This is a genomic window from Rhodovulum tesquicola (assembly GCF_024128855.1).
GTDB lineage: Bacteria > Pseudomonadota > Alphaproteobacteria > Rhodobacterales > Rhodobacteraceae > Rhodovulum > Rhodovulum tesquicola.
In genome coordinates this window covers 56301-111641 of record NZ_JAMYDV010000003.1, presented here as the reverse complement: position 1 = coordinate 111641, position 55341 = coordinate 56301, and the positions used below count along the sequence as shown (strand labels likewise).

The window sequence follows — 55341 nt, the reverse complement described above, 5'->3', positions numbered from 1 at the left end:
ATCGGCGGGCCGTCCCGCCCCCCAGCGCCGCGCGCGACCGCCCGCAAGCCAGAGGTTCAGCGCCACCAGCGGAAAGATGCGCCAGCCCGAGCGCGCCGAAACCGTAACCGCGATGTGTGGGCGTCCGCTCATGCCGCCGTCCAGAGTTCCAGATCGCCCAGCCGGTCCTCCAGATGGGCGAACCAGTCGCCCCGCGTCGTGGTCAGCGCGGCGCGATAGTCCAGCCATTCGCCGGCCAGCCGGTCCAGCGCCGCGCCGTCGGCGGCCAGCCGCTCGACCATCACCCAGCGGTTCCACTCATAGGCGATGCGCCATCCGGCTTCGTCGATCCGGCAATCGGGCAGGCGATAGTGAAAGGTCGGCCGCGCCGAGACCAGCCCGCCGTCGCCCAGCGCGCCGCTCACCCGGCCCTCGTCCAGATGGCGGAACAGCGGCAACAGGTCCAGCCCGCGATTGCGCGTCGGCGTCTCCGCCAGATAGGCGTCGATGAAATCGGCCAGGCTCCAGTCCACGGACTCGCCCGCCAGCCGGTCGACCAGGCGGCGCGGCCAGGGATCGACGAAGGGCAACAGCCGCCTTGCGGGGTCGATCGGGTCGGCCTTGCGCAGCCAGTCCTCGACCAGCGCGAAGGCGCGGGCCACGGGCAGGATCGCCTCGGTCGTCTCGTCCGCCACCGCGGGGTTCAGATGCACGCCGAAGCCCAGCAGGAGGCCGTTCCGGCTGCCCTGCGCCCCGGCCGCGCGCAACGCGCCCCGCAGCCGGTCAAGCGCGGGCAACTGCCCGGGCTCCAGCGGCGGCGTCACGATCTCGACCGGCACCACCGCGCGGCTGAGATCCAGCCCCAGATCGGCCAGCTTGCCGCCCGCCTTGTCGCGCCATTGCGTGTCGAGACAGATCTCGACCGCGCCCCATTCGCTGTCCTCGACGACAAGATCATGCGCGGTCTTCTCGATCACCCGCCCGCCGATCGCATCGGCCACCAGCCGCGCCGCCCTTGCCTCGGTCAGCCCGCCGAACTCGATCTCGATTCCGGTCAGGCGCGGTGCGCCCTCGGCGGTGTTTTCCGGGCAGAGCGGCAGGAATCGGTCGCGCGGGATCAGACTGGTGATGTTGTCCATGTCGGCCGGTCCTTTCCGGGCGCGCCTCACATCGCGAAAGAGGTGCCGCAACCGCAGGAACTGGCCGCGTTCGGGTTGTCGATCACGAAACGCGCCCCGATCAGTTCCTCGGTGAAGTCGATGACCGCGTTCGACAGGAACGGCAGCGAGACCGGATCGACCACCACCCGCTCGCCCCCGCCTTCGAGCAACAGGTCGTCCTCGGCGGGGGCGTCCAGCGTGATCGCATACTGGAACCCCGAACAGCCGCCGCCCTCGACGGCGATGCGCAGCGCCTTGCCCTGCGCCGCGGCCCCGATCTCGGCCAGCCGGGAAAAGGCGCGCTCGGTAACTTTCGGAGGCAGCGTCAGGTCCATCGCGGAATCCCCTGTGTGCAAACGGTCTTTCCTCCAATATATGGGGCTCAGGATTATGAACAAGCGACGAGACCCCGGATGCTGGCCCCCTTCGCCTGCGACCCCACCCAAAGCCGCGGGCGGCTTAATCCCGAGCAGGAAAGCGCGTTCCGCTCGTGTTTTCAGCGCGACCGGGACAGGATCATCCATTCCTCGGCCTTCCGCCGCCTGATGCACAAGACGCAGGTCTTCGTGGTGCATGAGGGCGACAGCTTCCGCACGCGCCTGACCCACTCGATCGAGGTGGCGCAGGTCGCGCGCACCATCGCGGGCGTCCTGGGCCTGAACGGCGAACTGGCCGAGGCGGTGGCGCTGGCGCATGATCTGGGCCACACGCCCTTCGGGCATACCGGCGAGGATGCGCTGGCGGCCCTGATGGCGCCTTTCGGCGGGTTCGACCACAACGCGCAAGCCATCCGCATCGTGACAAGGCTGGAACGCCATTATGCCGGGTTCGACGGGCTGAACCTGACATGGGAGGCGCTGGAGGGCATCGCCAAGCATAACGGCCCCGTCACCGGCCCGCCGCCCTATGCGCTGGCCGAATACAATGCGCGCCACGACCTGGAACTGCACACCCATGCCAGCGCCGAGGCGCAGGTCGCCGCCCTTGCCGACGACATCGCCTACAACAACCACGACCTGCATGACGGGCTGCGTGCGGGGCTTTTCACCGACGAAGATCTGGCCGCGCTGCCGATCCTCTCGGATTGCTATGCCGAGGTTGATCGCATCTGGCCGCGGATCGACCCCAAACGCCGCCGCCACGAGGCGACGCGCCGCTTCTTCGGCGTGATGGTCGAGAACGTGATCGCCGAGGCCCGCCGCCTACTGGCCGAGGCCGCACCCGCCAGCGCCGCCGAGGTGCGCGGGCTGGGCCGCCCGGTGATCCGCTTCAGCGACCCGCTCTGGGCCGATCTGCGCCAGATCCGCGAGTTCCTGTTCCGCCGGATGTATCGTGCGCCCAGCGTCATGGCGGTGCGCGCCGAGGTGACGCGCGTGGTCGAGGAACTGTTTCCGATCTATCTGGCCGATCCCGCGCATCTGCCGACGAAATGGCGCGAGGATGTGGCCGCCGTGCCGGACGTCACCGCGCTGGCGCGGATCGTGGCCGATTACATCGCGGGCATGACCGACCGTTTCGCCTTGCAGGAACATGCCCGCCTGACCGGCAAGACCGCCGCGCTGCCCGCCGCGTTTCATCACGCAACGGGCTGACCCGGGGCCGGTTGACGCGCCCGCGCCCGGTGGTAAACCGCCCGAGGCACCGAAAGGGATGGACATGAACCTCTTCACCGATCTCCGCGCGCTCGTGATCGACAGCCTGACCGCCATGGCCGCCGAGGGCACGTTGCCTGCCGGGCTCGACCACGCGGCCGTCACGGTCGAGCCGCCGCGCGATCCGGCGCATGGCGACATGGCCACCAATGCCGCGATGGTGCTGGCCAAGCCCGCCGGTCTGAAACCCCGCGACATCGCCGAGGCGCTGGCCGCCCGCCTGACCGCCGACCCGCGCGTGGCGCTCGCCGAGGTGGCAGGCCCGGGCTTTCTGAACCTGCGCCTCGCGCCCGCCGTCTGGCAGGGGCTGGTCGGCCGGGTGCTGGCCGAGGGAGCCGGGTTCGGGCGCTCCGGCATGGGGCAGGGCGCGCGGGTCAATGTCGAATATGTCTCGGCCAACCCGACGGGGCCGTTGCATGTGGGCCACACCCGCGGGGCGGTCTTCGGCGATGCGCTGGCGAACCTGCTGGCCTATTCCGGCCATCAGGTGACGCGGGAATACTACATCAACGATGGCGGCGCGCAGGTCGACGTTCTGGCCCGCTCGGTCTATCTGCGCTACCTCGAAGCGCATGGCCAGGAGGTGGCGTTCGAGGACGGCACCTATCCCGGCGACTACCTGATCGAGGTCGGGCAGGCGCTGAAGGACAAGGTGGGCGACGCCTATCTCGGCCAGCCCGAGGACGTCTGGCTGACCGAGGTGCGCGACTTCGCCACCGACCGCATGATGGACCTGATCCGCGCCGATCTGGCCGCGCTTGGCGTCGCGATGGATGTCTTCTTCTCCGAGAAGTCGCTTTACGGCACCGGCCGGATCGAGGCCGCGATCGAGGCGCTGAAGGCCAGGGGCCTGATCTATGTCGGCGTGCTGGAGCCGCCCAAGGGCAAGACTCCCGAGGACTGGGAGCCGCGCGAGCAGACGCTGTTCCGGTCCACCGAACATGGCGACGACGTGGACCGGCCGATCATGAAATCGGACGGCGCATGGACCTATTTCGCTCCGGACATCGCCTATCATTTCGACAAGATTTCCAGAGGCTTCGACGCGCTTATTGATGTGTTTGGCGCGGATCACGGCGGCTATGTCAAGCGGATGAAGGCGGCCGTGTCCGCGCTGTCGGATGGCCGCGTGCCGCTCGACATCAAGCTCACGCAGCTGGTCAAGCTCTACCAGAACGGCGAACCCTTCAAGATGTCCAAGCGCGCGGGCACCTTCGTCACGCTGCGCGATGTGGTCGATCAGGTGGGGCCGGATGTGACCCGGTTCCACATGCTGACGCGCAAGAACGACGCGCCGCTGGATTTCGACTTTGCCAAGGTTCTGGAGCAATCCAAGGACAACCCGGTCTTCTATGTCCAGTATGCCAATGCCCGGGTCTGCTCCGTGCTGCGCAAGGCGGCCGAGGCGGGGATCGCGTCCGATGACGCCACGCTGGCGGCGGCGGATCTGACGAAACTCGGGCACGAGGCCGAGATCGCGGTGGCGAAGAAGCTGGCCGAATGGCCGCGTCTGGTCGAGATCGCGGCCCGCACGCATGAACCCCACCGCGTCGCGTTCTACCTGTACGAACTTGCCTCCGAGTTCCACGCGCTCTGGAACCGGGGCAACGATCTGCCCGCGCTGCGCTTCCTGCAAGAGGGCGATGCAGCCACAAGCCAGGCCAAAATCGCGCTCGCGCGCGCCGTTTCCGTTGTGATTTCCGCCGGTCTTGGTATTCTCGGCGTCACTCCGGTCGAGGAAATGCGCTGAAAAACAAGGCGCAACCCGCCCGGGCCGAGACAGGCAAGAACCAACCGGGGACAAAGAGCCCCGGAACATGAGGCGGCAATGGCAGATATCGAATACGACGCATTCCGTGCGCCGGGTCCGGGCGATGCCCGGCCGGGCATGAAGACCGCGCTGCACTGGGCCGGGGGCGCGCTGTCGCTTTCGCTGGTGGCAGGGCTTTGTGTCTGGGGCTACCAGATCCTCGTGCGCGATGTCAGCGGCGTGCCCGTGGTGCGCGCGCTCGAAGGGCCGATGCGGATCGCCCCCGAGGATCCGGGCGGCCGTCAGGCCGATCACCAGGGGCTGGCGGTGAACCGCGTCGCCGCCGATGGCGAGGCCGCGCCGCCCGCCGACACGCTGCGCCTTGCCCCGAACCCGCTGGCGCTGACCGAAGAGGACCGTCCGCGCGCCGAACTGGCCCCGCTGGACGTGGCCGCGCCTGCCCCGACGCCGTGGGACGAGGCGGCCGATCAGCAAGTCGAAGAGGCGTTCACGCTGGCGCCCGAGGCCGATGAGGCGGCCGATGCCGCGATGATGGCCGCCCTCGAAGAGGCCGCCGCGGACGAGATCACGCCACTGATGCAACTGCCCGCGGGCGCGCTCAGCCATTCGCCCCGTCCGGCGGCACGGCCCGATACCGAGGATCTCGCCGCCCGCGCCGCGATCGCGGCCGCCACCGCCGCGCTGATGCCGCGCAGTGCGGCCGAGCTTCCCGTGACCGAGGTGGTCGCGGGTACCGCGCTGGTCCAGCTTGGCGCCTTCGACGACGCCGAAGAGGCCCGCCTGGCCTGGGAGGGCCTGGCAGGCGAGGGGCGCTTCGCCGGGTTCTTCGACCGCAAGTCCCGCGTCATCCAGGCCACCGAGGGCGGCGGGCGCATCTTCTACCGGCTGCGCGCCGCGGGCTTCGACGACATCGCCGACGCGCGCCGGTTCTGTGCCGCGCTGATGGCCGAGGGCGCGGACTGCATCCCGGTGGTGGCCCGCTGATGCGGCGGGCCGGGGCATATATCCTCGGCTGCTCCGGCCCGGCGCTGACGGCGGCCGAGCGGCAGTTCTTCGCCCAGGCCAACCCGCTCGGCTTCATCCTGTTCGCGCGCAATGTCCGCGATCCCAGTCAGTTGCGCGCGCTGACCGAAAGCCTGCGCGCGGCGGTGGGCCGTGCCGCGCCGATCCTGATCGACCAGGAGGGCGGGCGCGTCCAGCGCCTGACCGCGCCGCATTGGCGGCAATGGGCGGCGGCCGCCGACCAGATCGCCGCGGTCGGTCCCGAGAACGCGGCGCGCTCGATGTATCTGCGCTCGCGGCTGATCGCGCGCGAACTGAACTGGGCGGGCATCGACGTCAATTGCGCGCCGCTGGGCGATCTGGCGCGGCCGGAAACCCACAAGGTGCTCAAGAACCGCTGCTACGGCTCGGACCCCGCCAGCGTGGCCAGGATCGCCCGCGCCGTGGCCGACGGGCTGTTGCATGGCGGCGTGCTGCCCGTGCTGAAACACATCCCCGGCCATGGCCGCGCCACGGTCGACAGCCATCTTGACCTGCCGCGCGTCAAGACCCCGCTCTCGCAGCTCGAGGCCACCGATTTCGCCGCCTTCCGCGCGCTTTCGGACCTGCCGCTGGGAATGACGGCCCATGTCGTCTACGAGGCGCTGGATGGCGGCGCCCCGGTCACCACCTCGGGCGAGGCGATCATCTATATCCGCAGGGCGTTGGGCTTTCAGGGTTTCCTGATGACCGACGACATCTCGATGCAGGCGCTGTCGGGCAGCATCGCCGCGCGCTGCGTGGCCAGCATCCGGGCGGGCTGCGATGCGGTCTTGCATTGCAACGGCAAACTGGCCGAAATGGAAGAGGTCGCCGAGGCCAGCGGCACGCTGACCGAGAAAGCCGCGGCAAGGGCCTCGCGCGCGCTGGCCCGCCGCCGCCCGCCGGTGCCCGGCGAGGTTTCCGCGCTGGTGACCGAACTCGATGCGCTGCTGGGAAAGAGGCGCGATGCCTGAACAGGGCCCCGACAGTTTCACCGAGGGACCCGCGCGGGACCCCGTCGCCGCGCGGCTGGCCGCCGAGGCCCTGATCGTCGATGTCGAGGGTTTCGAGGGGCCGCTCGACATGCTGCTGACGCTGGCCCGCAGCCAGAAGGTCGACCTGCGCCGCATCTCGGTGCTGCACCTGGCCGAGCAATATCTGGCCTTTGTCGAACAGGCGCGGACCCTGCGCATCGAACTGGCGGCCGATTACCTGGTGATGGCGGCCTGGCTTGCCTATCTCAAGTCGCGCCTTCTGCTGCCGCCCGATCCCACCGACGAGGGACCCTCGGGCGAGGATCTGGCCGCGCATCTGGCGTTCCAGCTTGAACGGCTCGAAGCGATGCGGGCGGTGGCCGCCCGGCTTCTGGGCCGCGACCAGAAGGGGCGCGACTTCTTCGTGCGCGGTATCCCCGAGGATGTGCAACGGGTGCGCCGGGTGCAATATACCGCGACCCTCCTGGACCTGATGCAGGCCTATGCACGGATCCGCACCAAGGACGAGTTCCGCCCCTACGTCCTTGATCGCGATGCGCTTTACACGATGGAAGAGGCGCTGGAACGGATGCGCGGCCTGCTGGGCTATGCGGGCGAATGGATCGACCTGTCCAGTTGGCTGCCCGAGGGATGGCAGACCGATCCCGTGCGTCGGCGCACCGCCACCGCGGCGCATTTTGCCGCCAGCCTGGAACTTGCCAAGCAGGGCCAGATCGAGATCCGCCAATCCGACACCTTCGCCCCCATCCATATCCGGCGGAAGCCCCGCGCATGACCCGGAACCCGCCCGAGCAGGAGGAAAGCCTTTTCGAGGCGCCGCCCATCGGCGAGCAGGAGCGCATGGTCGAGGCGATCCTGTTCGCCTCGGCCGAGCCGCTGCGCGTGGCCGAACTGAACGCGCGCATGCCGCATGGCTGCGATGCCGCCGCCGCGCTCGCCCATCTTGCCCGCCGCTACGAGGGGCGCGGCGTGCGGCTGGTGCGCGTGGGCGAGGGCTGGGCGTTTCGAACAGCGCCCGATCTGGGCTTCCTGATGCAGAAGGAGACGGTCGAGCTGCGCAAGCTGTCGCGTGCCGCGATCGAGACGCTGGCGATCATCGCCTATCACCAGCCGGTGACGCGCGCCGAGATCGAGGAGATTCGCGGCGTCTCGGTCAGCCGGGGCACGGTCGATCAGTTGCTGGAGCTTGACTGGATCCGCTTCGGACGGCGCCGGATGACACCGGGCCGCCCCGTCACCTATGTCGTGACCGAGGAATTCCTCGACCATTTCGGACTGGAAAGCGCGCGCGACCTGCCCGGGCTCAAGGAATTGCGCGCCGCGGGCCTGCTGGACAGCCGCCCCATGCCCGGCGGCCCGGACGATGCCGAAGCCGAGGACGGCCAGACCGACATGTTCGAGGACGAAAGCTGAGGCGCCCGGATCAGCCCGCGCCGATCTCGGCGAAGACGCGGTTCAGCGCGGCCTCCAGCTTGTCGAACATCTCGTCCATCTGCGCCTCGGTCACGATGAAGGGCGGGCACAGCACGATGGACTGGCCCAGCGGACGGCAGATCAGCCCGTGATCGGTGCAGGTATTGGCGATCCGCTCGCTGACCGACAGGGTCGATGGAAACGGCGTCTTCGTCGGCTTGTCGGCCACTGCCTCCAGCGCGCCCATCAGCCCCTTGCCGCGCCATTCCCCGATATGGGGATGCTCGGCCAGCCGCTTCAGCCCCGCCTCGAAACGCGGGGTCAGGGCGCGGACATTGTCCAGAAGCCCCTCGTTCAGGATCACGTCGATCGCTTTCAGCGCGATGGCGCAGCCGACCGGATGGCCCGAGGCGGTGAAGCCATGGGGAAATTCCTCGACCGCCTCGGCCGCCGCCTGCAACCGGTCCGACAGGTCGGGGCCGAGGATCACGGCCCCCATCGGGAAATAGCCCGCGGTCAGCGCCTTGGAACTGATGATCGCATCGGGGGTGAAGCCGTAGGTCTGGCAGCCCCAGACCTCGCCCGTCCGGCCGAAGCCGCAGATCACCTCATCCGCGATCAGCGGGATGTTGTGGCGTTTCAGGACCGCCTGGATCGCCTGGAAATAGCCCTCTGACGGCGGGATCACGCCGCCCGCGCCGATCACCGGCTCGGCGAAGAAGCCCGCGATGGTCTCGGCCCCCTCGCGCGCGATGACCTCTTCCAGTTCGGCGGCCAGCCGGGTGGTGAACTCTGCCTCGCTCTCGCCCTCCCGCCCCTCGCGCCAGTAATGCGGGCAGGTCAGGTGGATGAACCCGGGCAGAGGCAGGCCGAACAGCGCGTTATAGGCCTTGCCCGTCATCGAGGCCGCGGCGACCGTGACCCCGTGATAGCCGTTCCAGCGCGTCAGGATCTTGCGCCGCTCGGGCTGTCCCTCGGCGCGCGCCAGGAACCACAGCATCTTGAGCGCCGTGTCGTTCGCCTCGGATCCCGAATTGGTATAGAAGACCTTGCCGCGGGCGAAGGGCGAGACCTCGATCAGTTTCTCGCTCAGCATCACGGTCTGGTCCGACATCCGCCCGAAGAACGCGTGATAGCCCGGAAGCCGGTCATATTGCGCCTTGGCGGCCTGGGCGAGGCCGGGATGATCGAACCCCGCCACCATGTTCCACAGCCCCGAATTGGCGTCCAGATAGCGCCTCCCGGCCGTGTCGAAGATATAGGGACCCTCTCCATGGGTCACGACCACCGTGCCGCGCGCCTGCACCGAGGGCAGGTCGGTGAAGCCGTAGAAGCTGTGCATCTCGGCGCGGGCATCCCAGTCGTTCGGGGCGGTGTCGGGCATGTTCGGGGCTCCTTCGGCACTCTCGCCCCGACGCTATCCCCGCGCCCGGCCGGGTGCAATCGCACGTTGCCACCGCGGCCCACGTGCCGGGGCGAACCGGCGGCAGCCGCTCCTGCGCGCGGGGGGGGGAGCGAACCGCTCAGGGCGCGCGGAAATGCTTGGACAGCTTCAGCCCCTGGCCCTGGTAGTTCGACGCGATCCCCGCGCCATACAGCGTCTCGGGCCTTGCGGCCATGCGCTCGTAGACCAGCCGTCCCACGACCTGCCCATGTTCCAGCACGAAGGGTGCCTCGTGGCAGCGCACTTCCAGCACCCCGCGCGACCCCGTGCCGCCCGCCGCGTCATGGCCGAAACCGGGATCGAAGAAGCCCGCGTAATGCACCCGGAACTCGCCCACCATGGCCAGATAGGGGGCCATTTCGGCGGCGTAATCGGGCGGGATATGCACCGATTCGCGGCTGACCAGGATATAGAAGGCGCCGGGGTCGAGGATGATCCGGCCCCTGTCGGTCCGGATTTCCTCCCAGAACTCGGCCGGGTCATGCCCGCCGATCCGGTCAAGGTCGATCACCCCCGAATGCGGCTTGGCGCGATAGCCCACCAGATCGCCGGTTTCGGGCTTCAGATCGACGGAAAAGCCCAGCCCCTCGGAAATCACCGCCGGACCGCCCGCGACCAGCCCCACCGCCCGATGCAGCGCCGTCAGTTCGGCATCGTCGAGAACCGCTTGCCCGCGACGGAACCGGATCTGGTTCAGCCGCTGGCCGGGCCGCACCAGCACCGAGAACGAGCGCGGGCAGATCTCGGCGTAAAGCGGGCCGTGATACCCCGGCCGGATGCGGTCGAACTCCACCCCGCCATCGGTGATCGCACGGGTCAGAAGGTCCAGCCGCCCGGTCGAACTCTTGGCATTGGCGACCGCGGCGACGCCCTCGGGCAGGGCCAGCCGCTCCATCAGCGGCACGACATAGACGCAGCCCTTTTCCAGCACCGCCCCGCCCGTGAGGTCGATCCGGTGCATCTCGAAATCGGCCAGACGCTCGGCCACCGTCGCCCCCGCACCCGCCAGGAACGAGGCGCGCATCCGGTAGGCGACATCCCCCAGCCGCAGATCCAGCGAGGCGGGCTGCACCTGCCCGTCATCCAGGGGCGCGCTCAGGCCGATCGCGCCCGCCTCGATCAGCGCGCGGATCTGCTGCGCGGGCAGCACGCCGGGTCCGGTCATCGCATCGCCTCCGACTGTTGCAAGGCCAGGTGCCGAAAACACCACCGCCCGCGGCCCGGAAGGGCGCGCGGGCGGGTGTGATTTTGGTCGGGCTAGCAGGACTTGAACCTGCGACCTTCCGCCCCCCAGACGGACGCGCTACCAGACTGCGCCATAGCCCGACACGGGGGCGTTCTTAGCATGTCTGACGGCGGGGGCAAGCCGCAAAAACCCCGCTCAGCACCGGGATCGGCCTATTGCCCGCCGGACGCCATCCGCTCGCCAAGCGCCTGAAGCCGCGCCAGCGATTGCCCGGCCCGGTCCCGGTCGGCAGCCAGCGCCTCACGCAGCGCGGGGGTGCGGATCAGCGTGCGCAGCGGCGGCGCGACCGGGGCAAAGGCCGGGTCGTCATCGGCCGGATCGCTGCGGACGATTCCCGTGCCGAGGGGCCGCGCAATCGCCGGGGCAGGGGGCTCGGCCACCGGTTCGGCCTGCGGTTCCGGCTCCGGTTCGGCCTCCGGTTGCGCTTCCAACTCCGGGGCGGCCTCGGACAGGATGTCGGGTCCGGCCTGCTCCGGCGCCTCCGCCTCGGGCTCCGGTTCGGCCGCCGGGGCATGGGCTTCGGGTTCAGGCTCCGCCTCCGGTTCCGGCTCCGCCTCGACCAAGTCCTGCGCGACCTCGGGCTCCGGGCCGACCAGAGCATCGGCCTCCGCAAGGGCCGCGACCGGCTCCTCCGCGGATGTCTCCGGCGCGGTCTCGAAGGGCAGGGCGGCGGCGGGTTCTTCCTCGACCGGCGGGCGGGGATGGCGGCGGAAGCTGGGGACCGCCGCCTCGGCCTCCGGTGCGGGGCGCGCCCCGGCCGCAAGATCGAGCCCGGGCAGGATCGCCTCGTCCGGTTCGGGCCGGGGGCGGAACGCCAGCGGCAGGATCTCGGCGGCCTCGGATTCGGCATCCTCCTGCATCGGGGCCTCGTCGGCCTCGACCATCTCGACGGGCGAGTCGTCACCGGGCAGCGGCGCTTCGGCAACCGCCTCGACCGGCTCGGCATGGCCCTCGATCAGCAGCCCGGGTGTCCCCTCCTCCAGCGGCGGCGACAGGGCCGAGACGAATTTCACCCCTTCCTCGCGCAGGATCTTCTGCACCCCGCGGATGGTCAGGCCGTCCTCGTGCAGGAGCCTCTTGATCCCGCCCAGCAGCATCATGTCGGCCGGCCGGTAATAGCGCCGCCCGCCCGCGCGCTTGACCGGCTTGACCTGGGAAAACCGGCTTTCCCAGAACCGCAGCACATGCGCGGGCGTGTCCAGCCACGCCGCCACCTCGCTGATCGTGCGGAAGGCTTCGGGGGATTTTTCCATCTGGAACGGAACCTTAGTCCGTCCGCTCGGAATTTCCGGCGGCGACGCGGTCCTTCATCAGATGCGAGGGACGGAAGGTCAGGACCCGTCGCGGCAGGATCGGCACCTCTTCGCCGGTCTTCGGGTTGCGGCCGACCCGCGCCGCCTTTTCCCGCACCGAGAAGGTGCCGAAGGACGAGATCTTGACGGTCTCGCCGCGCACCAGCGAATCCGACATGTGCTGCAGGACGCTCTCCACCAGGTCGGCGGATTCGTTGCGTGACAGGCCCACCTCGCGGAACACCGCTTCGGTCAAATCCATTCGTGTCAGCGTTTTGCCGGACATGGCGTCCCCTCTGATCAAAAACCCGAAATTCCCCGACTGCCTAAAAGCTTAGGGAGAAACGGATTTCCGAGTCAATGACAACGACTTGCAGGATGGCGTTTGCGCGTAACCTTACCAGCGCAGAACCACCGCACCCCAAGCCAGCCCGCCGCCGATCGCCTCGGTCACGACCAGGTCGCCGGTCCGGATCCGCCCCTCGGCCTTGCCCACCGACAGCGCCAGCGGAATCGACGCGGCCGAGGTGTTGCCATGGTCCTGCACGGTGACGATCACCCGCTCCATCGGCAATTGCATGCGCTGCGCGGTGGCCTTGATGATCCGCAGATTAGCCTGATGCGGAACCAGCCAGTCGACATCCGCCCCGCTCAGCCCCGCCTTGTCCAGCGCCGCATGGGCGGTGTCGGCCAGCTTCTCGACGGCATGGCGGAACACTTCCTTGCCCTGCATCCTCAGATGCCCGGTCATGCCCGTCGAGGTGCCGCCATCGACGTAAAGGATGTCCTTGTGCCGCCCGTCCGAATGCAGGTCGATCGCCAGCACGCCGCGATCGTCCGATCCGCCCGCGCCCGCGCCCGCCTCCAGCAGCAGCGCGCCCGCGCCATCGCCGAACAGCACGCAGGTGCCGCGGTCGGTCCAGTCCATGATCCGGCTGAAGCTTTCGGCCCCGATCACCAGCACGCGCCGCGCCATCCCGGTCGCGATCATCGCGTTCGCATTGGCCAGCGCGAAGACGAAGCCGGCACAGACCGCCTGCACGTCGAAGGCAAAGCCGCGCGTCATGCCCAGCCCCGCCTGAACCATGGTCGCGGCCGAGGGAAAGGTCAGGTCGGCGGTCGAGGTCGCCAGGATGATCGCATCCACCTCGTCGGGTGCCAGCCCCGCATCGTCCAGCGCCGCCCGTGCCGCGCTGATCGCCATGTCGGCCGTGGTCTCGCCCTCGCCCGCCAGATGGCGCCGTTCGATCCCCGAGCGCGAGCGGATCCACTCGTCGGACGTCTCGAGCGTCGCCTCGAACTCGGCATTCTCGACCACGCGCGCGGGCAGGTAATGCCCGACACCCCTGACAATGGCCCGTGTCACCATGTCTACCGCTCGCCTCCGGCCACGTCCTTGACCATTTCGGGGACCGGCCCGGAGGCCGTGGCAACGCGCGCCGCCAGCCGCTCGGTAAAGCCCGATTGCGCCAGTTCCCAGGCCAGCTTGACCGCCGCGGCGACGCCGGTGGCATCCGACGAGCCATGCGACTTGACCACCGTGCCGTTCAGCCCGAGGAACACCCCGCCATTCACCCGGCGCGGGTCGATCCGCTTCTTGAGTCGTCGCAACGAGGTCAGCGCCAGCAATGCCGCCACCCGCGACAGCGGCGTCGCGCTGAACGCCTCGCGCAGGAAATCGCCGACCAGCCGGGCGGTGCCTTCGCCGGTCTTCAGCGCCACATTTCCGGTAAAGCCGTCGGTCACGATCACGTCGACCTTGTCCGAGGGAATGTCGCCACCTTCGACGAAGCCGACGAAATCGAACTGCCCGGCCGCGCAACTCGCCTCGATCAGGTCATGGGCGGCCTTCAGCTCGGCCCGCCCCTTGTTCTCTTCGGTGCCGACATTCAGGATGCCGACCCGCGGCCGGTTCAGCCCCAGCCCGTTGCGCGCATAGGACGAGCCCATCAGCGCATATTGCAGAAGGTCATGCTCGTCCGCGCGCACATCGGCGCCGACATCCAGCATCACGTTGAACCCGTGCGGATTGCGCGAGGGCCACAGACAGGCGATGGCGGGCCGGTTGACGCCCGGCAGCTTGCGCAGCCGCACGATCGACAACAGCATCAGCGCCCCGGTATTGCCGCAGGACACGCAGACCGGCGCCTCGCCATTGCGCACGCTGTCGATCGCGGACCACATCGAGGTCGCCTGGCCGTGGCGCATCACCTGGCTGGGTTTCGCCTCCATCGTGACGATGTCGGCGGCATCGCGGATCTCCACCCGCCCGGCCAGCACCTTGCGGCGCGAGACCAGTTGCTCCAGCTCGTTCCGCCGTCCATGCAGGATGAACCGGATCTCGGAATTCTTGGTGGCGGCCTTGACCAGTCCCGCGACCACGGCCGCGGGACCACGATCCCCGCCCATGGCGTCGACCGATATGACGTTGCGCGGCGCCTCGGCCCGCGGCTCCTGACAGTGCTGCGTGCTCATGTTCGACGCGGGGGACGTGCGGCCCTGGGCCTCAGGCCGCGTCGTCTTCGTCCAGGTCGAATTCCTGGGCCTGCGCAACCACTTCGCGGTCGTCGTAATGGCCGCAGGCGGCACAGACGTGATGCGGACGCTTCAGCTCGCCGCAATTCGAACATTCGGCCGGATTGCCCGGCACCAGCGCATCGTGCGAGCGGCGCATGTTGCGGCGCGACCGCGTGACTTTGTTCTGAGGGACAGCCATGTCTCAACCTCGATCCTTCGGGGCCTCTGGCCCGGTGTTCTGTCTTGGGAAAGCCCGTCTCTCAGCGCGTGGCCGCGCGGCGTAACCCATCGTGCAAGCGAGGCCGGGAACATACTGCGATTCTGACCGGGCGCAAGTGTTTTTCTGGACGCGCCGGGATGCGCAGCCGCCGCGGCGCAAGGCCGTCCCGAACCCGGCCTCAGCGCTCTGCCACGGGGCGCAGCGCCAGCCAGATCAGCGCACCCCCGGCCAGCGCCAGGAACGGCACCATGGCCAGGTTGACCGCCGCCCAGCCCGCGGCGGCCGACCCGCCCGAACAGTTCATCAACCCCCCCGAGGCCAGCGAGGCGAGCGTCACCCCGGCAAAGACCAGCGTGTCGTTCATCCCCTGCGCCGCGCCGCGTTCCTCCGGGCCATGCGCCTGCGCCAGCATCGCCGTCGCCCCGATGAAGCCGAAATTCCAGCCGATGCCCAGCAGGATCAGCGCGGCATAGAACTGCTCCAGCGCAACCCCGCTCAATGCCACCCCGCCCGACAGCGCCAGGATCGTCAGCCCCGCCGCCACCACGGGCCGCGCGCCGAACCGCGCGATCAGATGCCCGGTGAAGAAACTCGGCACATACATCGCCAGCACATGCGCCGTCACGATATCCGCCGCGACCCCGGTATCGAAGCCGCAGCCGACAACCGCCAGCGGCGACGAGGTCATCACCAGGTTCATCAGCGCATAGGACACCATCCCGCAGATGATCGCCACCGCGATCGCCGGATCGCGCAACAGCGCCACCCGACCGCGCCCGCCCGTCTGGCCCGCCACGCGGCGCGGCGGCGCGGGGATGTCGAGAAAGGCGAACAGCACCGGACCGACCAGGTTGATCGCGATCACCGCCAGATAGGTGCCGAGAAAGGGAACCACCATCGCCTCGGCCGTCACCTTCACCAGCTGCGGGCCGACGACCGCGGCCACCAGACCGCCCGCCAGCACATAGGAAATCGCCTTGGGCTGGAAATCGCCGGTCGCGCTGTCGGCGGCGGCAAAGCGGTAGAAGCCCTGCGCCGCAAGATAGATGCCGGTCAGGAACGAGCCCGCAAGAAACAACCCGAAGGATCCCTGCACCAGCCCCACGGCACCCACCGCGCCGCCCGCCGCCCCGCCCAGCGTGCCGACCATGAACCCCGCGCGCCGCCCCGCGCGCTGCATCAGGCTTGCCAGCGGCGTCGCACTCAGCATCGAGCCCAGCACGATCAGCGAGATCGGCAGCGTCGCCCAGCACGGGTCGGGCGCCAGCGTCTGGCCCGCAAGCCCGCCGATGGTGAAGATCATCGGCATCTGCGCGCCGATCAGCGCCTGCGCGGCGACCAGAAGGCCGACATTGCGCCTTGCGCGCGACGGGGACAGGGGCGGGGCAGGGACGGTCTTTGTCATGTCCAAGTCCTAGCCCGCGGCGCGCGGCTGCGAAAGGGAAAGCCTGCTGGCGCAGGCTGCCTCCGGCGGGGATATTTGGGGCCAGAAGAAGGTGCAGAGGCGCGCGCCTGACGGGCAAGGTCGGGGGCCCCGACCTGGCGCGCGGCCTTGCCGTCTTCTTCTGGCCACAAATATCCCGGGTGGAGTCCGAAGGACGGGGGGCAGCGCCCCCCGCGGGTCGCCTTGCGCAGCAAGGCGAAACCCGTCACCGCAAGGGTCCCGCGCGGGTCGGCCGTTGCGGCCGCGCCGCTTTGGGTCTAGACCCGGACCGCCAGACAGCGGAGGGTTTGACGTGACACGGGTACTCGAGGCGGGCCGCGCCGGCGCGGCGAAGGGCGAGGCGGATCGGCTGGTGATCTTCCTGCACGGCTATGGCGCCAACGGGGCCGATCTTCTGGGACTTGCCGAGCCGCTCGCCCCGCACATGCCGCGCACCGCCTTCCTCGCCCCCGATGCGCCGGAAAGCTGCGCGGGCGTGCCCTTCGGCCATCAATGGTTCCCGATCCCCTGGATCGACGGCTCGACCGAGGAACAGAGCCGCGAGGGCATGCTGCGCGCGGCGGATGACCTGAACGCCTGGCTCGACGCGGTCGCCGCGGAGGAGGGGATCGGGCCGCGCCAGACGGTGCTGCTCGGCTTTTCCCAGGGCACGATGATGGCGCTGCATGTGGGCGCGCGCCGTGCGCCGCCCTGCGCGGGGATCGTGGGCTTCTCGGGCCGACTGCTGGCGCCGGACCTGCTGGAGGACGAGATGGTGGCCCGCCCGCCGGTGCTGCTGGTGCATGGCGATGCCGATGACGTGGTTCCGATCGAGGCGCTGCCCGAGGCGGGCAATGCGCTCAGCGCGGCGGGGTTCGATGTCTATGCCCATGTGATGAAGGGCACCGGCCACGGCATCGCCCCTGACGGGCTGAGCGTGGCGCTGGCCTTCATGCGCGACCGGCTGATGATCGACCCGACCTGAGGCCGGGCGCGCGGCGTCAGGCGTTCAGCAGCCGGTCGGCGATCACCGCGGCCGAGGTTCGGTTGTCCACGCCCATCTTGTGGAACACCTGTTCCAGGTGCTTGTTCACCGTGCGCGCGCTGAGATCCAGGATCTCGGCGATGTCGCGATTGGTCTTGCCGCGGGTCAGCCAGAACAGCACCTCGGCCTCGCGGTCGGTCAGGCCGAAGGCCTGCGCCAGTTGCGCCTCGTTCTCGCCCTCGCCATGGCGGCGGATGCGCACCATCACCTCGCCGGGATTCTGGCCCAGATAGCGCAGCGCGAGCCCCGCGCCCGCAAAGGGCGGCGCGCTGGAGATCGGCTGTTCGGCCAGCCCCGCCAGCCAGCGCGCCAGCGCGGGCAGGGCGCGGCCCTCGGCCACCAGCGCGCGGCCCTCGGGGCTTTCCAGCAGCGCCAGCGCCCCGGGCGAGCCCCAGGCCAGCCGCCCGTCCGGCGCAAAGGCCAGCACGCTCTGGCCGGCCTGTTCCAGCGCGGACCGGGCCGAGGCGACGGCGCGGGCGTTCAGGACATGGGTGATGATCCGCGCGATCAGCTCGTCCACCACCACGGGCTTGGTGATGTAATCCACCCCGCCCGCGCGCAGCCCGTTCAGGATATGTTCGGACTCCGTCAGCCCGGTCATGAAGATCACCGGCGCAGGTTCGGGCCGCGGCCCGGATTTCAGGATGCGGCAGGTCTCGAACCCGTCCATGCCGGGCATCATCGCATCCATCAGGATCACGTCGGGCCGCACCCGGCGCGCCAGCTCGATCCCCTCGGGCCCCGAGCGCGCGACCAGCACCGTCATGCCGTTATCCTCCAGCGCCGCCGAGATCAGCCCCAGCGTCTCGGGCGCGTCGTCGATCACCAGCGCGATCGAGCGGGCGGGCAGGACCGGGGGATAGGTCTCAGGCAGCATCGCGGGTCATCTCCTTGAGCAGGCGCACGATCCCGGCCATGTCGAACTCGGCCAGCCGGTCGCGCAGCCGCGCCAGCGTCGCGGCATCGAGCAGGCCCGCTGCTTCCAGCGCGTCAAGCTCGCGGCGCACGCCCGCGGCATGGCCGATCCCGGCCAGCCCCTGCAACCGCGTCAGCGTCTCGGGCGCGATGGCGGGCGGCGCGGCGGCCTCGGGCGCGGTCTCGGCCGCGTGGCGGTCCTCGAAGACCAGGTCGATCTTCATCAGGTCCGCCAGCCGCACCAGCACGTCGCGCAGCGAATAGGGCTTGACCACGAAGGCATCGTAAAGCCCCTCGCGGTCGACCGGCATCCGCGCCTCCAGCGCGTGGCCGGTCACCATCACGATGGGCGTGGCGCGGTGGTCGGGCCGCGCGCGCAGGCGCTGCGCCAGTTGCCAGCCATCCATCCCCGGCATGTCGATGTCCAGCAGGAACAGGTCCGGTGCGCAATCGTCCAGGATGCCCAGCGCGGTTTCTGCATCGGGCACGGTCTGCACCAGGAACCCCATCGGTCGCAGCACGGTATCGAGCAGCCGCAGATGGTCCAGATCGTCATCGACCGCCATGATCGTCCGGCGCGGCCCCAGATAGCCGCGCGCCTTCAGTCGCTCGGGCGCGGGCGAGGCGGCGCGGGGCTGGTCGGCCTCGGGCAGGACCGAGGGCAGCATCAGCCGGACCCGAAAGGTCGTGCCCTCGCCCGGCGCGCTGTCCACGGTGATCTCGCCGCCCAGGATCTCGACCAGCAGCCGCGTGATCGTCAGCCCCAGCCCCGAGCCCGGGCTGCCGCCCTTGGACGAGAGCCGCTCGAACGGCTTCCAGACCCGCTCGAACTGGTCGGGCGCGATGCCGATGCCGGTATCGCTGACCTCGATCACCGCAACCTCGTTGCGATAGCGCACGCTCAGCGCGACCGAGCCGCGCTCGGTATAGGCGATGGCGTTGGACAGCAGGTTGATCAGGATCTGGCGCAGCCGCTTCTCGTCGAAATCGATCCATTCGGGCAGGTTGCCGGTCGTGCGGATGCCGAAATCCAGCCCCTTCTCGCGTGCCGGCCCCTCGAAGATCGCGGCGACATGGCGCAACAGCATCGGCAGGTTGATCCGGTCGCGATGGATCTCCAGCCGCCCGGCCTCGATCTTCGAGATGTCCAGCAGGTTCTCGATCAGCCCCGCAAGATGTTCCGACCCGCGCCGGATCGTGCGCACCGCGTCGCGCCGTGCCGCGGGGATGTCGGCAGAGTTCTCCAGCACCTGGGCAAAGCCGTAGATCGCGTTCAGCGGCGTGCGCAATTCATGGCTGATCCCGGCCATGTAGCGCGTCTTGGCCAGGTTCGCGGCCTCGGCCTTGTCCTTTTCCTTCTGCAATTGCGCGTCCGTGCGCTCATGCGCGCGGATCTCGCGCAACAGCCGCTGGGTCTGCAGGTCGGCCTCGTCGCGGGCCTTGTTCTGGCTTTCGATGGCGAGGATCAGCGTCCAGGCGATCACCCCGATCACCACCAGCGCGGTGCAGAAGATCACCGTCAGCACCGCGTCCAGGTCGGGGCTGCCCGCATGGGCCCGGACCAGCAGCAGAAGCCCCCCGATGATCGCCGCCGGAATCGCCGTGCCGATCACGAAGACCGACAGCCGCGACATCAGCGCCCGTGCCACCGGGTCGGGCAGGGCGGCATGCAGCATCCGCACCACCATCGCGTCGACCCGGCCATGCGGCTTGCAGCCGTCGCGGCAGGAACTGTCCAGCGTGCAGCACAGCGAACAGATCGGCCCGGCATAGAACGGGCAATGGGTCATGTCCTCGGCATCGAAGCGGTATTCGCAGATCGAGCACGCACAGGTCGCCCCGGCCTCGTGCTGCCGATCCGCCGTCTCGGGCAGGGGGCGGGCGATGTAGAACCGCCCTCCCGTGGCCCAGGCGATCACCGGCGCCATGGCAAAGGCGGTGAACAGCGCGATGAAGGCCGACAGCGCCTCGGCCGTCTCGCCCATCAGCCCGCCATGGGCGACAAAGGCGATCACCACCGCGCCGCCCATCGCCCCCATGCCGACCGGGTTGATGTCGTAAAGATGCGCGCGGCGGAACTCGATCCCCCGCGGGCTCAGGCCCAGCGGCTTGTTGACCACCAGATCCGCGGTCAGCGCCCCGATCCAGGCCAGCGCGACATGGGAATAGAGGCCAAGGATATGCTCCAGCGCCCCGAACACGCCCAGTTCCATCAGCATCAGCGCGATGGCGACGTTGAACACCAGCCAGACCACGCGGCCCGGATGGGAATGGGTCAGCCGCGAAAAGAAGTTCGACCAGGCGATCGACCCCGCATAGGCATTGGTCACGTTGATCTTGAGCTGGCTCAGGATCACGAAGGCCCCGGTCAGCGCCAGCGCCAGCGCGGGCGAGGCCAGCACCTGTTCGAAGGCGGTCAGATACATCCGCGTCGGATCGGTCGCGTCCTTCGCGGGCACGCCCGCCGCGACCACCAGCGTCACCAGGAACGAGCCCGCCAGCATCTTGGCCACCCCGAGGATCGACCAGCCCGGCCCCGCGGCCAGCAGCGCCGCCCACCATTTGCGCCGCTCGGCCCGGGTCTTCGGCTCGGGCAGGAAGCGCAGGAAATCCACCTGCTCGCCGATCTGCGCGATCAGCGACAGCGCCACGCCCGAGGCCGCGCCGATCATCAGGATGGTGGCGCCGTCCTTGCCATGGACGCCGTCGAACCCGGTCCAGACGCCCAGATCCGTCCCCGCCCAGGCCAGAAAGGCAAAGGGCATCAGGTGCAGCACGATCCAGAACGGCTGGGTCCAGGTCTGGAAGACCGAGATCTTGGAAAACCCGTTCACCACCAGCGGGATCACGATCAGCGCCGACAGGATGTAGCCCAGCGTGACGGGAATCCCGAAACACAGCTCCAGCGCCAGCGCCAGGATCGCGGCCTCAAGCGCGAAGAAGATGAAGGTGAAGCTGGCATAGATCAGCGAGGTCACCGTCGAGCCGATATAGCCGAACCCCGCGCCGCGGGTCAGAAGGTCGATATCGACCCCGTAGCGCGCGGCGTAATAGCTGATCGGCAGGCCGGTCAGGAACAGCACCGCGCCCACCAGCATGATCGCGATGATCGCCGCGTCGAAGCCATAGGTCAGCGTGATCGCCCCGCCGATCGCCTCCAGCGCCAGGAACGAGATCGAGCCCAGCGCCGTGTTGGCCACCCGCGCATGGCTCCAGCGCCGCGCGCGTCGCGCGGTGAAGCGCAGCGCGAAATCCTCCATCGTCTCGTTGGCGACCCAGCGGTTATAGCTGCGCCGCCCGCCGGTCGCGCTGAACGGAACCTGCATGTTCCCTGTCATTTCATCGTTCCCCGACCGCCCGGGCATCGCCCGGCGGTCACCCACAGCAAGGGATGATAGGTGGAAAAACGCGCAGTCCCATACGTCATTCGACGTATACTGCGCCGCGGCATTCTCTGCGAGCCTTCAGGTCACGGGCGGGGATCACACCCGCCGCTCTCCCACACACGGACCAGTCTGACCTGACAAGGAGGCGAGATGACCGATTTTTCCAAACCCAAGACGCCGGGCATGAGCCGGCGCGCCGTTCTGGCCGGCGGTGCCGCGCTGACCGCGTCGCTGTTCGCACCCAGGGGGCTGCGCGCCCAGGACTTCCCGACCGCCGCGGTCAACACCACCGGTCTGGCCGTCACCGACAGCACGGTGACCATCGGCATCCTGCATTCGGTGACCGGCACCATGGCGATCTCGGAAACCGGCTCGGTCCAGGCCGAGAAACTGGCCATCGAGCAGATCAACGCGATGGGCGGCGTGCTGGGCCGCAAGATCCAGTTCATCCAGGAAGACGGCGCCTCGGACTGGCCGACCTTCGCCGAAAAGGCGCGCAAGTTGCTGGTCAACGACAAGGTGGCGTCCGTCATGGGCTGCTGGACCTCGGCCAGCCGCAAGGCGGTGCTGCCGGTCTTCGAACAGCATAACGGCATGCTCTACTACCCGACCTTCTACGAGGGTCTCGAACAGTCGCCCAACGTGATCTACACGGGCCAGGAAGCGACGCAGCAGATCATCGCGGGGCTGGACTGGGTCAACCAGACCAAGGGCGCGAAAAGCTTCTACCTGCTGGGCTCGGACTATATCTGGCCGCGCACCTCGAACAAGATCGCCCGCAAGCATATCGAGAACTTCATGGAGGGCTGCGAGGTCGTGGGCGAGGAATACTACCCGCTCGGCCACACGCAGTTCAACTCGGTCATCAACAAGATCAAGCTGCGCAAGCCCGACGTGATCTATGCCATCGTCGTCGGCGGCTCGAACGTGGCCTTCTACAAGCAGCTCAAGGCTGCGGGCATCGACCCGACCAAGGAATCGCCCATCGTCCTGACGATTTCCGTCACCGAGGACGAGATCCGCGGCATCGGCGGCGAGAATATCGAGGGCTCCTATGCCTGCATGAAGTACTTCCAGTCGCTGGATAACCCCAACAACATCGAATTCGTCAAGGCGTTCAAGGAGATGTGGGGCGCCGATATGGTGATCGGCGATGTGACGCAAGCCGCCTATCTGGGGCCGTGGCTGTGGAAGGCGGCGGTCGAGGCGGCGGGCAGTTTCGACATCGACAAGGTGCGCGAGGCCAGCCCCGGCATCGAGCTTCCGACCGCGCCCGAGGGCTATGTCAAGATCCACGAGAACCATCACCTGTGGTCCAAGACGCGCGTCGGGCGCGCCCGCATGGACGGCCAGTATGACGTGGTCTTCGAGACCGCCGACCTGGTCGAGCCCAACCCGTTCCCGGAAGGCTACCAGTAAGCGGCAGCCGCGCGGCCCGGCCAGGTTCCCTCCGGCCGGGCCGCGTTTCCCTTACCTTCCCCTGTCTGGAGGACTTCCGATGTTTGCCGGATATTCCGCGGGCGAGCTTACCGCGATCTTCGCGATGCAGGGCTTCGCCGGTCTGATACTCTTTTCGGTCTTCGTGCTGATGGCGCTGGGTCTGGCGATCATCTTCGGCCAGATGGGCGTGATCAACATGGCGCATGGGGAATTCATGATCCTCGGCGCCTATGTGACATACCTGGTCTCGCATGCCTTCGCCGACTACATGCCGGCGCTGTTCTCGTTCTATTTCTTCGTCGCGATGGCGCTGGCCTTCCTCGCCTCGGGGGCGCTGGGCATGCTGGTGGAATGGGGGCTGATACGCCATCTATACCGCCGCCCGCTCGACACGCTCCTGGCGACCTGGGGGCTGAGCCTGATCCTTCAGCAGATCTACCGCTCGGTCTTTGGCGCGCGCGAGGTTGGCGTCACGATCCCGGACTGGATGATGGGCTCGCTGCCGCTGACCGACATGATCGAGGTGCCGATCAACGGGCTGTTCGTGATGGCGCTGGCGTTGGGGATCTCGGTGGCGATCTATCTGCTGATGTTCCGCTCGCGCTGGGGCCAGCAGGTGCGTGCGATCAACCAGAACCGGGTGATGGCGGGTGCGGTCGGCATCAACACCGAACGCACCGACCGGCTGACCTTCGGCATCGGCTGCGGCATCGCGGGCGTGGCGGGCTCGGCCTTCACGATGATCGGTTCGACCGGGCCGACCTCGGGACAGCTTTACATCGTCGATACCTTCCTCGTGGTCGTCTTCGGCGGCGCGGGCAGCATTCTGGGCACGATCGCCTCGGCCTTCACGATCAGCCAGGCGCAATCCGTCCTCGAATTCTTCCTCTCGGGCTCGATGGCCAAGGTCATCACGCTTCTGGTGGTCGTCGGCATCCTGATGCTGCGCCCGCAGGGCCTGTTCGCCCTGAAACTCCGCAAGTGAGGGAAGACCCATGCAAATCGACCGCAAGACCCGCTTCCTGACCCGCGAAGAGGCGATCTATTTCGGCCTCCTTGCCGCGGTGATCTTCCTCATCCTGCCGCTGGCGCTGGACAGCTTCCGGCTCAACCTCTTCGGCAAGTATCTCACCTATGCCTTCGTCGCCATAGGCCTCGTCCTCTGCTGGGGGGCGGGGGGCATCCTCAGCCTCGGGCAGGGGGTGTTCTTCGGGCTGGGCGGCTATGCCATGGCGATGTTCCTGAAACTCGAGGCCTCGACCCCCGAGGCGACCGCGATCCAGTCCACGCCGGGCATCCCCGACTTCATGGACTGGAACCAGATCACCGCGCTGCCCTGGTGGTGGGAGCCGTTCAACTCGCTCGCCTTCAGCCTGATCGCGGTGGTGATCGTGCCGGTGGCCTTCGCCTTCATCATCGGGGTCGCGATGTTCCGCCGCCGGGTGGGGGGGGTCTATTTCGCGATCATCACCCAGGCCATCGCCGCGATCCTGACGATCCTCATCATCGGCCAGCAGGGCTTTACCGGCGGGGTCAACGGCATCACCGACCTGCGCACGCTCAAGGGCTGGGACATCCGCACCGACGAGGCCAAGGAAATCCTCTACTTCGTCAACGCGGTGCTGCTGTTCGCCTGCCTCTTTGCCGCGCAATATGTCCGCCGCTCGAAACTGGGCCGCCTGCTGATCGCCATGCGCGACCAGGAGGACCGGGTGCGCTTCTCGGGCTATGACGTGGCCAGCTTCAAGATCTTCGTCTTCTGCCTGGGCGCGGCCTTCGCGGGCATCGGCGGCGCGATGTTCACCCTTCAGGTCGGCTTCATGTCGCCCACGCTGGTCGGCATCGTGCCCTCGATCGAGATGGTGATCTTCGCCGCCGTGGGGGGGCGCCTGTCGATCCTGGGCGCGGTCTATGGTACGCTTCTGGTCAACTGGGCCAAGACCACGCTTTCGGAAAGCTTCCCCGAGCTCTGGCTCCTGGGCCTCGGCGCGCTGTTCATCGCGGTCGTGATGTTCTTTCCGAACGGCCTTGCCGGGCTCTGGTCCGAACAGGTCATGCCGCGCCTGCGCAAGCTGTTCGCCGGTCGCGGGGCAGGGGCCAGGCCCCCCGCCGCGCCCTTCCCCGCCAATTCCGCATCGGCCCCGGACAGCCCGGCGGCCAAGGCCGCAGCCGAGTGAGGTGATCCCATGTCAATTCATCAGACCAGTTTCGTCCTGTCTGTCGAGGATCTGACGGTCTCCTTCGACGGGTTCAAGGCGGTGGACGGGCTGACCTTCTATGTCGAACCCAACGAATGCCGGGTGATGATCGGGCCGAACGGGGCGGGCAAGACCACCGTGCTCGACCTGATCTGCGGGCGGACCCGCGCCACCTCCGGCTCGGTCCGGTTCAAGGACCAGGAGCTTCTGAGCATGCGCGAGGACCAGATCGTTCTGGCTGGCGTGGGCCGCAAGTTCCAGACTCCCTCGGTCTACGAGGATCTCAGCGTCTTCGAGAATCTCGAACTCAGCTTCCCGCGCGGGCATGGCGTCTTCGGCTCGCTGTTCTTCCGCCGCGATGCCGAGGTCAAGGACCGCATCCAGGAGATTGCCGAGACGATCTTCCTGGCCGATCTGCTGGACGAAAAGGCCGCCTTCCTCAGCCACGGCCAGAAGCAGTGGCTGGAAATCGGGATGCTGCTGATCCAGGACCCCGAACTGCTGATGCTGGACGAGCCCGTGGCCGGCATGTCGGTGGCCGAGCGCAAGAAGACCGCCGAGCTTCTGAACCGCATCATCGACCACCGCTCGGTGATCGTGATCGAGCATGACATGGGCTTTGTCGAGGACATCGCGACCCGCGTCACCGTCCTGCACCAGGGCAAGACCCTGTCCGAGGGCAAGATGGACAAGGTCAAGAACGATCCCAAGGTCATCGAAGTCTATCTGGGCCATTGAGGAGGCGCGACATGCTGAACGTCACCGACCTGCACGCCGCCTACGGGCAATCGGAAATCCTGCACGGGCTGCACCTGAACGTCGCGCCGGGCGAGATCGTCGCGATCATGGGCCGCAACGGCATGGGCAAGACCACGTTGATGAAGACGCTGATGGGCATCGTGCCCGCCACGGGCGGCACCGTCCGCGTGGGCGAGGCCGAGGTCACCGGGCTGAAATCCCACCAGCGGGTGGCCAGCGGCATCGCCTATGTGCCGCAGGGGCGGATGATCTTTTCCGCCATGACGGTGCAGGAAAACGTCGAAACCGGCCTGACCGTCACCGGCAAGAAGGAGGTGCCGGGCGATATCTACGAATTGTTTCCGGTGCTTCTGGAGATGAAGTCCCGCCGCGGCGGCAACCTGTCGGGCGGCCAGCAGCAGCAGCTTGCCATCGCCCGGGCACTGGCCTCCGACCCCAAGGTGCTTCTGCTCGATGAGCCGACCGAGGGCATCCAGCCCAACATCATCCGCGACATGGCCCGCACCCTGCGCCGCATCCGCGACCAGCGCGGCCTGTCCATCGTCGTCTCGGAACAGGTGCTCAGTTTCGCCCTCGACGTGGCCGACCGCGTGATGGTGATCGAGAACGGCCGCTTCGTCCATGACAGCCCGCGCGACGGGATCGACGAGGCCAAGGTCTCGAAATTCCTGTCCGTCTGAACCTTCAACCCTGGCAGCAAGAGAGGACAACGCCATGGCAGACACCCTCATCTCGGTGAATCTCGGCGAAAGCCCGCACACGAACGAGTGCGTGCACAACCGCTGGCATCCCGACATCCCCATCGCCGTCTGGGTCGAACCCGGCGACGATTTCAAGATCGAGACCTATGACTGGACCGGCGGCCAGATCGCCAACAACGATGACGCGGCCGATGTGCGCGACGTGGAACTCGAACAGGTGCATTACCTGTCCGGCCCCATCGGCGTGAAGGGCGCCGCACCGGGCGACCTGCTTGTGGTCGAGATCCTCGATATCGGCGCCAAGGACGAGATGCTCTGGGGCTTCAACGGCTTCTTCTCCAAGAAGAACGGCGGCGGCTTCCTGACCGAGCATTTCCCCGAGGCGCAGAAGTCCATCTGGGATTTCCACGGCATGTTCACCTCGTCCCGCCATGTGCCGGGGGTGAAATATGCAGGGCTGATCCATCCGGGCCTGATCGGCTGCCTGCCCGACCGCAAGATGCTGGACATGTGGAATGCCCGCGAAAAGGCGCTGGTCGACACCGACCCGGACCGCGTGCCGCCCCTGGCCGCGCTGCCCAACACCCAGTCGGCTCATATGGGCAAGCTGAAGGGCGAGGCCCGCGACAAGGCCGCCGCCGAAGGCGCCCGCACCGTGCCCCCGCGCGAACATGGCGGGAATTGCGACATCAAGGATCTCAGCCGCGGCTGCAAGATCTACTTCCCCGTCTATGTCGACGGCGCGGGCCTTTCGATGGGCGATTTGCATTTCAGCCAGGGCGATGGCGAGATCACCTTCTGCGGCGCCATCGAGATGGCGGGCTGGCTGCATCTGAAGGTCGATCTCATCAAGGACGGCGTGGCGAAATACGGGATCAAGAACCCGATCTTCAAGCCGTCGCCCATCACGCCGAAATATGACGACTACCTGATCTTCGAGGGGATCTCGGTCGACGAGCAGGGCAAGCAGCATTACCTCGACGTTCACATCGCCTATCGCCAGGCCTGCCTCAACGCCATCGAATACCTCAAGAAATTCGGCTATACCGGCGCGCAGGCCTACGCGATCCTCGGCACCGCGCCGGTGCAGGGGCATATCTCGGGCGTGGTGGACATTCCCAATGCCTGCGCCACGCTCTGGCTGCCGACCGACATCTTCGATTTCGACATCAAGCCGGGCAGCGCGGGGCCGACGAAATATCTCGACGGCTCGGTGGACGTGCCGCTGGCGCCCGATCTGTGACATGGCCCGGGGCCGCGGCGCGCGTCGCGGCCCCCGTTCCCCGCGGGAGAGAGAGATGCCCTATTACGATTACTGCTGCGCCGATTGCGGCCCCTTCACCGGCTTTGCCGCCATGGCCGATTACGACAAGCCCACCGCCTGTCCCGAATGCGGCGGGACCGCGGCGCGCGCGATCTTCACACCGCCCAAGCTGGCCATCGTCGGCGCCGCCACCCGCAAGGCGCATGAGACCAACGAGCGCGCAAGGCACGAACCCAAACGTTCGGGCCACGGGCCGGGCTGCGGCTGCTGTTCGGGCGGGGCCAAGAAGAACAGCGGCACGCTGCACCGCCCGGACGGATCGAAAAGCTTCCCGGCCAAGCGGCCCTGGATGATCTCGCACTAGGCGCGACGCAGTCCGGCCCGGTTTGCGCCCCGGTTCCGCCGGGGCTTGGGCGCTGCTGCCTGCGGTTAACCCCGCCGAAACCCTGATCGCCCAATATTTGACCATATTGGTCCGGACAGGCGGTCGGCAGGGGAACGGGAAGGCTCACGGATGGCGACGCTCTACCTTTGGCAGAGGGCCGATATCACCTCCTTCGGCCCGGATGTCTTTCCGAACACGATGGACGCCAATGGCGGGGCCGTCGGCTCCTCCTCGTTCCGGATCGCCGCCGACGCGACGGCCAAACCGATCGAGGTCACCGACAACGACAGCAATTTCAACGATAACGACGCCTCCAGCCAGGTGCTGACCAGCGCTATGCTAGCTTAACCTGCTGTCCACGAAACCGGCAGCAGGCCACACGGCCGGCACGGCGATCAAGCCCGACTATGCCTACATCGTGCGCCCCCAGGGCGGATCGGCGGCGGACGACATCATCGTCTACGGCGTCAAGATCGGCAACAATATCGAGGGCGTCGCCTCGAACAAGCAATTGCTGTCGGGCGTCACCTACAATGTGCTCTCGATCTCCAGCAACACCCCCACGATCGCCTATACCGGCCTTTACGTCTGCTTCGCCGCAGGAACGCATCTGCTGACCGCGGCGGGCGAGGTGCCGGTGGAAACCCTGCGTCCCGGCTGCCGTCTGGTGACCGCCGATCACGGGCTTCAGCCGCTGCGCTGGATCCTCGGGCGGCGCGTCCAGGCGCAGGGTCCGGCCGCCCCGGTGATCTTCGACCCCGAGGGGCAGTCCGGCAGGCCGCTGGCGGTATCGCAACAGCACCGCATGGCCGTCGACAGCGCGGGGCAGGAGGTGCTGGTGGCAGCCAAGGCCTTCCTCGGCCAGCCCGGCGTGCGGCTGCGCAGCGGCGGGGCGGTGCGCTATTAGCATCTGCTGATGGACCGCCACGAAATCCTGTTCGCCGAAGGCCTTCGCGCCGAAAGCTTCAATCCTGGCCCCGAGGCGTGGAAAACCCTTGCCCCCGCCACCCGCGCACAGCTTCTGGCGCTCTGCCCGCGGCTTGCGTCGGGACCGTTCGACATGGCCCGCCCGGTGCTCGGCCCGAATGCCTGGCGCCGCAAGGCGGGGCTTGCCCCGCTGCGCCCCGGCAGCCCGGACATGGACATGCTCACCGACGAGACCGGCGCGCTCCGGACCATGCGGGCCTGAGCCGGACCCCGCGCCGTCACGGCAGGGCGGGCAATGTGGCCCGCAACCGCGCCATCCCGCCTGGCCGCCAGCCCAGCATCCGCGCCCGGTCCCAGCGCAGCACGGCAAGCGGCGCCTCGCTTTCCGGCGGCAGCGGATGGCCGATCCCCTCGGCCTCGGCCAGCAGCGCCAGCAGGTCGCGCCGATCCAGCAGGATGTCCGACAGGTTTACCGCCCGCCCCGCCACCATCCCCGCCGGGGCCGTCCGGATCAGCCGCGCCGCGGCGGCCAGATCCGCGCCGTGCAGTTCGGTGCCCCGGCGCGGCGCGATGGGGCGGCCCGCGCGGAAATCGTCGAAGAGATCCGCCCATTTGTGCCGCTGTCCCGGTCCCGGCGGCCCATAGACCCCCGTCGCGCGCAGCGAAACCGGCACGAAGCCGGGACCGGCCATCGCGAACAGCGCGTCCTCGGCGCGCGCCTTGACCACGCCGTAAAGCGTGTCGGGCTTGGCGCCCAGATCATCGGTCAGGTCCGCCCCCGCAGGCCAGCCGCCATGCACCGCCCGGCTCGACAGGAACAGCAGATGCCGCACGCCCGAGGCCCGCGCCGCCTGGAACAGCGCGACCGATCCCGCCAGGTTGGCCGCGACGAACCCCTCGGGGTCGTCCCCCTCGCCGCCGCGATAGCGCCCCGGCACATGGGCAAAGGCGCAATGGATCACCGCCTCGATCCCCGCAAGATCGGGCCGGTCGCCCAGTTCATAGGCCAGATGCGCGACCGGGCCGGAAAAGAAGCCGGGCGCAGGCGGGGTGCGGGTCAGCACGGTGACCGCCTCGCCCGCCGCCAGCGCCTCCTCCACGAAGAAGCGCCCGACCAGCCCCGTCGCGCCGGTGACGGCCAGGCTCATGCGCCAGGGCCGGGCAGGGTGGCGGGATCGGGAATGTCCTCGCCCCGCTCATGGGCGCGCCACAGCTCGATCAGCGGGCGCAGGCGGTCGGCCTTGGCATGGTCCTGCCAGGGCTTTTCGTACTGGAAATGCAGCACCCTGATATCCGCCCAGGACCACAGGTCGGGCAGGTTGAACCAGACATATTGCAGCATGTTGTCGAAGACCGGCAGCCCGTGCCAGTCGGGAAAGAACTCCTGAAGAAAGCTCTGGTCCGTGCGCCGCCAGAACGCGCCGGGCGCATCCAGACGGGCCAGCATCCGGTAAAAGGTCTCGGGGTTCGGCCGCGCGGTGAAGACGCCCGAATTCATCCGGTGGAAATCGCCCAGGCTTTCATAGACATTCGGGGCCGCGCAGAACTCGGGGTAATGGAACAGCCGGTCGATATTGCGCAGCACCAGCGTGTCGGCATCCAGGAACACCACCCGTTCATAGTCGAGCTGCCAGAGCCGCAGCTTGCAGAAATTGTCCAGCGGCGTGTGAAAGGCAGGCTTTTCCCCCTTGGTGAAGGGGGCAAGCCCGTGGATGCGGTCCTTGGCATGGGCCGCGTTGAACGCGTCCGAGGTCGGCAAAAGGTCGATCTCGACCAGCCGCGCCCCCAGATCGGCCAGCGGTGCCAGCGCCGCAGCGCCGACCCCGCCGGTATGCAGAACGCAGATCTCGGCAGGCGTCCCCGTTGCCTGAAGGGATCGCATCAACGCCTTGGCCCCCAACGCGAAATCCGCGTTGGTGACCAGCGTGGCATAGGCGAATGGCCCGCGCGCCGGGGCCGCGGGCCGCAGCCCCTCGGTCACGACACCGACTTCAGCTTCTTGCCCTCGACATCATGCACGACGCGGGAGGCAATGTCCCTGGTCCAGGCCGAGACGCAGGGCACGCGCGAGCGATCGACCCGATGGGCGAACTTGCGGGCGATCTCGACCACCTCCTCCAGCAGACCCTCCTGCAAGGTGATCGGTTTCAGCCCCAGATCGAGGAAATGGTCGTTCTTGACCACCAGCTCGTTCTCGGCGGCCTCTTTCCGCGGGTTCGGCAGATAGGCGATCTTCGCGCCGGTGATCCGGGACACCAGTTCCGCCAGATCGCGGACCCGATGCGTTTCCGTCATCTGGTTGAAGATCTTGACCCGCTCGCCCGCCTCGGGCGCATCGCCCAGCGCCAGTTCGACACAGCGCACCGTGTCCTGGATATGGATGAAGGCCCGCGTCTGCCCGCCCGTGCCATGCACCGTCAGCGGATAGTCGATGGCCGCCTGGGCGAGGAACCGGTTCAGCACCGTGCCGTAATCGCCGTCATAGTCGAAGCGGTTGACCAGTTGCGGGTGGCGCCTTGTCTGGTCGGTATTGGTGCCCCAGACGATGCCCTGATGCAGGTCGGTGATGCGCAGCCCGTCATTCTGGGCGTAGAACTGGAACAGGATCTGATCCAGCGACTTGGTCATGTGATAGACCGAGCCGGGCCGCGTGGGATACAGGATCTCCATCCCCTTCGCGCCCTCGGGCGTGTCGATATTGACATCCAGATAGCCCTCGGGGATCGGCGCGCCGATCGTCGAATAGCCATAGACGCCCATCGTGCCCAGATGCACCAGATGCGCGTCGATGCCGGTTTCCACCATCGCCACCAGCAGGTTGTGGGTCGCGTTGATGTTGTTGTCGACGGTATAGATCTTGTGCCGGTCCGAGATCATCGAATAGGGCGCGGCGCGCTGCTCGGCGAAATGGATGATCGCGTCGGGGCGTTCCTCGGCCAGCCAGTCGCGCAGGCGGTAATATTCCTTTGCCAGGTCGATCAGGTGAAAGCGGATCGCCTGCCCCGAGACCTCCTTCCAGACCCGACAGCGTTCCTGGATCGAATCCATCGGCGTCAGCGACTGCACGCCCAGCTCGGCGTCGATCCAGCGGCGCGACAGGTTGTCGATGATGTGGACCTCATGGCCCAGCTCGGACAGGTGCAGAGAGGTCGGCCAACCGCAGAAACCGTCGCCGCCAAGAACCGCTATCTTCATCGACTCCTCCTTTCGGAACCGAGGGGGGCGGGCGCGGATGACGCTCCCGCTCAGGTGTTTTCATGTGGGCCTTTTCCAACTTTCATTTGAAGCTTTTGTGTCAGGCCCCCGACTTCGGTGATCTGGCCACAACCGCGGCGCGTTTTCCAGCCCCGCCGCCCCTGCGACCGAGTGTCCCTTGTTGTAACGATTATAAGATGTTTCGCGGAATCATATTTGGGCGTATGTATACCTTGGAATACACGAGTCGCGCCCGCAGCGCGGCGGGAGGAGCGGACATGGGTGGATACGGCCTTCGCGCGGTCGCGCTTGCGTTGGGTCTGGGGCTGGTCTGGGCATTCGGGGCGGCCGCACAGGGCCAGGCCCCGCAGCTGTCGCAAAGCACCACGGATCATTCCAAGCTCAAGGAATTGCAGAAGGATTTCGCTTCCGGCCCCGAGGTGACGGCGGCCTGCCTGTCCTGCCACACCGAGGCCGCGACGCAGGTCAAGCACTCGATCCACTGGAAATGGGAGTTCGAGAATCCCTCGACCGGCCAGATCCTCGGCAAGAGCCATGTGGTGAACTCGTTCTGCGGCACGGTGGCCTCGAACGAGGCGCGCTGCACCTCCTGCCACACCGGCTATGGCTGGACCGACATGAGCGCCCCTCCGCCGAGCGAGGCCACGGCGGTCGATTGCCTGGTCTGCCATGACACCTCGGGCCAATACACCAAGCTCGACTCGGCCGCGGGCCACCCGCCGCTGGAGGCGAAGGGCAAGACCATCACCGGAGCGGACGCCTGGGCGGTGGACCTGAAGAAGGCCGCGCAAAGCGTGGGCGCGCCCGGGCGCGAGAATTGCGGCTCCTGCCATTTCTACGGCGGCGGCGGGGACAACGTGAAACATGGCGATCTCAGTTCCGCCCTGTTCCATCCCGGCCTTGACGTCGATGTCCACATGTCGGCCGAGGGCGAGAATTTCACCTGTTCGACCTGCCACCATTCCGACCGGCACATCTTCGCGGGCTCGCGCTATGACGTCCACGCGATGGACCCCGAGGGCACCGGCAAGCCCGGCCAGATCCGCCAGGACGTCGCCACCTGCGAAAGCTGCCACGGCACCGCGCCGCACAAGGCGCTGTCGGTCACCGGCATGAAGCTGAACGACCATGTCGACCGCATCGCCTGCCAGACCTGCCACATTCCCAGCTTCGCCCGGGGCGGGGTGGCGACCAAGACCGGCTGGGACTGGTCGACCGCAGGCCGGATGGATGCGGACGGCAAGCCCGCGCATGAGGAGAACTATGTCCAGGGCGACGGCAAGGCGCTGCACACCTATCTCGCCACCAAGGGCGATTTCGAATGGGGCGAGAATGTCGTGCCGCATTACGCCTGGTTCAACGGCCAGGTCGAATACACCCTCACCGACAAGGTGATCGACCCGACCCAGGTGGTCGAGATCAACCGCATCGAGGGCAGCCCGGATGACGGCCGGTCGCGGATCTGGCCCTTCAAGCGGATGGAGGGGCGGCAGGCTTATGACGCGGGCCTGAACCATCTGGCCTATGCCAATGTCTGGGGTCCCACGACGGATACCGCCTACTGGACGAATTTCGACTGGGCCAAGGCGATCGAGGCGGGAATGGCGGCCGCGGGCAAGGACTATTCCGGGCAATACGGTTTCGTCGATACCCATATGTACTGGCCCATCACCCATATGGTCGCGCCCGCAAGCGATGCGGTCGATTGCCGCGAATGCCACGCCCCGCAGGGCCGCATGGCGGGGATCACCGGCGTCTACCTGCCCGGCTCGAACCCGACCAGCCCGGGCGCCCTGATCGGCATCGCCTTCTTCCTCGCGATGGCCTCGGGCGTGCTGCTTCACACGGTGCTGCGGATCATCACCCGCGGCGGAAAGGGAGGGAAGACCCATGACTGACGACGCCGTGAAACCTCCCGCGCCGTTCGAACGCGGGCTCACGCCATGCCCCGACTGCGCCGAACGCGAGGTGCTGATCTATCCCCGCTTCGAGCGGCTCTGGCACTGGTCGCAGGCGGGGTCCATCGTCGTCCTGATGTTCACCGGGCTGGGCATGAACGGCGTTCACGGGCTGATCAGCTTCGAACTGGCGGTGCGGCTGCACACGATCGTCGCGCTGGCGCTGTTGCTCTTGTGGGTCTTTGCCACCTTCTGGCTGGTCACCACGGGCAGCTGGAAGGTGTTCCTGCCGCGCGTGCTGGGGCTTTTCGCGGTGGCGCGCTACTATGCCTATGGCGTGTTCAAGGGCGAACATCACCCCTACCAGAAAAGCCTCGCGCAGCGGCTGAACCCGCTTCAGGCGATGGCCTATTCCGCGCTGAAGACCGTGGTCTTCCCGCTGGTCTGGGGCACGGGGCTGGTCTACCTGACCTACAATTTCTGGGAAACCCTGCCCAACGCGCCCTTCCTGCTGGAGGTGGTGGCCAATATCCACCTGGCGGTGGCCTATATCGTGTCGGGCTTCGTGATCCTGCACATCTATCTGCTGACCATCGGCCATTCCTTCCGCGACGGCGTGCGCCCGATGATCACCGGCACCGAGAAGGTCGCCCTGACCCCCGAGCAGGAAGCCTATCTCGAACGGCACGAAACCTGGCGGCTGGTCGACTGAAAGGCCCGCGCCCCGAAACGCGAAAAGGCGCCCCGCGGGGCGCCTTGTTCGTTCCGTATCGGCGGTCTGGCCTCAGCGGCCCCAGCTGCGCACCGGGCCGCAATCCATATGCACGAAATTCGAGCCGGAATAGCTCCCGACGCCGCCCGCACTGCACGCGCTTGCCGCCCGCGCCATCTGGCCCACCGACCGGCTCTTCAGCCGCAGGTCCGCGGCCTGACCCTTCATGTGCAGCGAGTTCTTGGCCACGCCGCCCGACCGCGAGCGCAGCATCGCGTTGGTCTGCGGGCTGCGATAGCCCGACAGCAGCATGTAGGGCTCGTCCACATCCAGCAGCCTGTGCGCCGCCGTCATGATGTCGAGATTGCGCAGATCCATCGAGATCGTCTGGCCGTTCCGCCAGTCGCGCATGAAGTGGTTGATTTCCTTAACCGCTTCCTTGATGTAATCGCCTTCGATCCAGTAGATCGTGTCGATGCTTTCGCCGGTGCGCCCCGAATACATCCGGATCCGCCGGATGTCGCCCGCGCCCCGAAGGACGCCAAAGGCATTTGCGAAAGTCGGTGCCGCCACGACGGTGGTGGCTGCGAACGCGGCCAGAAGGCCACGGCGCGATATGCCGTTCCGGGTCATGTTCATGTTTTCTCCGCCCGCCCCAGTTTCGTTCCAATGCCGCGATTTCACGGCGTTTTTTTCCTCGGACCAGTCGTTCCGACCCAAAGCGTCTATCGCATATTTGCCCATTTGCGCCAAGCATCGATTCGACGCAGACAGCCGCGCTGTGGCAAACCGGCAAGAACTTGCTCATACTTGGGGTTTAGTTTGGTTTCTTGCCGACCGCTGGAATCCTGCAACAGGGGGCGCGTTCCCGATGCAAGGCTGTGGATTTCCATGTGGACAGGTCGGATGGATTGGCCGATGGTTGGGCGGTATTGCGCGACCGGAAAGCCTGACAGGGGAATGGGTTGATGCGTCTTGTTGATCTGCGTTGCGGCTTGCTGGCCGGCGCCGTTGCCGTCGTTCTGGGTCTGGCCGGTCCGCTGCCGTCCCATGCGGCCATGGACCAGGCCGCCTTTCGCCAGGCCGTGGCCGAGGCGGCGTCGGACGACGCGGCCGTCGCCGCCTTCTACCGCGACCGCGACTATGCCGCCTTCTGGACAAAGGCCGACGCCGCGGAGCGGCGCGCCGCGCTTCTGACCGCGCTGGCGCAGGCGCCCGATCACGGTCTGCCCGCCACGCGGCACGATCCCCATGCGCTGATCGCCGCCTTCCGCGAGGCGCGCACGCTGCGCGATATCGGCCGGGCCGAGGTGATGGCGACGCGGATGTTCCTGTCCTACGCCCGCGACATCGGCTCGGGCGTGATCGACCCGCGCCGCGTGGTCACCGATATCAAGCGCCAGATCGACCGGCCCGACCCGGCCGACCTGCTGGCCCGGCTGGCCGCGGCCGACAATCCCGGCGCCGTCCTGCGTAGCCTCGCCCCGCGCAGCCCCGAATATGCCCGCCTCCTGCGCGAGAAGACGCGCCTCGAACAACTCATCGCCGAGGGGGGCTGGGGCCCACGCGTGCCGTCCGGCACGCTGCGCCCCGGCCAGACCGGCACAGCCGTGGTCGCACTGCGCAACCGCATGATCGCCATGGGCTATCTCGCCCGGTCCGCCGCAGCCAGCTATGACGCGGCGCTGCAAAAGGCGGTGCAGGCGTTCCAGCTCGATCACGGGCTGGAACCCGACGGCGTCGCCGGTGCGGGCACCGTGGACGAGATCAACATCGCCCCCGAGGAGCGGCTGAAATCCATCCTCGTCGCGATGGAGCGCGAGCGCTGGCTCGGCGACGAGCGGGGCGACCGGCATGTTCTGGTCAACATCACCGATTTCCACGCCCGCATCGTCGACGCGGGCGAGGTGGTGTTCCAGACCCGCTCGGTCGTGGGCAAGAATGTCGGCGACCAGCGCACGCCCGAGTTCTCGGACGTCATGGATCACATGGTCATCAATCCCACCTGGAACGTCCCGCGCTCGATCACGGTCAAGGAATACCTGCCCAAGATGCAGGCCAACCCGAACGCGCATGGCTATCTGCAACTGGTGGATGCCCGCGGCCGGGTGGTCAGCCGCGGCGCGGTGGATTTCTCGCGCTATACCGCGCGCACCTTCCCCTTCGCCCTCAAGCAGCCGCCCTCGCAGGCCAACGCGCTGGGGCTGGTGAAGTTCATGTTCCCCAACCCCTACAACATCTACCTGCACGACACCCCGTCGAAATCGCTGTTCGCGCGCGAGGTGCGCACGTTCAGCCATGGCTGCATCCGTCTGGGCGATCCGTTCGACTTCGCCTATGCGCTGCTTGCCGCCCAGACCGACGACCCCAAGGGCTTCTTCGCCGCGCGGCTTGCCACCGGGCGCGAGACGCGGGTCGATCTGGAACAGCCGCTGCCGATCCACATCATCTATCGCACCGCCGTCACCGATCCCGCCGGGCGGGTGCAGTATCGCCGCGATGTCTATGGCCGTGACGCGGCGATTTTCGACGCGTTGCAGGCCGCCGGGGTGGCGCTCGCCCCGGTTCGGGGGTAAATCGCGACCCGACAGGACCGGACGGCGCAGGCCGCGCCGGTCGCGGGCAGGGGGGCGGCATGGCGTTCACACTCGACCAGATCGCGACCGCGCTCGGCGCGCGTCTCGAAGGCGACGGATCGCTGACGATCACGCGCGCCGCGGAACCGGCCGAGGCCGGGCCCGACGCGCTGGCCCTCGCGATGAAGCCCGACTATGCCGAGGGGCTGGCCCGCGGCGGCGCACAGGCCGCGATCCTGTGGGACGGTGCCGACCGGCGCGCGCTGGGGCTGCGCGCGGCGCTCTTCGTGCCGCGCCCGCGCTATGCGCTCTCGGGCCTGACCCGCCTGATGGATCCCGGTCCCGAGATCGCGCCGGGCATCCATCCCTCCGCCGTGATCGACCCCGACGCCCGGATCGGCGACGGCGCCGCGATCGGCCCGCTCGTCGTCATCGGCCCCCGCGCCGAGATCGGCCCCCGCGCGCGCATCTCCGCCCATGCCGTGATCGCCGAAGAGGCCCGCATCGGCGCGGATGCGCTGATCCTGGCGGGCGTCAGGATCGGCGCGCGCGTCACGCTGGGCGACCGCGTGATCGTGCAACCCGGCGCGGTGATCGGCGCCGACGGGTTCTCCTTCGTCACGCCCGAGAAATCCGCCGTCGAGAACGTGCGCGCCACGCTGGGCGATGCGGGCGCGGCGGGCGCGCAAAGCTGGACGCGCATCCATTCGCTGGGCAGCGTGACCATCGGCGACGATGTCGAGATCGGCGCCAATAGCTGCATCGACCGCGGCACGATCCGCGACACCGTGATCGGCGCGGGCACCAAGCTCGACAACCTCGTCCATGTCGGCCACAACGTCCGGATCGGCCGCGACTGCCTGCTTTGCGGGCAGGTTGGCATCGCGGGCTCGGTGCGGATCGGCGACCGGGTGGTGTTCGCGGGCCAGGTCGGCGTCAATGACAACATCTTTGTCGGCGACGACGTGATCGCGGGCGGCGCGACCAAGATCTTCACCAACGCGCCCGCGGGCCGGGTCCTGCTGGGCTATCCCGCGATGCGCATGGACGCCCATGTCGAGGCCTACAAGGGCCTGCGCCGTCTGCCGCGGCTTTTCGCGCAGGTGGCTGCATTGCAGAAAGCGGTTTCAAAGCTGTCGCGAAGCGACTAGATCCTCCCACGATCAAATAAGCCAGAGAGGCAAGGGATGTCGGACAGCGTGAAGGACAGGGTGATCGCGATCATCGCCGAGCAGGCCGTGCTCGAACCTTCGGACGTCAAGATGGACTCGACGCTCGAGGATCTGGGCATCGACAGCCTCGGGCTGGTGGAATCGATCTTCGCCATCGAAGAGGCGTTCGACATCCAGGTGCCGTTCAACGCCAACGACCCCTCGGAAAGCGAGTTCGACATCTCGTCGGTGGCCGCCATCGTCCGCGCGGTCGAGGGGCTGGTAGCCGACCAGAACGCATGAGGCGCGTCGTCATCACCGGCCAGGGCACGATCAACGCGCTCGGCCACAACGTCCCCGCCACGCTGGCGGCCTTCCGCGAGGGGCGCTGCGGCATCGGCGAGATCGACATCCGCGATGTCGAACGGCTGTCGATCCGCATCGGCGGGCAGGTCAGGGGCTACGAGCCCGAAGAGCATTTCAACCGCCAGCAGATCGCGCTCTATGACCGCTTCACCCAGTTCACCCTGATGGCCGCGCGCGAGGCGATCGCGCAATCGGGGCTGGATTTCTGCGGCGAGCTTTCGCACGAGGCCGGCGTCGTGCTGGGCACGTCCGGCGGGGGCATGACCACGCTCGACGAGAATTACCGCTCGGTCTACGAAGAGGGCAAGAACCGCGTCCATCCCTTCGTCGTGCCGAAGCTGATGAACAATGCCGCGGCCAGCCATGTCTCGATGACCTACAACCTGCGCGGGCCGTCCTTCACCGTGGCCACCGCCTGCGCCTCCTCGAACCACGCGATGGGGCAGGCCTTCCACCTGATCCGCTCGGGCATCAGCCGGGTGATCGTGACCGGCGGCTCGGAATCGATGCTCTGCTTCGGCGGGATCAAGGCCTGGGAAGGGCTGCGCGTGATGTCCAGGGATGCCTGCCGCCCGTTCAGCGCCAATCGCAACGGCATGGTCCAGGGCGAGGGCGCGGCGGTCTTCGTGTTCGAGGAATACGACCACGCCCGCGCCCGCGGCGCCGAGATCCTCGCCGAAGTCGTGGGCTTCGCCATGACGGCGGATGCCTCCGACATCGTCATGCCGTCGCGCCAGGGCGCGGCCCGCGCGATCGCGGGTGCGCTGCGCGATGCCAAGCTTGCACCGACCGATGTGGGCTATATCAACGCCCATGGCACCGGCACGGCCGCCAATGACAAGACCGAATGCGCCGCCGTGGCGGATGTGTTCGGCGCCCATGCCGACCGGCTGATGATCTCGTCGACCAAGTCGATGCATGGCCATCTGATCGGCGGCACCGGCGCGGTCGAGCTGCTGGCCTGCATCATGGCGCTGAAGGACGGGGTGATCGCGCCGACCATCGGCTACGAGGAACCCGACCCCGAATGCATGCTCGACGTGGTGCCGAACGAGGCGCGCGAGGCGCAGGTCGATGTGGTTCTGTCCAACGCCTTCGCCTTCGGCGGGCTGAACGCGGTTCTGGCGCTTCGCCGGGCCTGATGGCGTGCGCCGCGGCCGGGGCCTGCCCCCCGGACCGCGGCAGGTCTCGGCTCACTGCCCGGCGAGGGTCGCGGCCACCAGGTCATAGGCGGCGGTGAAGCCCGACAGCGACATCGCGATTTCCGCGGTCTGGTCCGGCGCCACCAGCGGAACGATGGTGACCTTGGCGGCACGCCCGGCCTTGAAGGCTGCGACCTCCTCGGCGGTCAGCGCAAAGCGCGCATAGCAGGCCTGCGGCGTGCAGAAGCTGAAGCGATAGCGCTTGGGCGCAGCGGCATCTATGCCCAGCCGCAGATCCTCGCTCAGCAACGTCTCCAGCGGCGTCGCGATCTCGACCGCCGCGGCGCGCGGCGCGGCGGCGGGCGGCAGCGGCGCCATCGAGACCTGGCTCACCGGGTTGTCCTCGGAATCCCGCAGCAATTGCTGCATGTTGCAGGATTCCCGGTCCCCGTTCACCCGGACGCAGACCACCTGCCAATCCTGGAAGACCTCCTTGACATAGGCCCGGGGCGCATCGTCCGCGTCGTCCTCGCCCATCGGAAGGCGCTCGATCTCGGCCGTGGTCGCAACCGGCGGCTCGGCCGCCTCGGCGCCCGCCTCGGGGGTGCCGCCCGCGTCCTGCGCCAGCACGGGGCCGGCCAGCGACATGAGGGCCACAAGGCCGATTGGTCTGAGAAGTTCACGCATGCTCTGCCTGCCTTTGCTGCATTTGCTGCCTCGCAAGCCGCCCTCTAGCATGACCGCGCGAGGCTGTCAGCGGGCAATCGCGGGACGACGGCGAAGGCTTGCCCGGGACAAGAAAAAAGGGCCGCGATGCAGCCCTTTCCCTTGATGTCTTTCTCCCTGTCGGACGGGCCGACCTTTTATGAGGTCGCAGGCTACGGGCTTTGCCCACAGCCGTCAACAGGCAAAGAACCGCCGGTCCTGCCGCGGCACGGACGCACAGGAACGAGGGACGCACATGGAAAAGGGGCGCAGCTGAAAAAAGGCCGCATCGCGGGGATGCGGCCCAGTCCATCAGGGAGGAAGACCCGCCCGGACCGATGGCCCGGTCTGCGGGATGAAATCAGACTCGCACGGATCGGTTAAATTTGTATTGTCGAAACCGCAGGTTCGGCGAAGGAGCGCACATCTTGTCGCAGCGGCTTTTCATCGGCGGCGCCGGTCCCGATCACGCGGCGCCGCAACATCTCCGCCTCGACTATGCCAACCGGCACGGCCTGATCGCGGGCGCCACCGGCACGGGCAAGACCGTGACGCTCCAGATCCTCGCCGAAGGCTTCTCGGCGGCCGGCGTTCCGGTCTTCCTGTCGGACATCAAGGGCGATCTCGCCGGGCTCGCCGCGCCCGGCCGGCCCGAGTCCAGGCTGCATGACGCCTTCCGCGCCCGCGCCGAAACCATCGGGCTTGCCGATTACGCCTATTCGGCCTTCCCGGTCACCTTCTGGGATCTCTTCGGCGCCCAGGGCCACCCGATCCGCACCACCATCGCCGAGATGGGGCCGCTGCTGCTGTCGCGCCTGCTCGATCTCAACGAGGTGCAGGAGGGCGTTCTGAACGTCGCCTTCCGCCTCGCCGATGACGAGGGCCTGCCGCTGCTCGACCTCGCCGACCTGCGCGCGATGCTGGCCTTTGTCGGCGAAAGGTCCGGCGCGCTGTCGCTCAGCTACGGCACCGTCGCGCCCGCCTCGATCGGCGCGATCCAGCGTCGGCTGCTGGTGCTGGAAAACCAGGGCGGCGCGCGGCTCTTCGGCGAACCCGCACTCGATCTCGCCGACCTGATGCGCGTCGATCCCGACGGCCGCGGCCGGATCAACATCCTCGCCGCCGACGCGCTGATGAGCGCGCCGCGCCTCTACGCGACCTTCCTGCTCTGGCTGCTGTCCGAGCTTTTCGAGACGCTCCCCGAGATCGGCGACCCGGACAAGCCGCGCCTCGTCTTCTTCTTCGACGAGGCGCATCTGCTCTTCGACGACGCCCCCAGGGCGCTGGTGGACAAGGTCGAACAGGTCGCGCGCCTGATCCGCTCCAAGGGGGTCGGGGTCTATTTCGTCACCCAGAACCCCGACGACGTGCCCCGGACCGTGCTTGGCCAACTCGGCAACCGGGTGCAGCACGCGCTGCGCGCCTTCACCGCGCGCGACCGCACCGCGCTGAAGCGTGCGGCCGAAACCTATCGCGACAATCCCGATTTCGACACGGCGCAGGCGATCCGCGAGGTCGGCGTCGGCGAGGCGGTGACCTCGCTGCTCGAGGACAAGGGCGTGCCCGGCATGGCCCAGCGCACCCTGATCCGCCCGCCCTCCTCGCAACTCGGCCCGATCGAGCCCGCCTTGCGCGCCGCCCTGATCGCTGCCTCGCCCGTTGCGGGCAGGTATGACCAGCCGATCGACCGCGATTCCGCCCACGAGATGCTGGCCCGCCGCGCCGCCCAGGCCGCCCGCGACGCCGAAGAGGCCACCCGCCGCGACCAGGCGGCCGCCGCGGCCGAACGCGAGCACCGCGCCGCGCGCCGCTACTCCGCGCCGTCCCGCAGCACGACCGCCTCGCGCCGCCGCCCGCCGCCCGACAGCCTCGGCGCCGCCCTGGGCGACGCGCTCATCAAGGAACTTTCGGGCACCACCGGCAAACGCCTCGTCCGCGGCATCCTCGGCGGCCTCTTCAAGGGCCGCTGATCGGCCCGCCCGCCGCCCCGGTCCTTCTTCTGGCCCCAAATATCCCCGCCGGAGGCACGCCCGGCCCGGCCGGGCGCCACGCCCAACCCCGGACAAGCGGGGCGCCTGCGCCCTGCGCCGGCCGGGGGCGGGAGCCGCCCCCCGGGCTCCCTCACAACGGCCGGATCTTCAGCCGCGTGATCCGGTTGGCCTGGCGCTGCAACACCTCGAAACGGAAGCCGTGGAAGGAAAACACCTGCCCCTGGGTCGGGATCGACTGCGCCTCGTGGATCACCAGCCCGGCGATCGTGTTGGCCTCCTCGTCGGGCAGCGCCCAGTCCATCGCCCGGTTCAGGTCGCGGATCGTCATCGCGCCGTCGACCAGCACCGCGCCATCCTCGGTCTGGCGCAGCGGATGCTCGGCATCCAGGTCGAACTCGTCGGTGATCTCGCCCACGATCTCCTCCAGGATATCCTCCAGCGTGATCAGCCCCCTCAGCGCGCCATATTCGTCCACCACCAGCGCGAAATGGCTGTGGCGGCGCAGGAATTCGCGCATCTGGTCGTCCAGCGTGGTGGTCTCGGGCACGAAATAGGGCTTGCGCGCCACATCGAGCGCCCGGAATTCCTTCAGCTTCTCGGCGCTGGCATCGGGCCCGCGCAACAGCCGGTCCATCGCGCGCAACAGGTCCTTGGCATGGATCACGCCGACGATGTTCTCGGGATCGCCGCGGAACAGCGGCAGCCGCGTATGCGTGCTGTCCAGCGCGCGCGACAGGATCTCCTCGGGCGGCAGGTCGGCATCGATCATCTCGATCTGCGAGCGGTGCAGCATGATCTCCTCGACCGTCCGCTCGCCCAGATCCAGCGCGCCCAGGATGCGGTCGCGATCCTCCTTCTCGACCAGCCCCTCGGAATGGCCCAGTTGCAGTGCCCCCGCGATCTCCTCGCGCACGGCCAGGATATGGCTGTCGGGATCGGTGCGCACCCCGAAGGCCGCCAGCAGCAGCCGCACCAGCGCGCGCACCGCCGAGACGACGGGCGAGACGACCAGGATCACCAGCCGGATCACCGGCGAGACCCGCGCGGCGGCCGTCTCGGCATTGGTGATCGCGTAGGTCTTGGGCAGCACCTCGGCGAAGATCAGCACCAGCAGCGTCATCACCAGCGTCGCCAGCGCCACGCCGGATTCCCCGAAGGCCCGCGTGAACAGCGCGGTCGCCAGCGAGGCGGCGAGGATGTTGACCATGTTGTTGCCCAGCAGCACCGAGCCGATCAGCCGTTCGTTGTCCTCGGTGATCTCCAGCGCCCGTTCCGCGCCCCGGTCGCCCCGATCCGCCCGCGCCCGCAGCTTCCCGCGCGAGGCCGCGGTCAGCGCGGTTTCCGACCCCGAGAAGAAGGCCGACAGCAACAGCAGCAGAACGATGGCGGCAATCGTCGCGAAGAAGGCTGCGTCAAGCAGCGGGGCAGGGCTTTCCATCGCTCTCTCTGTCGGACCGATCGTCCAGGGTCATCGATCCAAGTTATGGGGCGCGACGGCCCCCGGTTCAAGTCGCGTCCGTTCCGCGGGCCAGCGGGTGATGCTCCAGCACCAGCGCGCGCAGCCGCTCGTCCAGAACATGGGTATAGATCTCGGTGGTCGAGACATCCGCATGCCCCAGCAGCGTCTGGATCGAGCGCAGATCCGCCCCGCCCGCCAGCAGATGCGTCGCAAAGGCATGGCGCAGCGTGTGCGGCGTCACCTTGCCCGGGTCGATGCCCCCGGCCACCGCGATCTCCTTGATCAGCCCGTAGAACCGGTGCCGCGTCAGATGCCCCAGCCGCCCGCGCGAGGGAAACAGGAACCGGCTGGCCGCCGCGCCCGCCGCGCGCGCCGCCGTCTCGGCCGCGTCGCGTTCGACCAGCCAGTCGGCCAGCGCCGCGCGCGCGGGCCGCGACAGCGGCACCATCCGCTCCCTGCCGCCCTTGCCCCGGATCAGCAGCATCCGCGGATCCCCCCGCGCGCTGGACACCGGCAGCGAGACCAGCTCGCTCACCCGCATCCCCGTCGCGTAAAGCAGCTGCACGAGGCAGGCATTGCGCCCTGCGTCGCGCGGCGAGGCGTCGGCCGCGGCCAGCAGACGGTCCACCTCGTCATGGCTCAGCGTCTTCGGCAGCCGCCGCGCCTTGCCCGGCCCCTTGATCTGCAAGGCCGGGTTGTCGCCGCGCCAGCCCTCGTCATAGGCAAAGCGGAAAAGCTGCCTGATCGCCGACAGCCGCCGCGCGCGGGTGGCCAGCGCCAGCCCCTCGGCCTCGCAGGCGACCAGATAGGCGGTGATGTCGCGTTCGCCCACGCCCTCGAAGGCCAGCCCCCGCCGCTCCAGCCACCCGGCGAAATCGCGCAGGTCGCGGGCATAGGCCAGTTGCGTGTTGGTCGCGGCGTCCCGTTCGGCCGCCTGCGCCTCCAGGAAGGTCGCGATCCAGCGCAGCGCGTCCCCGCTCATCCCCGCCGCTCCAGCAGCATCAGTTGCAGCGCACCTTGCCTTGCGACCGATTCCAGCCCCAGCCGCCGCATCAGCACCAGCGCCCGCGTGACCTCGCCCAGATTGCCGCGTGCCCCGTCGGTGATCAGGTCGATCGCGCTCAGGATCGCCTCGCCCAGCCGCGCCTCGGCCAGCAGGCGCGCCTCGGCCGGGCCGGGTTCGGTCATCGTGAACCCCTCGATCAGCGCCGCGCCCAGCGCATCGGGCGGCTCCAGCCCCTCGGTCGCGCCCGTGGCGATCCCGATCAGCAGCCGTTCCTCGTCCGAGACCGGCGCGCGCGCCAGCGCGACGGCCTCGTATTCCTCGGTCAGCAGCCCGATCCGGAAGGCCAGCGCACCGGCCTCGCCGGGCAGGCCCAGCCGCGCCAGCCGCGCGCCGTAAAGCTGGGCAAAGGCCACCTCCAGCTCGGCCCCCAGCATCGCCTCCCAGGCGGGCGCCAGCGCGGCGGCGATGGCGCCGGGCTGGCCTGCGATCATCGCCACGTCGAACTCCTGCAACGCCGCGACACGGCCCCACATCCCGCCCGAGGCGGCGGGCTTGCGCTCGGTCCAGATGCCCAGCAACTGGTTGGGCGCCAGCGCGCCGGTCCGCGCCAGCCGCTCGGACGCCTCGATCCGCGCCTTCCATCCGGCAGTCGTGCGCAGGTCGGACCGCGCAAAGGCCAGCGGCAGCGTCACCGTGCCCAGCGGCTCGCCGACCGCCTCGCGCATGCGGAAGATCAGCGGGCTGGGGCGGCTGGGTGCGGGCAGGGGCTCGCCGATCTCGGCCAGTTCGGGGTCGAGAAAGCGCGCCAGCAGCGCGTCCTCCTCGTCGGTGACATAGCCCAGCGCGCGCGCCGTCTCCAGCGTCAGCGCCGCGGCATTCCAGTCGCCGCGCCGCGCCAGGCAGAACACCCGCGTCGGAAAGGTCGGCGCGACATCGGGCGTCAGGCGCATCGCCGCGCAGGCGCGATCCTCCTGACCCGTCAGCAGCGAGATGTCGAACCAGCGGCGGAACAGTTCCGGATCGGTCGGCCCCGCGCGTTCCACCAGCGCCTGCGCCTGGTCCAGCGCCCCCAGGTCCAGCAGCTTGTCCAGCCGCGCCAGCAGCACCAGACCGTCCTCGCCCGGGCGCATCCCCGCGGGCGGGTCAAGCTCGGCCAGCAGCAGCGTCAGCAACAGCGCCTGCACCGCGGGCAGCGTGTCCACCCGCTCGGCCCGGATCGCGCGGGCGATCTCCTCGGGCTGCCCCGGCCCCCACAGATCGCGCGGCAGCCCGGTGACCTGCCCGGGCAACAGCCCGACCGCATCGACGCTGATCCCGGCCAGCGGCTGCACCTCGATCGGCTCGGTGCCGGGTCCGGGGCTCAGCGCGGGCGGCACCGTGCGCACCGTCGGATCGGTCACCGAGTCCGACAGCCAGTCGATCGCCGACAGCGGCGGTTCGGCGCGCACCGGCCCGCTCGCGGCGGCCCAGGCCACCGCCAGAACGGCCAGCGGGCGCATCGTCCTAGTCCACATCGAGCGTCAGGCTTTCGCTCACCACCGTCTGGTCGGGTGTCAGATCGCCCAGATAGGCAAAGCCGACCAGCCCGACGAATCCGATGACAACCAGAATTATCAATAGCTTCAGAAGCCGCAACATCCTGCCCTGCCTTCCGTTTTGGTCCGCGCGTTACCCGCTTTGGCTCGATTATAACTGGCATTCCCGGGGAGTTCACGCCATTGAAGGGCCGCAGGGAACAACTTGGCGGGAGGTCGCCTGAATTGGGCGCAAGGCTGAAGAAGACCATCGCCCTTGTCGGGCTGATGGGCGCGGGCAAGACCGCGGTCGGCACGGCGCTGGCCAGAAAGCTGGACGTGCCCTTCCGCGATTCGGATGCCGAGATCGTCGCGGCCGCCAACATGAGCATCGCCGAGATCTTCGCCCGCGACGGCGAGGCGTTCTTCCGCGCCCGCGAGTCGCAGGTGATCGCCCGCCTGCTGGACGGCCCGCCCGGGGTGCTGTCCACCGGCGGCGGCGCCTTCCTGTCCGAGGCGAACCGCGCCGCGATCACGGCGCGCGGCGTGTCGGTCTGGCTCGATGCCGATCTGGACCTGTTGTGGAACCGGGTGCGGCACAAGGCGACGCGGCCGCTGTTGCAGACCGCCGACCCCCTCGGAACGCTGTCGCGGCTCTATGACGAGCGCAAGCCCTTCTACGCGCTGGCGGATCTGGCGGTGAAGGCCGACCCGCGCTATTCGATCGAGGACATGGCCGACAAGGTGCTGGACGCGCTCCGCACCCGGCCCGACGTGCTGGAGGGGATGTGAGCGAGACCGTTGAAACCGTGCATGTGGCCCTGCCGGGGCGCGCCTACGACATCCGCATCGGCCCCGGCCTGATCGCGCGCGCGGGCGCCGAGATCGGCCCGCTGCTGACCCGTCCCCGCGTCGCGATCCTGACCGACGAAACCGTCGCCGCCCTGCATCTGGAGGCGTTTCGCACGGGGCTGGCCGCCGCGGGCATCGAGGCCCCGGCGCTTGCCCTGCCGCCCGGCGAGGCGACCAAGGGCTGGGCGCAGTTCTCGCGCGCGGTGGAATGGCTGATCGAGCAGAAGGTCGAGCGCGGCGGCATGGTGGTGGCGCTGGGCGGCGGCGTGATCGGCGATCTGGCAGGCTTTGCCGCGGCCGTCCTGCGCCGCGGCGTGCGCTTCGTCCAGGTGCCGACCACGCTGCTGGCGCAGGTCGACAGTTCGGTGGGCGGCAAGACCGGGATCAATTCCCCCCTGGGCAAGAACCTGATCGGCGCCTTCCACCAGCCGAGCCTGGTGCTGGCCGATACCGGCGTGCTGGACACGCTGCCGCGCCGCGATTTCCTGGCCGGCTATGGCGAGGTGGTGAAATACGGCCTTCTGGGCGACGCGGCCTTCTTCGACTGGCTGGAGGAGAACGGCCCCGCGCTGGCCGCGGGCGACCTGGCCGCGCGCATCCATGCGGTGCGGCGGTCCTGCGAGATGAAGGCGGGCATCGTCGAGCGCGACGAGACCGAACAGGGCGAACGCGCGTTGCTGAACCTCGGCCACACCTTCTGCCACGCGCTGGAGGCCGCGACCGGCTATTCCGACCGGCTCCTGCATGGCGAGGGCGTGGCGATTGGCTGCGCGCTGGCCTTCGAACTGTCGGCGCGGATGGGGCTGTGCAGCCAGGAAGAGCCCTCGCGGGTGCGCGCGCATCTGGCGGCGATGGGGATGAAGAGGGATCTGGCCGACATCCCCGGCGACCTGCCCGGCGCCGAGGCGCTGATCGGGTTGATGGCGCAGGACAAGAAGGTTCAGGACGGTCGGCTGCGTTTCGTCCTGGCCCGCGGGATCGGGCAGGCCTTCGTCACCTCGGATGTCGATGCGGGGCTGTTGCGCGCGATGCTGGACGAGGCGCTGGCCGCGCGCCGGGGCTGACGGGGTCTGGCGGGGGCAGAGGGCGCAAGGGGGGCGCTGCCCCCCGTCCTTGCGGACTCCCCCCGGGATATTTCCGGCCAGAAGAAGAAGGGCAGGGCGGGGGTTTCAGGCCGAACCGGACAGGGAAGGGGGCAGGCCGAGGCGGCCGCGCCGCGCGGGCAGGTCGGCCATGACCCGGCGGCGGTCCTCGGGGCGCATCCTGGTCCAGGCGGTGATCTCGTCGATCGAGCGCAGGCAGCCGGTGCACAGGCGGCTGTCGCGGTCGACCACGCAGACCCTTGTGCAGGGGCTTTCGATGGCGCCATCGACGCGGGCGGGGCGGTCTTCGCTCATGGCGCGTCCTTCAGATGGCGCAGGCGGTCAAGGAACCCTTGCAGGATATAGCCCGCGGCGACATGGTCAATCACTTCGGCGCGGCGCTTGCGCGAGGTGTCGGCCTCGAGCAGCGCGCGTTCGGCCGCCACGGTCGAGAGCCGCTCGTCCCAGAAGCCGATGGGCAGCTCGGTCAGCCGCGAGAGATTGCGCGCGAAGGCCCGGGTCGACTGGCAGCGCGGCCCCTCGCTGCCATCCATGTTGCGCGGCAGCCCCAGCACAAGCCCCCCGGCAGAGCGCCCCGCCGCGATCTCCAGCAGGCGGGCGGCATCCTGCGTGAACTTGCTGCGCCGGATCGTTTCCAGCGGGCTCGCGACCGAGCGCAGCCCGTCCGAGACCGCCACGCCGATGGTCTTTTCCCCGAAATCCAGCCCCACCAGCGCGCCGCGTTCGGGCAGGGCGGCGGCGAAACCCTCGGCGCTGTCGAAGACGCTCACTCGGCCACGCCCGCCGCGATGGCGGCCGCGCGCACGGTGTCCAGCGCCTCCGGGTGCGGCGCGAAGACCTGCTGCGCCTCGGCCCAGATGCCGCCCGCCTGCTCGGTATCGCCCAGCATGCCCAGTGCGCGGATCAGCTGCGCCCATTCCTCGGGGCTGCCGCCCTGGTTGGCCAGCCGGTCGGACAGGCCCGCCACCATGCCGACGATCATCTGCCGACGCTGTTCGGGGGTCATCCCCTTGGCGGCCGCGATATCCTCGGCCGAGGGGCCGCGCAGGGGACCGGCCTGCGGCAGCGGCGGCGGGGTGTAGTCGTCATCGCCCGCGAACCAGGCCAGGTCGCGGATCTGGGAATGCACCGGCGCAAGCCAGGGATCGTCCGGCTGCGAGACCGACAGAAGCTCGCGCCAGACCCGGAAGGCGATGTCGGGCCGCCCGGTCTGGATATGCATCAGCCCCCAGTAATAGAGCGCGGTGCCGTTCCTCGGATCGCGGTTCAGGGCGTTTTCCAGCACCGCCTCGGCCTCGGGCGAGACATAGCCGCCCGCGGCCAGCACCATCATGTCGGCCATGGTGGCATGGTCCTCGGCGGTCGCGCGGCCCTCCTTCAGTTCGATGGCGCGCGATTGCGCGGCATAGGCGGCGCGGAAATTGCCCAGCGCGGCCTCGTTGCGGGCCAGCAGCAGAAACCCGCGCAGATCGTCGCCGCGTTCGGCGACCACCTCGCGCAGCCGCTCGACCAGGTCCAGATGCTGCGGCTCGGGCGCGGGCACCGGGATCGGCGGCGCGGCCTCCTCGGCCTCGGCCTGGCGCATGCGGTTGGCGCGGAACTCCGAGGCCTGCGCGATGCGCGCCGCCATCGGCTGGTCGGAATAGCCCGGCGCCCCGATCGTGCGGTAAACGCCCCAGCTACCGCCCAGCAGCAGCACCGCCAGCGCCAGCCCGAGTGCCAGGCTTGCCGCGCGCGGGGCCGGGGTGACGGCGGTCACGGCCGCCAGCTTGCGGTCGGCCTCCAGCACCCGGCGCGAGACCTCGGTGCGGATGCGCCCGGCCTCGTCGGCGGTGATGACGCCGCGGGCCAGGTCGCGATCGACCTCGCGCAACTGCTCGCGATAGACCTGAAGGTCATAGGCCGCAGCCGGCGCCGCATCGGAGCGGCCGCGCAGCAGCGCCAGGATCAGCAGCACCGCGATTGCCGCGGCAAGCCCCAGGGCAATGAGCGTGAATGCCATACGGGTCCACCCCTTCTTCAGCCTCACCCGCCGATCTATTACGGACCGGCCGGTTCCGAAAGGGCAAAGCGGCCGCCGCCCCGCCCCGGCGCCGCCCGGACGGGGCGCTCCGCGCGGGCGGAAAACATGGTGTCCCCGGTGTCGGATGCAGCGGCGAGAGCCCGGCGGACAAGGCCGAACCGGGACACTTGTGGCCGCGCCGGACCGGTCGGGGCGGCGCGCGGCCGACCGCGCCGGGGGCGGATATCTCACCAGGATGTGATCCTGCCCGCGGCCAGCCGCGCGCCCATGTCGGCTGGGCCGCTCTGTCGCAGGGCGTGCATCTGCGCATTTGGTCGCCTTGACGCGCGCAGGGACGCTTCGCATAACGGGCGCCAAATCTCATTCGGAGTCCTGTCCATGTCCGACAACAATTACGACGTTCTGGTTCCCGAATCCGCCGCCAAGTGGTTCGGCATCGTGGCCGGCCTGCTTCTGCCGGTCTTCTTCGGCGTGGTCGGCGCCCAGATCTACGGCAACACCGATGGCGGTTCCGTCCAGGTCTACCCGGTGATCGAGGACTGAGCGGTCCCGGCCCCCTTGCCGATGGCGGCGGGGGGGGGGGCGGTCCTGACGGCGGTTCGGCGCCGCGCCGCGCGGAACCCGTCGGAATTCTTGTCCGATGAAAGTCCGATGAAAGTCCGATGGAATTCCGATGGAATTCCGATCCCGCCTGACCGGCGGATCTGCGTCGTCTCGTGCCGGGACCGGGGCGGTGAGGGCGCGCGTCTATTTCTCCCCCCGGGACTTGACCTTGCCCCCATCCCCGCGCCATCTAGGGCAAAGTGACGCATCAAAGACCAACAGGGGGAACCATGGCCTTCGAACTTCCCGACCTTCCCTATGCCCATGACGCGCTCGCCGATCTGGGCATGTCGCGGGAGACGATGGAGTACCATCACGACCTGCACCACAAGGCCTATGTGGACAATGGCAACAAGCTGATCGCCGGCACCGAATGGGAGGGCAAGTCCCTCGAGGATGTCGTCAGGGGCACCTACCAGAAGGGCGCGGTGGCCCAGAACGGCATCTTCAACAACGCCTCACAGCATTGGAATCATTGCCAGTTCTGGGAAATGATGGGGCCGGGAAAATCCGCCATGCCCTCGGAGCTCGAGGCGCGGATCAACGACGCCTTCGGCTCGGTCGAGAAGTTCAAGGAGGAATTCTCGGCCGCGGGGGCCGGGCAGTTCGGCTCGGGCTGGTGCTGGCTGGTGGTCGATACCGATGGCGCGCTCAAGGTGACCAAGACCGAGAACGGGGTGAACCCGCTCTGCTTCGGCCAGACCGCGCTTCTGGGCTGCGATGTGTGGGAACATTCCTACTATATCGACTTCCGCAACAAGCGCCCGGCCTACCTGTCGAATTTCCTCGATCACCTCGTGAACTGGGAAAACGTCGCCGCGCGGCTTTCGCACGCGTAACCCCGGCATTTCGCATGGCCTGCGGCCGTCCCCCCGGGGGGCGGCCGTTTGCATTCGGGCTTGCGGTTTCGCGCGTCTTCCGGCTGCGCTATGATCGCGCAAAACAAGAGCGGGCAGCCATGCGATTTTCCCTTTCCATTCTGCGCCTTGTGGCGCTTCTGTCCGTGCTTGGCGGGGCGGTCCCGGTGTTGGCGCAGGAGATGACGGCGCTGGCGCGGCCCGATCCGGCGGCTTCCCGGGTGGCGGATGCCGGGGCAGGGTTTGCGCTGATCCTCGACCTGTCCCAGCCGGTGCCCTACCGGGTCTACACGCTGGACAACCCGCCGCGGCTGGTCGCGGATTTCCGCGAGGTGGACTGGCGCGGCACCGATCCCGCGGCGCTGATCGCCACCGGCCGGGTGCTTGGGGCGCGGGCAGGGGCGGTGCGGCCGGGCTGGTCGCGGCTGGTGCTGGAGCTTGGCGGCCCCTTTGCCATCGAGACGGCCGAGATGGCGCGCGACCGGGCGACAGGCCGGGCGCTCCTGTCGGTGCGGCTTGCCCCTGCCGATCCGGACGCCTTCGCCACCTCTGCCCGCCCGCCCGCCTCGGCGCTATGGGGCCTGCCACCACCCGAGGAACTGGCCCCGCCGCAGCGCCGCCAGGACGGCACGCGGCCCTTGCGCGTCGTGCTCGACCCCGGCCATGGCGGCATCGACCCCGGCGCAGAGCGGGGCGGCTTGCGCGAATCGGATCTGATGCTGACCTTCGCCCGCGAACTGTCCGAGGCGCTGATCCGCGCCGGGCACGAACCGGTGCTGACCCGCGACGGCGATCATTTCGTGCCGCTGGAAACCCGCATCGACATCGCGCGCGCGGCCCGGGCCGATCTGTTCATCTCGCTGCATGCCGATGCGCTGGCCGATGGGCAGGCGAGCGGCGGCACGGTCTACACGCTTTCGGAAACCGCGTCGGACAAGGCCTCGGCCCTGCTGGCCGAACGCCATGACCGCGACGCGCTGCTGGCGGGGGTGGACCTGACCGACAAGGATGACGAGATCGCGACCGTCCTGATGGACATCGCCCGGACCGAGACCGCACCCCGGGCCGACCGGCTGGCGGATGCCATCGTGGCGGGGTTGCAGACCCATGTCGGAAGCCTGCACAAGCGGCCGCGGCTGTCGGCGGGCTTCTCTGTGCTCAAATCGCCCGATATCCCTTCGGTGCTGGTCGAACTGGGCTTCCTGTCCTCGGAACGCGACCGGCGCAACCTCGTTTCGCCCGAATGGCGCGCGCGGGCGATTGCCGGAATCGTCGGCGCGATCCGGGAATGGGCGGCCGAGGACGCGGCACAGGCGGTATTGCTGCGGCGCTGAAACCGGTCCCTCCCGAGGACGTGACCGGCAGGCCGGCGCATCGCGGCCCGGCCCGGGGCCGTTCGTTTTGACCCCGGACGCGGGGCGGCGTATAGAGGTCCATGCGATCAGGAAAGGGCAGGGGCGGTTTGATCCGTTTCATTCTCTCATCGCTCGGGGTGCTTTTCACTTTCGTCACCCTCGGGCTTGTCGGCGCCACGCTTCTGTTGGGCGGGGTGTTCTGGACCTATGCCCGCGACCTGCCGAACCACGACGATCTGGCCACCTATCAGCCCAAGACGATCAGCCGGATCTATTCCGGCGAAGGCCGTCTGATCGACGAATTCGCCGATGAACGGCGCCTGTTTGCGCCCGCCGAGGAAATCCCCGACCTGGTCAAGAACGCCTTCATCTCGGCCGAGGACAAGAATTTCTACAGCCACAAGGGGTTCGATGCCCGTGGCATCGTCGCAGCCGGGATCGAGGCGGTTCAGACACGGGGCGAGACGCTGCGCGGCGCCTCGACCATCACCCAGCAGGTGATGAAGAATTTCCTGTTGGGTGGCGAGCGGACGGGCGAGCGCAAGATCAAGGAACTGATCCTTGCCGTGCGGATCGAGGAGACGCTGTCCAAGGACCGGATCCTCGAACTCTATCTCAACGAGATCTTCCTCGGCCAGAACTCCTATGGCGTGGCGGCCGCGGCGCAGACCTATTTCAACAAGACCCTGGCCGAACTTGCCCCCGAAGAGGCCGCGTATCTGGCCGCGCTGCCCAAGGCGCCCTCGACCTATCATCCGGTGCGCGCCTATGACCGCGCCATCGAGCGGCGCGATTATGTCCTGCGCCAGATGCTCGAGAACGGCCATCTGGATCCCGCGGCCTATGAGGCAGCCAAGACTCAACCGCTCAGGACCGTGCAGAACGGCGATTACCCGCCCTTCGCCGCCAGCCTGCCCGAACGCGACTATTTCACCGACGAGATCCGACGCCAGCTTTCGGGCAATTTCGGCGAGGCCGAGTTCTTCGGCGGCGGTCTGTCGATCCGCGCCACGCTCGACCCCGAACTGCAACTCGAAGCCGCCCACGCCCTGCGGCGCGCGCTGGAGGAGTTCGACCGCGGGCAAGGGCGCTGGCGCGGCAGCGGCCAGAAGATCGACCCTGCCGCCCTGGCCGACGAGACCGCCTGGCGTGCCGCGCTGGCCCAGACCGAGATCGCGCGCGACATCGACCTCGTCAGCCCCTGGCTGCCCGCGGTGGTGCTGGCGGTCGAGGAACAGCGGCTGGTGATCGGCATCGAGAGCGTCGATGGCACGGCCGAGGTGCCGCGCGCAGATACATCCTGGTTCCGCGGCGACCTGCGCCAGAATTTCACCCCCGGCGACGTCGTCCATGTCCGTCGGATGGTATCGGATTCCGATGGCAGCTTCATCCGCTGGACGCTGCGCCAGGTGCCCGAGGTGCAGGGCGGCTTCGTCGCGATGGATGTGAACACCGGCCGCGTTCTGGCGATGCAGGGCGGCTTTTCCTATCGGGATTCGGTCTTCAATCGCGCCACCCAGGCCACGCGCCAGCCCGGTTCGGCCTTCAAGCCCTTCGTCTTTGCCGCGGCGCTGGACAGCGGGTTCACGCCCGCGACCATCGTGATCGACGCGCCGATCGAGGTGGACACGGGCGCTGGGGTCTGGCGGCCCAAGAA

General features: G+C 68.5%; 55 protein-coding genes and 1 tRNA gene (2 of these 56 running past the window's edge). 30 read left to right on the top strand and 26 right to left on the bottom strand.

Features of this window, described 5'->3' with window-relative positions:
* The 3 genes in view from NHN26_RS04630 to NHN26_RS04620 are tightly spaced (at most 26 nt apart) and all read right to left on the bottom strand, a layout consistent with a single transcriptional unit that may run on beyond the window.
* Nucleotides 1-132 carry the beginning of a gamma-glutamyl-gamma-aminobutyrate hydrolase family protein gene (locus NHN26_RS04630; protein WP_253088341.1) on the bottom strand. 588 nt of this gene lie to the left of the window's left edge, so only the first 132 of its 720 coding nucleotides appear in the window; it begins with the start codon at nt 130-132; the stop codon falls past the left edge of the window.
* The gene (locus NHN26_RS04625; RefSeq protein WP_253088340.1) at nt 129-1118 is read right to left on the bottom strand and encodes an amidoligase family protein; all 990 of its coding nucleotides are present in this window, start codon (nt 1116-1118) and stop codon (nt 129-131) included. Before NHN26_RS04625 ends, NHN26_RS04630 begins: the two co-directional genes overlap by 4 nt.
* A gap of 26 nt (nt 1119-1144) precedes the next feature.
* Complete coding sequence (locus NHN26_RS04620; RefSeq protein WP_132697030.1) at nt 1145-1468, bottom strand: HesB/IscA family protein; 324 nt, start codon at nt 1466-1468, stop codon at nt 1145-1147.
* An 84-nt stretch (nt 1469-1552) separates the two neighbouring features.
* On the opposite strand from NHN26_RS04620, the gene NHN26_RS04615 reads away from it, so the two are divergent.
* From NHN26_RS04615 to scpB, 6 genes are all read left to right on the top strand, one after another.
* On the top strand, nt 1553-2731 hold the full coding sequence (locus NHN26_RS04615; protein WP_253088339.1) for a deoxyguanosinetriphosphate triphosphohydrolase: 1179 nt from the start codon (nt 1553-1555) through the stop codon (nt 2729-2731).
* 64 nt (nt 2732-2795) lie between these two features.
* Complete coding sequence (gene argS, locus NHN26_RS04610; protein ID WP_253088338.1) at nt 2796-4541, top strand: arginine--tRNA ligase; 1746 nt, start codon at nt 2796-2798, stop codon at nt 4539-4541.
* A gap of 78 nt (nt 4542-4619) precedes the next feature.
* Nucleotides 4620-5546, top strand: a complete 927-nt coding sequence (locus NHN26_RS04605) for an SPOR domain-containing protein (RefSeq protein WP_253088337.1) — start codon at nt 4620-4622, stop codon at nt 5544-5546.
* Nucleotides 5546-6559: a glycoside hydrolase family 3 N-terminal domain-containing protein gene (locus tag NHN26_RS04600; RefSeq protein WP_132697012.1), complete on the top strand. Its 1014-nt coding sequence runs from the start codon at nt 5546-5548 to the stop codon at nt 6557-6559. Before NHN26_RS04605 ends, NHN26_RS04600 begins: the two co-directional genes overlap by 1 nt.
* Nucleotides 6552-7355, top strand: a complete 804-nt coding sequence (locus tag NHN26_RS04595) for a segregation and condensation protein A (RefSeq protein WP_132697010.1) — start codon at nt 6552-6554, stop codon at nt 7353-7355. The genes NHN26_RS04600 and NHN26_RS04595 overlap by 8 nt, the downstream gene beginning before the upstream one ends.
* Nucleotides 7352-7993: an SMC-Scp complex subunit ScpB gene (gene scpB, locus NHN26_RS04590; RefSeq protein ID WP_253088336.1), complete on the top strand. Its 642-nt coding sequence runs from the start codon at nt 7352-7354 to the stop codon at nt 7991-7993. The genes NHN26_RS04595 and scpB overlap by 4 nt, the downstream gene beginning before the upstream one ends.
* 10 nt (nt 7994-8003) lie before the next feature.
* Here scpB and NHN26_RS04585 read toward each other — a convergent pair whose 3' ends face one another.
* The 9 genes from NHN26_RS04585 to NHN26_RS04545 all read right to left on the bottom strand — a co-directional run bounded on the left by NHN26_RS04585 (nt 8004) and on the right by NHN26_RS04545 (nt 16117).
* Nucleotides 8004-9377: an aminotransferase gene (locus NHN26_RS04585; RefSeq protein WP_253088335.1), complete on the bottom strand. Its 1374-nt coding sequence runs from the start codon at nt 9375-9377 to the stop codon at nt 8004-8006.
* A gap of 139 nt (nt 9378-9516) precedes the next feature.
* The gene (locus NHN26_RS04580; RefSeq protein ID WP_132697004.1) at nt 9517-10602 is read right to left on the bottom strand and encodes a 2'-deoxycytidine 5'-triphosphate deaminase; all 1086 of its coding nucleotides are present in this window, start codon (nt 10600-10602) and stop codon (nt 9517-9519) included.
* An 84-nt stretch (nt 10603-10686) separates the two neighbouring features.
* Nucleotides 10687-10763, bottom strand: a tRNA-Pro gene (locus NHN26_RS04575).
* 72 nt (nt 10764-10835) lie between these two features.
* Nucleotides 10836-11936 carry a MerR family transcriptional regulator gene (locus NHN26_RS04570; RefSeq protein WP_253088334.1) on the bottom strand — a complete coding sequence of 367 codons (1101 nt, stop codon included), beginning with the start codon at nt 11934-11936 and terminating at the stop codon, nt 10836-10838.
* 13 nt (nt 11937-11949) lie between these two features.
* Entirely contained in the window at nt 11950-12261 is a 312-nt protein-coding gene (ihfA, locus tag NHN26_RS04565; protein ID WP_132697028.1) for an integration host factor subunit alpha, read from the bottom strand.
* A gap of 111 nt (nt 12262-12372) precedes the next feature.
* Nucleotides 12373-13344: a beta-ketoacyl-ACP synthase III gene (locus NHN26_RS04560; protein WP_253088333.1), complete on the bottom strand. Its 972-nt coding sequence runs from the start codon at nt 13342-13344 to the stop codon at nt 12373-12375.
* A 2-nt stretch (nt 13345-13346) separates the two neighbouring features.
* A complete protein-coding gene (gene plsX / locus NHN26_RS04555; protein WP_253088332.1) occupies nt 13347-14450 on the bottom strand; it encodes a phosphate acyltransferase PlsX in 1104 nt (367 codons plus the stop codon).
* A 31-nt stretch (nt 14451-14481) separates the two neighbouring features.
* A complete protein-coding gene (gene rpmF / locus NHN26_RS04550) occupies nt 14482-14691 on the bottom strand; it encodes a 50S ribosomal protein L32 (RefSeq protein ID WP_132696998.1) in 210 nt (69 codons plus the stop codon).
* 199 nt (nt 14692-14890) lie between these two features.
* Nucleotides 14891-16117 carry an MFS transporter gene (locus NHN26_RS04545; RefSeq protein WP_253088331.1) on the bottom strand — a complete coding sequence of 409 codons (1227 nt, stop codon included), beginning with the start codon at nt 16115-16117 and terminating at the stop codon, nt 14891-14893.
* A 331-nt stretch (nt 16118-16448) separates the two neighbouring features.
* On the opposite strand from NHN26_RS04545, the gene NHN26_RS04540 reads away from it, so the two are divergent.
* Entirely contained in the window at nt 16449-17120 is a 672-nt protein-coding gene (locus NHN26_RS04540; protein WP_253088330.1) for an alpha/beta hydrolase, read from the top strand.
* A 16-nt stretch (nt 17121-17136) separates the two neighbouring features.
* On the opposite strand, the gene NHN26_RS04535 is transcribed toward NHN26_RS04540, so the two are convergent.
* Both NHN26_RS04535 and NHN26_RS04530 read right to left on the bottom strand, forming a co-directional pair.
* Entirely contained in the window at nt 17137-18057 is a 921-nt protein-coding gene (locus tag NHN26_RS04535) for a response regulator transcription factor (protein WP_132695436.1), read from the bottom strand.
* Complete coding sequence (locus NHN26_RS04530) at nt 18047-21421, bottom strand: hybrid sensor histidine kinase/response regulator (protein WP_253088329.1); 3375 nt, start codon at nt 21419-21421, stop codon at nt 18047-18049. The genes NHN26_RS04535 and NHN26_RS04530 overlap by 11 nt, the downstream gene beginning before the upstream one ends.
* Nucleotides 21422-21631: 210 nt before the next feature.
* Between NHN26_RS04530 and urtA the strand changes: the two genes are divergently transcribed.
* From urtA to NHN26_RS04480, 10 genes are all read left to right on the top strand, one after another.
* Nucleotides 21632-22900, top strand: coding sequence for an urea ABC transporter substrate-binding protein (gene urtA / locus NHN26_RS04525; protein WP_253088328.1), 1269 nt, complete (start codon nt 21632-21634; stop codon nt 22898-22900).
* Nucleotides 22901-22979: 79 nt separating this feature from the next.
* Entirely contained in the window at nt 22980-23906 is a 927-nt protein-coding gene (gene urtB / locus NHN26_RS04520; RefSeq protein ID WP_253088327.1) for an urea ABC transporter permease subunit UrtB, read from the top strand.
* Between the two features lie 10 nt (nt 23907-23916).
* Nucleotides 23917-25098, top strand: a complete 1182-nt coding sequence (urtC, locus tag NHN26_RS04515) for an urea ABC transporter permease subunit UrtC (RefSeq protein ID WP_253088326.1) — start codon at nt 23917-23919, stop codon at nt 25096-25098.
* A 9-nt stretch (nt 25099-25107) separates the two neighbouring features.
* A complete protein-coding gene (gene urtD / locus NHN26_RS04510; RefSeq protein ID WP_253088325.1) occupies nt 25108-25857 on the top strand; it encodes an urea ABC transporter ATP-binding protein UrtD in 750 nt (249 codons plus the stop codon).
* An 11-nt stretch (nt 25858-25868) separates the two neighbouring features.
* On the top strand, nt 25869-26558 hold the full coding sequence (gene urtE, locus NHN26_RS04505) for an urea ABC transporter ATP-binding subunit UrtE (protein ID WP_253088324.1): 690 nt from the start codon (nt 25869-25871) through the stop codon (nt 26556-26558).
* A 34-nt stretch (nt 26559-26592) separates the two neighbouring features.
* Nucleotides 26593-27822 (top strand): formamidase, encoded by a 1230-nt coding sequence (fmdA, locus tag NHN26_RS04500; protein ID WP_253088323.1) that lies wholly within the window; start codon nt 26593-26595, stop codon nt 27820-27822.
* Between the two features lie 55 nt (nt 27823-27877).
* A complete protein-coding gene (locus NHN26_RS04495) occupies nt 27878-28207 on the top strand; it encodes an FmdB family zinc ribbon protein (protein ID WP_132695420.1) in 330 nt (109 codons plus the stop codon).
* 150 nt (nt 28208-28357) lie between these two features.
* The gene (locus NHN26_RS04490; protein ID WP_253088322.1) at nt 28358-28576 is read left to right on the top strand and encodes a hypothetical protein; all 219 of its coding nucleotides are present in this window, start codon (nt 28358-28360) and stop codon (nt 28574-28576) included.
* A 70-nt stretch (nt 28577-28646) separates the two neighbouring features.
* A complete protein-coding gene (locus NHN26_RS04485) occupies nt 28647-29135 on the top strand; it encodes a Hint domain-containing protein (RefSeq protein WP_253088321.1) in 489 nt (162 codons plus the stop codon).
* A gap of 9 nt (nt 29136-29144) precedes the next feature.
* Nucleotides 29145-29417 (top strand): Hint domain-containing protein, encoded by a 273-nt coding sequence (locus NHN26_RS04480; protein ID WP_253088320.1) that lies wholly within the window; start codon nt 29145-29147, stop codon nt 29415-29417.
* 16 nt (nt 29418-29433) lie between these two features.
* Here NHN26_RS04480 and NHN26_RS04475 read toward each other — a convergent pair whose 3' ends face one another.
* From NHN26_RS04475 to NHN26_RS04465, 3 genes are read right to left on the bottom strand one after another with little or no spacing between them, the layout of a single operon-like run.
* The gene (locus NHN26_RS04475; protein ID WP_253088319.1) at nt 29434-30303 is read right to left on the bottom strand and encodes an NAD-dependent epimerase/dehydratase family protein; all 870 of its coding nucleotides are present in this window, start codon (nt 30301-30303) and stop codon (nt 29434-29436) included.
* Entirely contained in the window at nt 30300-31136 is an 837-nt protein-coding gene (locus NHN26_RS04470; protein ID WP_253088318.1) for a glycosyltransferase, read from the bottom strand. Before NHN26_RS04470 ends, NHN26_RS04475 begins: the two co-directional genes overlap by 4 nt.
* Nucleotides 31133-32350 carry an NAD-dependent epimerase/dehydratase family protein gene (locus tag NHN26_RS04465; RefSeq protein ID WP_253088317.1) on the bottom strand — a complete coding sequence of 406 codons (1218 nt, stop codon included), beginning with the start codon at nt 32348-32350 and terminating at the stop codon, nt 31133-31135. Before NHN26_RS04465 ends, NHN26_RS04470 begins: the two co-directional genes overlap by 4 nt.
* A gap of 278 nt (nt 32351-32628) precedes the next feature.
* On the opposite strand from NHN26_RS04465, the gene NHN26_RS04460 reads away from it, so the two are divergent.
* Nucleotides 32629-34269 carry a tetrathionate reductase family octaheme c-type cytochrome gene (locus NHN26_RS04460; RefSeq protein WP_253088316.1) on the top strand — a complete coding sequence of 547 codons (1641 nt, stop codon included), beginning with the start codon at nt 32629-32631 and terminating at the stop codon, nt 34267-34269.
* Entirely contained in the window at nt 34262-34981 is a 720-nt protein-coding gene (locus NHN26_RS04455) for a cytochrome b/b6 domain-containing protein (RefSeq protein WP_253088315.1), read from the top strand. The genes NHN26_RS04460 and NHN26_RS04455 overlap by 8 nt, the downstream gene beginning before the upstream one ends.
* Before the next feature lie 72 nt (nt 34982-35053).
* Here NHN26_RS04455 and mepK read toward each other — a convergent pair whose 3' ends face one another.
* Nucleotides 35054-35614 (bottom strand): peptidoglycan L,D-endopeptidase MepK, encoded by a 561-nt coding sequence (gene mepK / locus NHN26_RS04450; protein WP_253088453.1) that lies wholly within the window; start codon nt 35612-35614, stop codon nt 35054-35056.
* 335 nt (nt 35615-35949) lie between these two features.
* Between mepK and NHN26_RS04445 the strand changes: the two genes are divergently transcribed.
* The 4 genes from NHN26_RS04445 to NHN26_RS04430 are packed head-to-tail and all read left to right on the top strand — an operon-like array spanning nt 35950 to nt 40216.
* On the top strand, nt 35950-37557 hold the full coding sequence (locus NHN26_RS04445) for a L,D-transpeptidase family protein (protein ID WP_253088314.1): 1608 nt from the start codon (nt 35950-35952) through the stop codon (nt 37555-37557).
* A 59-nt stretch (nt 37558-37616) separates the two neighbouring features.
* On the top strand, nt 37617-38708 hold the full coding sequence (gene lpxD, locus NHN26_RS04440; RefSeq protein ID WP_253088313.1) for a UDP-3-O-(3-hydroxymyristoyl)glucosamine N-acyltransferase: 1092 nt from the start codon (nt 37617-37619) through the stop codon (nt 38706-38708).
* Nucleotides 38709-38744: 36 nt separating this feature from the next.
* A complete protein-coding gene (locus NHN26_RS04435; RefSeq protein WP_253088312.1) occupies nt 38745-39011 on the top strand; it encodes an acyl carrier protein in 267 nt (88 codons plus the stop codon).
* Entirely contained in the window at nt 39008-40216 is a 1209-nt protein-coding gene (locus tag NHN26_RS04430; protein WP_253088311.1) for a beta-ketoacyl-[acyl-carrier-protein] synthase family protein, read from the top strand. The genes NHN26_RS04435 and NHN26_RS04430 overlap by 4 nt, the downstream gene beginning before the upstream one ends.
* A 51-nt stretch (nt 40217-40267) precedes the next feature.
* Here NHN26_RS04430 and NHN26_RS04425 read toward each other — a convergent pair whose 3' ends face one another.
* On the bottom strand, nt 40268-40903 hold the full coding sequence (locus tag NHN26_RS04425; RefSeq protein WP_253088310.1) for an invasion associated locus B family protein: 636 nt from the start codon (nt 40901-40903) through the stop codon (nt 40268-40270).
* Nucleotides 40904-41349: 446 nt separating this feature from the next.
* Between NHN26_RS04425 and NHN26_RS04420 the strand changes: the two genes are divergently transcribed.
* Complete coding sequence (locus NHN26_RS04420) at nt 41350-42891, top strand: helicase HerA-like domain-containing protein (RefSeq protein WP_253088309.1); 1542 nt, start codon at nt 41350-41352, stop codon at nt 42889-42891.
* 151 nt (nt 42892-43042) lie between these two features.
* On the opposite strand, the gene NHN26_RS04415 is transcribed toward NHN26_RS04420, so the two are convergent.
* From NHN26_RS04415 to NHN26_RS17470, 4 genes are all read right to left on the bottom strand, one after another.
* A complete protein-coding gene (locus NHN26_RS04415; protein ID WP_253088308.1) occupies nt 43043-44350 on the bottom strand; it encodes an HlyC/CorC family transporter in 1308 nt (435 codons plus the stop codon).
* 67 nt (nt 44351-44417) lie between these two features.
* Nucleotides 44418-45353, bottom strand: coding sequence for a site-specific tyrosine recombinase XerD (locus NHN26_RS04410; protein ID WP_253088307.1), 936 nt, complete (start codon nt 45351-45353; stop codon nt 44418-44420).
* On the bottom strand, nt 45350-46876 hold the full coding sequence (locus NHN26_RS04405) for a hypothetical protein (protein WP_253088306.1): 1527 nt from the start codon (nt 46874-46876) through the stop codon (nt 45350-45352). The genes NHN26_RS04410 and NHN26_RS04405 overlap by 4 nt, the downstream gene beginning before the upstream one ends.
* A gap of 4 nt (nt 46877-46880) precedes the next feature.
* Nucleotides 46881-47015: a hypothetical protein gene (locus NHN26_RS17470; RefSeq protein WP_290442810.1), complete on the bottom strand. Its 135-nt coding sequence runs from the start codon at nt 47013-47015 to the stop codon at nt 46881-46883.
* Between the two features lie 122 nt (nt 47016-47137).
* On the opposite strand from NHN26_RS17470, the gene NHN26_RS04400 reads away from it, so the two are divergent.
* Together NHN26_RS04400 and aroB are read left to right on the top strand one after the other, a co-directional pair.
* On the top strand, nt 47138-47683 hold the full coding sequence (locus NHN26_RS04400; protein ID WP_290442809.1) for a shikimate kinase: 546 nt from the start codon (nt 47138-47140) through the stop codon (nt 47681-47683).
* Nucleotides 47680-48807 carry a 3-dehydroquinate synthase gene (gene aroB, locus NHN26_RS04395; protein ID WP_253088305.1) on the top strand — a complete coding sequence of 376 codons (1128 nt, stop codon included), beginning with the start codon at nt 47680-47682 and terminating at the stop codon, nt 48805-48807. Before NHN26_RS04400 ends, aroB begins: the two co-directional genes overlap by 4 nt.
* A 105-nt stretch (nt 48808-48912) precedes the next feature.
* Here the strand turns inward: aroB and NHN26_RS04390 are convergent, their stop codons facing one another.
* Genes NHN26_RS04390 through ccmI form a run of 3 tightly spaced genes read right to left on the bottom strand, consistent with a single transcriptional unit; the run spans nt 48913 to nt 50848 of the window.
* The gene (locus NHN26_RS04390) at nt 48913-49140 is read right to left on the bottom strand and encodes a DUF1289 domain-containing protein (RefSeq protein WP_253088304.1); all 228 of its coding nucleotides are present in this window, start codon (nt 49138-49140) and stop codon (nt 48913-48915) included.
* Complete coding sequence (gene ruvX / locus NHN26_RS04385) at nt 49137-49616, bottom strand: Holliday junction resolvase RuvX (protein ID WP_253088303.1); 480 nt, start codon at nt 49614-49616, stop codon at nt 49137-49139. The genes NHN26_RS04390 and ruvX overlap by 4 nt, the downstream gene beginning before the upstream one ends.
* Nucleotides 49613-50848: a c-type cytochrome biogenesis protein CcmI gene (gene ccmI / locus NHN26_RS04380; RefSeq protein ID WP_253088302.1), complete on the bottom strand. Its 1236-nt coding sequence runs from the start codon at nt 50846-50848 to the stop codon at nt 49613-49615. The genes ruvX and ccmI overlap by 4 nt, the downstream gene beginning before the upstream one ends.
* Before the next feature lie 399 nt (nt 50849-51247).
* Here ccmI and NHN26_RS04375 point away from each other — a divergent pair, with 399 nt between their 5' ends.
* The 4 genes from NHN26_RS04375 to NHN26_RS04360 form a co-directional block, all read left to right on the top strand.
* Entirely contained in the window at nt 51248-51412 is a 165-nt protein-coding gene (locus NHN26_RS04375; RefSeq protein WP_253088301.1) for a hypothetical protein, read from the top strand.
* A 290-nt stretch (nt 51413-51702) separates the two neighbouring features.
* Nucleotides 51703-52311, top strand: coding sequence for a superoxide dismutase (locus tag NHN26_RS04370; protein WP_253088300.1), 609 nt, complete (start codon nt 51703-51705; stop codon nt 52309-52311).
* 119 nt (nt 52312-52430) lie between these two features.
* Nucleotides 52431-53663 (top strand): N-acetylmuramoyl-L-alanine amidase, encoded by a 1233-nt coding sequence (locus NHN26_RS04365; protein ID WP_253088299.1) that lies wholly within the window; start codon nt 52431-52433, stop codon nt 53661-53663.
* A 128-nt stretch (nt 53664-53791) separates the two neighbouring features.
* Nucleotides 53792-55341 carry the 5' portion of a penicillin-binding protein 1A gene (locus tag NHN26_RS04360; RefSeq protein WP_253088298.1) on the top strand. Its footprint extends 982 nt past the window's final position, so the window shows 1550 of its 2532 coding nt (coding positions 1-1550); it begins with the start codon at nt 53792-53794; its stop codon lies off the right edge, out of view.

What these genes read in the sequence shown, in the direction of transcription:
- urtA (WP_253088328.1), top strand. Translation starts at nt 21,632, where the DNA reads ATGACCGATTTTTCCAAACCCAAGACGCCGGGCATGAGCCGGCGCGCC.
- NHN26_RS04585 (WP_253088335.1), bottom strand. Translation starts at nt 9,377, where the DNA reads ATGCCCGACACCGCCCCGAACGACTGGGATGCCCGCGCCGAGATGCAC.
- ccmI (WP_253088302.1), bottom strand. Translation starts at nt 50,848, where the DNA reads ATGGCATTCACGCTCATTGCCCTGGGGCTTGCCGCGGCAATCGCGGTG.
- NHN26_RS04365 (WP_253088299.1), top strand. Translation starts at nt 52,431, where the DNA reads ATGCGATTTTCCCTTTCCATTCTGCGCCTTGTGGCGCTTCTGTCCGTG.
- NHN26_RS04490 (WP_253088322.1), top strand. Translation starts at nt 28,358, where the DNA reads ATGGCGACGCTCTACCTTTGGCAGAGGGCCGATATCACCTCCTTCGGC.
- NHN26_RS04370 (WP_253088300.1), top strand. Translation starts at nt 51,703, where the DNA reads ATGGCCTTCGAACTTCCCGACCTTCCCTATGCCCATGACGCGCTCGCC.
- NHN26_RS04570 (WP_253088334.1), bottom strand. Translation starts at nt 11,936, where the DNA reads ATGGAAAAATCCCCCGAAGCCTTCCGCACGATCAGCGAGGTGGCGGCG.
- NHN26_RS04560 (WP_253088333.1), bottom strand. Translation starts at nt 13,344, where the DNA reads ATGGTGACACGGGCCATTGTCAGGGGTGTCGGGCATTACCTGCCCGCG.
- NHN26_RS04410 (WP_253088307.1), bottom strand. Translation starts at nt 45,353, where the DNA reads ATGAGCGGGGACGCGCTGCGCTGGATCGCGACCTTCCTGGAGGCGCAG.
- NHN26_RS04480 (WP_253088320.1), top strand. Translation starts at nt 29,145, where the DNA reads ATGGACCGCCACGAAATCCTGTTCGCCGAAGGCCTTCGCGCCGAAAGC.
- NHN26_RS04460 (WP_253088316.1), top strand. Translation starts at nt 32,629, where the DNA reads ATGGGTGGATACGGCCTTCGCGCGGTCGCGCTTGCGTTGGGTCTGGGG.
- NHN26_RS04430 (WP_253088311.1), top strand. Translation starts at nt 39,008, where the DNA reads ATGAGGCGCGTCGTCATCACCGGCCAGGGCACGATCAACGCGCTCGGC.
- NHN26_RS04405 (WP_253088306.1), bottom strand. Translation starts at nt 46,876, where the DNA reads ATGCGCCCGCTGGCCGTTCTGGCGGTGGCCTGGGCCGCCGCGAGCGGG.
- NHN26_RS04465 (WP_253088317.1), bottom strand. Translation starts at nt 32,350, where the DNA reads ATGAAGATAGCGGTTCTTGGCGGCGACGGTTTCTGCGGTTGGCCGACC.
- NHN26_RS04625 (WP_253088340.1), bottom strand. Translation starts at nt 1,118, where the DNA reads ATGGACAACATCACCAGTCTGATCCCGCGCGACCGATTCCTGCCGCTC.
- NHN26_RS04425 (WP_253088310.1), bottom strand. Translation starts at nt 40,903, where the DNA reads ATGCGTGAACTTCTCAGACCAATCGGCCTTGTGGCCCTCATGTCGCTG.
- NHN26_RS04600 (WP_132697012.1), top strand. Translation starts at nt 5,546, where the DNA reads ATGCGGCGGGCCGGGGCATATATCCTCGGCTGCTCCGGCCCGGCGCTG.
- NHN26_RS04595 (WP_132697010.1), top strand. Translation starts at nt 6,552, where the DNA reads ATGCCTGAACAGGGCCCCGACAGTTTCACCGAGGGACCCGCGCGGGAC.
- fmdA (WP_253088323.1), top strand. Translation starts at nt 26,593, where the DNA reads ATGGCAGACACCCTCATCTCGGTGAATCTCGGCGAAAGCCCGCACACG.
- scpB (WP_253088336.1), top strand. Translation starts at nt 7,352, where the DNA reads ATGACCCGGAACCCGCCCGAGCAGGAGGAAAGCCTTTTCGAGGCGCCG.
- NHN26_RS04530 (WP_253088329.1), bottom strand. Translation starts at nt 21,421, where the DNA reads ATGCAGGTTCCGTTCAGCGCGACCGGCGGGCGGCGCAGCTATAACCGC.
- NHN26_RS04455 (WP_253088315.1), top strand. Translation starts at nt 34,262, where the DNA reads ATGACTGACGACGCCGTGAAACCTCCCGCGCCGTTCGAACGCGGGCTC.
- urtE (WP_253088324.1), top strand. Translation starts at nt 25,869, where the DNA reads ATGCTGAACGTCACCGACCTGCACGCCGCCTACGGGCAATCGGAAATC.
- urtB (WP_253088327.1), top strand. Translation starts at nt 22,980, where the DNA reads ATGTTTGCCGGATATTCCGCGGGCGAGCTTACCGCGATCTTCGCGATG.
- NHN26_RS04605 (WP_253088337.1), top strand. Translation starts at nt 4,620, where the DNA reads ATGGCAGATATCGAATACGACGCATTCCGTGCGCCGGGTCCGGGCGAT.
- lpxD (WP_253088313.1), top strand. Translation starts at nt 37,617, where the DNA reads ATGGCGTTCACACTCGACCAGATCGCGACCGCGCTCGGCGCGCGTCTC.
- NHN26_RS04375 (WP_253088301.1), top strand. Translation starts at nt 51,248, where the DNA reads ATGTCCGACAACAATTACGACGTTCTGGTTCCCGAATCCGCCGCCAAG.
- NHN26_RS04475 (WP_253088319.1), bottom strand. Translation starts at nt 30,303, where the DNA reads ATGAGCCTGGCCGTCACCGGCGCGACGGGGCTGGTCGGGCGCTTCTTC.
- NHN26_RS04535 (WP_132695436.1), bottom strand. Translation starts at nt 18,057, where the DNA reads ATGCTGCCTGAGACCTATCCCCCGGTCCTGCCCGCCCGCTCGATCGCG.
- NHN26_RS04545 (WP_253088331.1), bottom strand. Translation starts at nt 16,117, where the DNA reads ATGACAAAGACCGTCCCTGCCCCGCCCCTGTCCCCGTCGCGCGCAAGG.
- NHN26_RS04495 (WP_132695420.1), top strand. Translation starts at nt 27,878, where the DNA reads ATGCCCTATTACGATTACTGCTGCGCCGATTGCGGCCCCTTCACCGGC.
- ihfA (WP_132697028.1), bottom strand. Translation starts at nt 12,261, where the DNA reads ATGTCCGGCAAAACGCTGACACGAATGGATTTGACCGAAGCGGTGTTC.
- NHN26_RS04415 (WP_253088308.1), bottom strand. Translation starts at nt 44,350, where the DNA reads ATGGAAAGCCCTGCCCCGCTGCTTGACGCAGCCTTCTTCGCGACGATT.
- NHN26_RS04580 (WP_132697004.1), bottom strand. Translation starts at nt 10,602, where the DNA reads ATGACCGGACCCGGCGTGCTGCCCGCGCAGCAGATCCGCGCGCTGATC.
- argS (WP_253088338.1), top strand. Translation starts at nt 2,796, where the DNA reads ATGAACCTCTTCACCGATCTCCGCGCGCTCGTGATCGACAGCCTGACC.
- rpmF (WP_132696998.1), bottom strand. Translation starts at nt 14,691, where the DNA reads ATGGCTGTCCCTCAGAACAAAGTCACGCGGTCGCGCCGCAACATGCGC.
- NHN26_RS04445 (WP_253088314.1), top strand. Translation starts at nt 35,950, where the DNA reads ATGCGTCTTGTTGATCTGCGTTGCGGCTTGCTGGCCGGCGCCGTTGCC.
- plsX (WP_253088332.1), bottom strand. Translation starts at nt 14,450, where the DNA reads ATGAGCACGCAGCACTGTCAGGAGCCGCGGGCCGAGGCGCCGCGCAAC.
- urtD (WP_253088325.1), top strand. Translation starts at nt 25,108, where the DNA reads ATGTCAATTCATCAGACCAGTTTCGTCCTGTCTGTCGAGGATCTGACG.
- NHN26_RS04615 (WP_253088339.1), top strand. Translation starts at nt 1,553, where the DNA reads ATGCTGGCCCCCTTCGCCTGCGACCCCACCCAAAGCCGCGGGCGGCTT.
- NHN26_RS04435 (WP_253088312.1), top strand. Translation starts at nt 38,745, where the DNA reads ATGTCGGACAGCGTGAAGGACAGGGTGATCGCGATCATCGCCGAGCAG.
- mepK (WP_253088453.1), bottom strand. Translation starts at nt 35,614, where the DNA reads ATGACCCGGAACGGCATATCGCGCCGTGGCCTTCTGGCCGCGTTCGCA.
- NHN26_RS17470 (WP_290442810.1), bottom strand. Translation starts at nt 47,015, where the DNA reads ATGTTGCGGCTTCTGAAGCTATTGATAATTCTGGTTGTCATCGGATTC.
- urtC (WP_253088326.1), top strand. Translation starts at nt 23,917, where the DNA reads ATGCAAATCGACCGCAAGACCCGCTTCCTGACCCGCGAAGAGGCGATC.
- NHN26_RS04390 (WP_253088304.1), bottom strand. Translation starts at nt 49,140, where the DNA reads ATGAGCGAAGACCGCCCCGCCCGCGTCGATGGCGCCATCGAAAGCCCC.